At 45.1% G+C, this 45,820-nt stretch carries 51 protein-coding genes and 2 pseudogenes; 30 read left to right on the top strand and 23 right to left on the bottom strand.

The genetic code is table 11. The features are described 5' to 3' along the window. Positions 1–270: 270 nt before the first annotated feature. The 9 genes from JGK39_RS13150 to JGK39_RS13110 form a co-directional block, all read right to left on the bottom strand. Positions 271–645, bottom strand: a complete 375-nt coding sequence (locus JGK39_RS13150) for a LapA family protein (protein WP_293181822.1) — start codon at positions 643–645, stop codon at positions 271–273. A 200-nt stretch (positions 646–845) separates the two neighbouring features. Then, complete coding sequence (locus JGK39_RS13145; RefSeq protein WP_293253666.1) at positions 846–1,673, bottom strand: DUF3153 domain-containing protein; 828 nt, start codon at positions 1,671–1,673, stop codon at positions 846–848. 285 nt (positions 1,674–1,958) lie between these two features. Beyond that, a complete protein-coding gene (locus JGK39_RS13140; RefSeq protein WP_293253669.1) occupies positions 1,959–3,263 on the bottom strand; it encodes a TldD/PmbA family protein in 1,305 nt (434 codons plus the stop codon). 300 nt (positions 3,264–3,563) lie between these two features. After that, on the bottom strand, positions 3,564–3,722 hold the full coding sequence (locus JGK39_RS13135) for a hypothetical protein (protein WP_293322215.1): 159 nt from the start codon (positions 3,720–3,722) through the stop codon (positions 3,564–3,566). Further along, entirely contained in the window at positions 3,704–5,107 is a 1,404-nt protein-coding gene (locus JGK39_RS13130) for a tetratricopeptide repeat protein (RefSeq protein WP_293322212.1), read from the bottom strand. Before JGK39_RS13130 ends, JGK39_RS13135 begins: the two co-directional genes overlap by 19 nt. Next, the gene (locus tag JGK39_RS13125; protein ID WP_293296607.1) at positions 5,064–6,488 is read right to left on the bottom strand and encodes a P-loop NTPase fold protein; all 1,425 of its coding nucleotides are present in this window, start codon (positions 6,486–6,488) and stop codon (positions 5,064–5,066) included. The genes JGK39_RS13130 and JGK39_RS13125 overlap by 44 nt, the downstream gene beginning before the upstream one ends. Positions 6,489–6,532: 44 nt before the next feature. Then, positions 6,533–7,138, bottom strand: a complete 606-nt coding sequence (locus tag JGK39_RS13120; RefSeq protein ID WP_293296605.1) for a hypothetical protein — start codon at positions 7,136–7,138, stop codon at positions 6,533–6,535. Positions 7,139–7,275: 137 nt separating this feature from the next. Continuing rightward, positions 7,276–7,797 (bottom strand): tetratricopeptide repeat protein, encoded by a 522-nt coding sequence (locus tag JGK39_RS13115; RefSeq protein ID WP_293253931.1) that lies wholly within the window; start codon positions 7,795–7,797, stop codon positions 7,276–7,278. A gap of 48 nt (positions 7,798–7,845) precedes the next feature. Continuing rightward, positions 7,846–8,205 (bottom strand): single-stranded DNA-binding protein, encoded by a 360-nt coding sequence (locus tag JGK39_RS13110; RefSeq protein WP_293296603.1) that lies wholly within the window; start codon positions 8,203–8,205, stop codon positions 7,846–7,848. 330 nt (positions 8,206–8,535) lie between these two features. Between JGK39_RS13110 and JGK39_RS13105 the strand changes: the two genes are divergently transcribed. The 3 genes from JGK39_RS13105 to mreD all read left to right on the top strand — a co-directional run bounded on the left by JGK39_RS13105 (position 8,536) and on the right by mreD (position 11,000). Next, entirely contained in the window at positions 8,536–9,543 is a 1,008-nt protein-coding gene (locus tag JGK39_RS13105) for a rod shape-determining protein (protein WP_293153998.1), read from the top strand. Positions 9,544–9,630: 87 nt separating this feature from the next. Beyond that, positions 9,631–10,437 carry a rod shape-determining protein MreC gene (gene mreC / locus JGK39_RS13100; protein WP_293253684.1) on the top strand — a complete coding sequence of 269 codons (807 nt, stop codon included), beginning with the start codon at positions 9,631–9,633 and terminating at the stop codon, positions 10,435–10,437. Continuing rightward, positions 10,434–11,000, top strand: a complete 567-nt coding sequence (mreD, locus tag JGK39_RS13095; RefSeq protein ID WP_293296601.1) for a rod shape-determining protein MreD — start codon at positions 10,434–10,436, stop codon at positions 10,998–11,000. The genes mreC and mreD overlap by 4 nt, the downstream gene beginning before the upstream one ends. Before the next feature lie 171 nt (positions 11,001–11,171). Here the strand turns inward: mreD and JGK39_RS13090 are convergent, their stop codons facing one another. After that, positions 11,172–11,963, bottom strand: a complete 792-nt coding sequence (locus JGK39_RS13090; RefSeq protein WP_293253690.1) for an HAD family hydrolase — start codon at positions 11,961–11,963, stop codon at positions 11,172–11,174. Between the two features lie 251 nt (positions 11,964–12,214). Here JGK39_RS13090 and argB point away from each other — a divergent pair, with 251 nt between their 5' ends. The 5 genes from argB (at position 12,215) to JGK39_RS13065 (ending at position 14,871) form a co-directional block, all read left to right on the top strand. Then, positions 12,215–13,126, top strand: a complete 912-nt coding sequence (argB, locus tag JGK39_RS13085) for an acetylglutamate kinase (protein WP_293253693.1) — start codon at positions 12,215–12,217, stop codon at positions 13,124–13,126. Between the two features lie 439 nt (positions 13,127–13,565). After that, entirely contained in the window at positions 13,566–13,823 is a 258-nt protein-coding gene (locus JGK39_RS13080) for a hypothetical protein (RefSeq protein ID WP_293253696.1), read from the top strand. Positions 13,824–13,868: 45 nt separating this feature from the next. Further along, a complete protein-coding gene (locus JGK39_RS13075) occupies positions 13,869–14,042 on the top strand; it encodes a hypothetical protein (protein WP_293253699.1) in 174 nt (57 codons plus the stop codon). 237 nt (positions 14,043–14,279) lie between these two features. After that, entirely contained in the window at positions 14,280–14,624 is a 345-nt protein-coding gene (locus JGK39_RS13070) for a DUF6883 domain-containing protein (RefSeq protein WP_293296600.1), read from the top strand. Further along, positions 14,608–14,871, top strand: coding sequence for a DUF4926 domain-containing protein (locus JGK39_RS13065; protein WP_106146425.1), 264 nt, complete (start codon positions 14,608–14,610; stop codon positions 14,869–14,871). The genes JGK39_RS13070 and JGK39_RS13065 overlap by 17 nt, the downstream gene beginning before the upstream one ends. A 163-nt stretch (positions 14,872–15,034) precedes the next feature. Here JGK39_RS13065 and JGK39_RS13060 read toward each other — a convergent pair whose 3' ends face one another. Continuing rightward, positions 15,035–15,421 (bottom strand): hypothetical protein, encoded by a 387-nt coding sequence (locus JGK39_RS13060; protein WP_293296595.1) that lies wholly within the window; start codon positions 15,419–15,421, stop codon positions 15,035–15,037. Positions 15,422–15,578: 157 nt separating this feature from the next. On the opposite strand from JGK39_RS13060, the pseudogene JGK39_RS13055 reads away from it, so the two are divergent. The 7 genes and pseudogenes from JGK39_RS13055 to JGK39_RS13025 all read left to right on the top strand — a co-directional run bounded on the left by JGK39_RS13055 (position 15,579) and on the right by JGK39_RS13025 (position 18,630). Then, positions 15,579–15,871, top strand: a pseudogene (locus JGK39_RS13055) (DUF433 domain-containing protein). Positions 15,872–15,922: 51 nt separating this feature from the next. After that, positions 15,923–16,411 (top strand): hypothetical protein, encoded by a 489-nt coding sequence (locus JGK39_RS13050; protein ID WP_293296593.1) that lies wholly within the window; start codon positions 15,923–15,925, stop codon positions 16,409–16,411. Further along, on the top strand, positions 16,404–16,844 hold the full coding sequence (locus JGK39_RS13045; RefSeq protein ID WP_293296591.1) for a hypothetical protein: 441 nt from the start codon (positions 16,404–16,406) through the stop codon (positions 16,842–16,844). The genes JGK39_RS13050 and JGK39_RS13045 overlap by 8 nt, the downstream gene beginning before the upstream one ends. A 183-nt stretch (positions 16,845–17,027) precedes the next feature. Next, positions 17,028–17,447: pseudogene (locus tag JGK39_RS13040) on the top strand (element excision factor XisH family protein). Next, a complete protein-coding gene (locus tag JGK39_RS13035) occupies positions 17,435–17,806 on the top strand; it encodes a XisI protein (RefSeq protein WP_293296589.1) in 372 nt (123 codons plus the stop codon). Before JGK39_RS13040 ends, JGK39_RS13035 begins: the two are co-directional and overlap by 13 nt. A 228-nt stretch (positions 17,807–18,034) precedes the next feature. Continuing rightward, the gene (locus tag JGK39_RS13030; RefSeq protein ID WP_293253702.1) at positions 18,035–18,235 is read left to right on the top strand and encodes a type II toxin-antitoxin system VapB family antitoxin; all 201 of its coding nucleotides are present in this window, start codon (positions 18,035–18,037) and stop codon (positions 18,233–18,235) included. Next, a complete protein-coding gene (locus tag JGK39_RS13025; protein ID WP_293296587.1) occupies positions 18,232–18,630 on the top strand; it encodes a PIN domain-containing protein in 399 nt (132 codons plus the stop codon). The genes JGK39_RS13030 and JGK39_RS13025 overlap by 4 nt, the downstream gene beginning before the upstream one ends. Before the next feature lie 15 nt (positions 18,631–18,645). Here the strand turns inward: JGK39_RS13025 and JGK39_RS13020 are convergent, their stop codons facing one another. The 3 genes from JGK39_RS13020 to JGK39_RS13010 all read right to left on the bottom strand — a co-directional run bounded on the left by JGK39_RS13020 (position 18,646) and on the right by JGK39_RS13010 (position 22,760). Continuing rightward, positions 18,646–18,861 carry a hypothetical protein gene (locus JGK39_RS13020; protein WP_293322209.1) on the bottom strand — a complete coding sequence of 72 codons (216 nt, stop codon included), beginning with the start codon at positions 18,859–18,861 and terminating at the stop codon, positions 18,646–18,648. Positions 18,862–18,864: 3 nt separating this feature from the next. Beyond that, positions 18,865–20,358, bottom strand: coding sequence for a CAP domain-containing protein (locus JGK39_RS13015; protein WP_293296583.1), 1,494 nt, complete (start codon positions 20,356–20,358; stop codon positions 18,865–18,867). 242 nt (positions 20,359–20,600) lie between these two features. Continuing rightward, positions 20,601–22,760, bottom strand: coding sequence for a S8 family serine peptidase (locus JGK39_RS13010; RefSeq protein WP_293296581.1), 2,160 nt, complete (start codon positions 22,758–22,760; stop codon positions 20,601–20,603). Between the two features lie 280 nt (positions 22,761–23,040). Here JGK39_RS13010 and JGK39_RS13005 point away from each other — a divergent pair, with 280 nt between their 5' ends. Beyond that, positions 23,041–23,649 (top strand): DNA-binding response regulator, encoded by a 609-nt coding sequence (locus tag JGK39_RS13005; RefSeq protein WP_293296579.1) that lies wholly within the window; start codon positions 23,041–23,043, stop codon positions 23,647–23,649. Positions 23,650–23,786: 137 nt separating this feature from the next. Here JGK39_RS13005 and JGK39_RS13000 read toward each other — a convergent pair whose 3' ends face one another. The 6 genes from JGK39_RS13000 to JGK39_RS12975 all read right to left on the bottom strand — a co-directional run bounded on the left by JGK39_RS13000 (position 23,787) and on the right by JGK39_RS12975 (position 29,803). After that, the gene (locus tag JGK39_RS13000) at positions 23,787–24,365 is read right to left on the bottom strand and encodes a DUF948 domain-containing protein (RefSeq protein WP_293253720.1); all 579 of its coding nucleotides are present in this window, start codon (positions 24,363–24,365) and stop codon (positions 23,787–23,789) included. Between the two features lie 33 nt (positions 24,366–24,398). Next, positions 24,399–24,740, bottom strand: coding sequence for a YtxH domain-containing protein (locus JGK39_RS12995; protein ID WP_293296577.1), 342 nt, complete (start codon positions 24,738–24,740; stop codon positions 24,399–24,401). Positions 24,741–24,775: 35 nt separating this feature from the next. Next, a complete protein-coding gene (locus tag JGK39_RS12990; RefSeq protein ID WP_293253726.1) occupies positions 24,776–25,105 on the bottom strand; it encodes a hypothetical protein in 330 nt (109 codons plus the stop codon). A gap of 311 nt (positions 25,106–25,416) precedes the next feature. Then, the gene (gene msrA / locus JGK39_RS12985) at positions 25,417–26,070 is read right to left on the bottom strand and encodes a peptide-methionine (S)-S-oxide reductase MsrA (RefSeq protein WP_293253729.1); all 654 of its coding nucleotides are present in this window, start codon (positions 26,068–26,070) and stop codon (positions 25,417–25,419) included. Between the two features lie 944 nt (positions 26,071–27,014). After that, positions 27,015–27,935, bottom strand: a complete 921-nt coding sequence (locus JGK39_RS12980) for a hypothetical protein (RefSeq protein ID WP_293253732.1) — start codon at positions 27,933–27,935, stop codon at positions 27,015–27,017. Then, entirely contained in the window at positions 27,935–29,803 is a 1,869-nt protein-coding gene (locus JGK39_RS12975) for a 3-oxoacyl-[acyl-carrier-protein] synthase III C-terminal domain-containing protein (RefSeq protein ID WP_293296575.1), read from the bottom strand. Before JGK39_RS12975 ends, JGK39_RS12980 begins: the two co-directional genes overlap by 1 nt. A gap of 353 nt (positions 29,804–30,156) precedes the next feature. Here JGK39_RS12975 and JGK39_RS12970 point away from each other — a divergent pair, with 353 nt between their 5' ends. Next, positions 30,157–31,176, top strand: coding sequence for a hypothetical protein (locus tag JGK39_RS12970; protein ID WP_293253738.1), 1,020 nt, complete (start codon positions 30,157–30,159; stop codon positions 31,174–31,176). Between the two features lie 152 nt (positions 31,177–31,328). On the opposite strand, the gene serS is transcribed toward JGK39_RS12970, so the two are convergent. Continuing rightward, the gene (gene serS / locus JGK39_RS12965; RefSeq protein WP_293296573.1) at positions 31,329–32,609 is read right to left on the bottom strand and encodes a serine--tRNA ligase; all 1,281 of its coding nucleotides are present in this window, start codon (positions 32,607–32,609) and stop codon (positions 31,329–31,331) included. Between the two features lie 688 nt (positions 32,610–33,297). Between serS and JGK39_RS12960 the strand changes: the two genes are divergently transcribed. Both JGK39_RS12960 and JGK39_RS12955 read left to right on the top strand, forming a co-directional pair. Continuing rightward, positions 33,298–34,437: a glycosyltransferase family 4 protein gene (locus JGK39_RS12960; RefSeq protein ID WP_293253744.1), complete on the top strand. Its 1,140-nt coding sequence runs from the start codon at positions 33,298–33,300 to the stop codon at positions 34,435–34,437. A gap of 118 nt (positions 34,438–34,555) precedes the next feature. After that, positions 34,556–34,936: a hypothetical protein gene (locus tag JGK39_RS12955; RefSeq protein WP_293212062.1), complete on the top strand. Its 381-nt coding sequence runs from the start codon at positions 34,556–34,558 to the stop codon at positions 34,934–34,936. A 225-nt stretch (positions 34,937–35,161) separates the two neighbouring features. On the opposite strand, the gene JGK39_RS12950 is transcribed toward JGK39_RS12955, so the two are convergent. Next, complete coding sequence (locus tag JGK39_RS12950; protein ID WP_293253747.1) at positions 35,162–35,410, bottom strand: chlororespiratory reduction protein 7; 249 nt, start codon at positions 35,408–35,410, stop codon at positions 35,162–35,164. Positions 35,411–35,697: 287 nt separating this feature from the next. Here JGK39_RS12950 and sir point away from each other — a divergent pair, with 287 nt between their 5' ends. The 9 genes from sir (at position 35,698) to JGK39_RS12905 (ending at position 43,589) form a co-directional block, all read left to right on the top strand. Beyond that, positions 35,698–37,686, top strand: coding sequence for a sulfite reductase, ferredoxin dependent (gene sir / locus JGK39_RS12945; protein WP_293253750.1), 1,989 nt, complete (start codon positions 35,698–35,700; stop codon positions 37,684–37,686). Between the two features lie 381 nt (positions 37,687–38,067). Beyond that, positions 38,068–39,012, top strand: a complete 945-nt coding sequence (locus JGK39_RS12940; protein ID WP_293253753.1) for an RsmE family RNA methyltransferase — start codon at positions 38,068–38,070, stop codon at positions 39,010–39,012. Positions 39,013–39,071: 59 nt separating this feature from the next. Continuing rightward, positions 39,072–39,302, top strand: coding sequence for a hypothetical protein (locus JGK39_RS12935; protein ID WP_293253756.1), 231 nt, complete (start codon positions 39,072–39,074; stop codon positions 39,300–39,302). Continuing rightward, entirely contained in the window at positions 39,292–39,639 is a 348-nt protein-coding gene (locus JGK39_RS12930; RefSeq protein WP_293253759.1) for a type II toxin-antitoxin system PemK/MazF family toxin, read from the top strand. Before JGK39_RS12935 ends, JGK39_RS12930 begins: the two co-directional genes overlap by 11 nt. A 101-nt stretch (positions 39,640–39,740) precedes the next feature. Next, positions 39,741–40,145, top strand: coding sequence for a lysozyme inhibitor LprI family protein (locus JGK39_RS12925; RefSeq protein ID WP_293253762.1), 405 nt, complete (start codon positions 39,741–39,743; stop codon positions 40,143–40,145). A 242-nt stretch (positions 40,146–40,387) separates the two neighbouring features. Continuing rightward, positions 40,388–40,816 carry a lysozyme inhibitor LprI family protein gene (locus JGK39_RS12920; RefSeq protein WP_293253765.1) on the top strand — a complete coding sequence of 143 codons (429 nt, stop codon included), beginning with the start codon at positions 40,388–40,390 and terminating at the stop codon, positions 40,814–40,816. A gap of 226 nt (positions 40,817–41,042) precedes the next feature. Further along, positions 41,043–41,489: a hypothetical protein gene (locus JGK39_RS12915; protein WP_293253768.1), complete on the top strand. Its 447-nt coding sequence runs from the start codon at positions 41,043–41,045 to the stop codon at positions 41,487–41,489. Between the two features lie 11 nt (positions 41,490–41,500). Next, positions 41,501–42,265, top strand: coding sequence for a PPC domain-containing protein (locus JGK39_RS12910; protein WP_293253771.1), 765 nt, complete (start codon positions 41,501–41,503; stop codon positions 42,263–42,265). Positions 42,266–42,434: 169 nt separating this feature from the next. Next, on the top strand, positions 42,435–43,589 hold the full coding sequence (locus JGK39_RS12905) for a tetratricopeptide repeat protein (RefSeq protein WP_293253774.1): 1,155 nt from the start codon (positions 42,435–42,437) through the stop codon (positions 43,587–43,589). 107 nt (positions 43,590–43,696) lie between these two features. Here JGK39_RS12905 and JGK39_RS12900 read toward each other — a convergent pair whose 3' ends face one another. Beyond that, complete coding sequence (locus JGK39_RS12900; protein ID WP_293253777.1) at positions 43,697–44,161, bottom strand: hypothetical protein; 465 nt, start codon at positions 44,159–44,161, stop codon at positions 43,697–43,699. A 316-nt stretch (positions 44,162–44,477) separates the two neighbouring features. On the opposite strand from JGK39_RS12900, the gene JGK39_RS12895 reads away from it, so the two are divergent. Together JGK39_RS12895 and JGK39_RS12890 are read left to right on the top strand one after the other, a co-directional pair. Continuing rightward, a complete protein-coding gene (locus JGK39_RS12895; RefSeq protein ID WP_293296571.1) occupies positions 44,478–45,095 on the top strand; it encodes an alpha/beta fold hydrolase in 618 nt (205 codons plus the stop codon). A gap of 2 nt (positions 45,096–45,097) precedes the next feature. Then, a complete protein-coding gene (locus JGK39_RS12890; protein WP_293253783.1) occupies positions 45,098–45,706 on the top strand; it encodes an alpha/beta fold hydrolase in 609 nt (202 codons plus the stop codon). The last annotated feature ends 114 nt before the right edge of the window (positions 45,707–45,820 follow it).

The raw sequence follows: 45,820 nt of genomic DNA, 5'->3' as shown, positions 1-45,820 counted from the left end.
GTTTTTGTGATTGACCGCCATAAGTAAGGTTTGTAGTGCGGACTTCAGTCCGCTCTCAAGTGGCGGACTCAAGTCCGGACTACGAACCGTTTTTGTGATAGTAATTTACCGGACATGATACGATACACTCGCCTACAAATAAATAAGCTGGCGTTAAGTGTTGTCTAAAAAACTGTATTAGTTTCTAGCCACCTGTGGGTACACAATTGAGATTTGAGATTTTCCCTCGCCACAAACCAGAGAGGAAATCAATTTAATTGCCAGATACATTTAACCAGCTTTCACCTCGGCTGCTGCTGTTTCTAAACTTGTCAGTTCGGCACTTTCTAACAAAGGTTGTTTAGCTTCTACCTCTGCTTTATAGCGTTCGATATCTTGTTGTAATTCCTGAATTTGCTGCTCTTTTTCGCGAACTTGGCGGATTTCTTGGCGAGAGGCGAGGGTTCGCTGCATTCTCGACCACAAACTGAACAGCCACGCTAAAACAGCTCCCAATCCGGTTGCTACAATGAGTTCTACGCACAGCGGAGCTTTAACTTGGACGCCTTTAATAATTTGAACGGTGGTCGGCTCTGTATTTTCGATGCTGAACAATACTAGAGCCAAGCAAATCAGAAAGATGAAGAAGAAATTTAGCGATCGCATTTTCTCTGTTCCTAATTCTCAATTCTGGTAAAGCAAATTGTTTGCTATTTGTCAACTATTTTTTGGCAGATGCTGCCTGTTGGTTTGATAATATCAAATCTGGTCAATTAATCATAATATCCGGGGAGGGGCGGGTTTGTGGGAACTCTGAGAGTTTATTGAACATATTAGTCAACCCGCCCTTACAGGACATCTCCTTTTTAGGTTGGGCTGATGTTTTGCTGTTTTTTACCGATTCCCAAAGCTGGCAATATTTGATATTTCACAGCAGTGCCCGCCGCCACAAATAAGGCAATAATCAGTGCTCCTATTCCTACGGGGCTCGGAATCCAGAATGTCGCCTCCAAATAGTTGACTTCTCCGGGTTTCAGCTTCCACACTAACTGCTTTCCCTGCTGATAGCTTTGGGGAACCAGCGCACCGGCGACAGTAGTTGAAATATTTTCGGCGCCCCAAGGCGTGTTCAAGCTAAAGTCTAGCTCCAAAAGTCCCCCCGGATTCAGCAGAGGACTGCCGTTGGAGGAAACCAGAGCCAGAGAGCGCAAATCCAATTCCAAACTTAACCGATTTCGCAGCGCCAATAACAAATTATTTTGCTTGACGCTCAGGTGAGATTCAAACTTGGGCAAATCGGTTTCTAGGGGACTTGCGGCGCGAGATTTGGCGGTTTGTGCGATCGGATTGTAGAATTTGTTGAACTTGTCTTCTAACTCGGCGCCATTATTGAAAGGAATCGTCACTAGAACTTCTCTCTCGGAAAGCCGTTTAGTTTTTCCGTCGAGCAATCTCGCCCGCTTTTCTACGCTTTTCAACCAATCTGCAACAGTTTCGCTGCTGAAGCTGGTCAACCTTTCCCCCAGTTTAATGTGCTGCACGATTGCGCCGCGAGTTTGACTGTCAAAGTTGACTCCGACATCGTACTGAACGCATCCAGTCACTAGAGTTAAAAGGCAAAAAACCAAAGGCAAAAGAAAGAAAAAATGCTTTTTCTTCTTCCCAGTTCCATCCTTGAAATTTTGCTCTTTCATCTTTATTCCCCTGTTTTTTCCTATTTGCATGAATTAGCAAAGCCACGTTTGTAGTGAGGACTTTAGTCCTCTGATTTTGCAGAGGACTAAAGTCCTCACTACAAACCTATTTTATAGCGCTCGATTCGTGACAGAAACAGTTTTTTTTTGCAAACCCAGGTTTGTAGTGAGGACTTTAGTCCTATCTAAATCAGAGGACTAAAGTCCTCACTACAAACCAAGAGGTGAGTATTAACATTTTGCTAGCAGCAGTGTCAGCCTCATCTAGCATTAACCGCACTGAACTTATTGCCTGGAAGCTACACCCAACTGTTGAAACAGCATACTCGGCAAATATGCGCCACCGCCTACCCATTCGGCTTCGGTACTTAAATCTGCCAAATTTTTAAAGGCTTCAAAAATGCTGCCTGCCACCATTGTATTCTTGACGCGACCGACAATTTTGCCTTTTTCTACTTTATAGCCTAAGTCCAAGTTGACCGAAAATTCGCCAGCTAACTGATTGGATTGACCGGCACCTAAAACTTGTTCTACTATGAGACCTTCGTCCATGCTAGCAATCAAGTCTTGGGTGCTGGTATTTCCTGGGGAAATGCAAAAGTTGGTCAAATCTGGGCCCGGGCGAGACAATCCGCCGCGAAAACCGTTACCGGTCGATCGTACACCGGCGCGGGCGGCCCACCTGCGATCCCAATAAAATCCGGTGACAGTTCCTTTGTCAATCAAGGTTTTGCGGGTGGTGGGCGTACCTTCGTCGTCGAAGGGACAAGCGGAAGGGCCCAAAGTTGGGTCTTCAAAAAAGGTGAAGCGTTCGTCAAATAAGGTTTCGCCGATTTTGTCGGCTAGGGGAGAGGCTTTTTGAACTACTGTTTGACCTGAAAGGATTGTATCAAAGAGGCTCCCTAGGGTGCTGGCGGCGGCTCTGGGGGTAAATAATACTGGGTAGGAACCGCTGGTGATGGTGGCTGGATGTTCGGCGAGGCGGTATTTTTCGAGGAGGGATTTCAGGATGCTGTTGGTGTCCAGGGGTCGATCGCGCGCAACATCGTAACTGTATGCTTGCATAAAGTCTTCTCCTTTTACCAAGTTGCCCGCGATCGTCCCGCTGACGATTTGGCTGCACCTTTCGGCGTACACATCTCGCGTCGTGGCAATTTTCACGCGGCCGTGGCGGACGTGAAAGCCCACATCTACCATAATATCGGGATTGTAGGCGTGGACTTGCTCGATGAGGTTTTTGCCGTTTTCGACTAATTCTTGGGTTGTGGGCGGAGTGTAGGTGGTTTCCGGGCCTTTTAGATGGAAGTCGGAGGCGAGTTCAAATTCTGCGGGGTCGCCGATTTCGGCTGTTTGAATCGCTGCATCTACTAAGTCGTCTAGCCGCGTTAAGTCTGTGGAACTAGCAAAGCCGATTTTGCCTTTGTAAATCAGCCGGAGTGCTACGCCTTGCAGTGCTTTGGTTTGCAGGGATTTGAGGCGATTGTTTTCAAATTCGATCGGCGTGTCTTGACTGGATAGATAATATACTTCAGCAGCATCCGCGCGCCCAGATGCCAATTTCAAAATCTGTTCTATAGTGGAATCGCTCACAATAATCGCCTTTGAGGTTGGTCTTTGTTCTATTTTAGCGATTTTGGGTGTGGCCAGAAACCGGGTTTTTTCCCAGAATATCGATACACCACCAAAAAGCTGCGAAAAACCCGGTTTCCTTAGTTATATGCGTGGCCAGAAACCGGGTTTTTTCCGAGAATATCGATCCACCACCGAAAAACTGCGAAAAACCCGGTTTCTTTGATTTTGGGTGTGGCCAGAAACCGGGTTTCTACGAGATTTTACGCATCCTCACGAGATATTCGTGAGAAACCCGGTTTCTCAATCCCGCGCGCAAACTTACGATCGATCTCCAGCCATCTGCTGAACTATAGCAATAATTTCTCTCACTGTCTCCGCGTCGGGCGATCGCAAATGCTGTAAAATCTCCAAAGATTGCTGTAAATAATTGAAAGCTTGGTCAAAATATCCCTGGGCTGCTAACAACTGTCCAAGCATTGCGAAAGTAGCAGCTTTCCCTTGAAGATTGCCAATTTTTTCCTCAAGTTCGAGTGATTCAGTTGGTGCAAAGTAGCAGCTTTCCCTTGAACATCGCCAATTTTTTCCTTAAGTTCGAGTGATTCTTGATAAAATGCGATCGCCTGTTCTACTTCCCCTTGATTCGCATAGATTCCTGCTAGTTGGTGCAAAGTAGCAGCTTTCCCTTGAAGATTGCCAATTTTTTCCTCAAGTTCGAGAGATTGTTGATAAAATGCGATCGCCTGTTCTACTTCCCCTCGATCGGCATAGATTATTGCTAGTTGGTGCAAAGTAGCAGCTTTCATCTTAATATCGCCAATTTTTTCGTGAAGTTCGAGAGATTGTTGATAAAATGCGATCGCCTGTTCTACTTCCCCTCGATCGGCATAGATTCCTGCTAGTTGGTGCAAAGTAGCAGCTTTCATCTTAATATCGCCGATGCGTTCAAAGATTTCCATAGCTTGCTGTTCTAAAGTAATTGCCTTTTCAATTTCGCCTAGATTGCGCTCAACAATTGCTAATTCATGTAAAATATTTGCCTTTACATCGCCTAAATTTTCATCATCCTTCGCCAAATTTAACGCTTGTTCTAGATAATATTTTGCTGTTTTATATTCACTCCGACTGCGATAAGCAATCGCCAAATCATTCAAAACTCTGATGCGAGTTTTCAAATCCTCTTGAGTTTGCTCGCGCCCATTCGAGGGAGTATATTCAATCAATAACCGTTTTAATAAATCGATCCGTTCCTGCTTTTCCGGTAACTCACAATTTGTAATTCCTTTACTAGCATCCAGAGTTTGAGAAATCGCATCATCTCTAGTATTTACAGGAGTTTTAAACACAAAAGTTCCCGAATTCCAGGCCCAGAAATCCGGCGCATAATTAGCAACTCGCGTAATCGCATAATCCGGCAAACAAAACAGCATGAGATGCCGCACCATAACCGGATAAGCATCTCGCACCCAATTAAAATCTACCAGCATCGGCGGATATTCTCCCGTCATCCCGATCGCATTTTCCACTCCCCGCACCATGAAAACCAACTTTTTGTCTGGTTGAACCTTAACTGTTGGCAAAACCTTCAGAATTTCGTCCAGCAAAAACCGCATATCAGGATCGGGAAAATCCCAAATCTCAAACTGCATCTCTTGACAATCGGGATGGTTAATCAATGCCTGAATAATCGCATCTCTATCCTTGGCAAAATTACTTTGGATAAATCCCAAATCAAAGGCATCGTCGGGAACAATATCGACAAATGTCAGCAATTCGTCAAAAGATTGTTGATTGAGTTCAACAATCCTTTGTCGGTATGTTTCAGGGATTTCCTTGAATTGATCTAAGGGCTTGTTGGAAAGCATAGCTTTGTTTTACGAGTGGGTTGACATAATTCCACCGACTACTTCCGTTGTACTCCAAAACGGAAAGATTGAATAATAACCTTTGTCCCATTGCATCTTTAGCAATATCTTTTTCGAGGCAAACCCGCGCTAAAGTTGTATAATATTCTGGTGTAGGAGTAGACCTTTCAAAGTCAAATTGCTGTTGATTTAAAGCGTAAGTGACATCTTCAGCCAAGATTTTAGCGTGTTTGCGAGTTGTAGCTGTCAGACAAGCCGATCGAGTTATTTGCATCAATTGTCGCACATGGCCACCACTGGCTTTTACCAAATCTAGCAACTGTTGTCGATCGGCAAATACCGCACTAACATCAACTCGTTGCTCGATCAAACTGGCAACTCCATCTAATTTTTGTTGATTATGACCTAGATCGCACTGACTGCGGTTAAATTCATAAATATTCACCATTGGCACGATGTTGAGATTGCTGTCAAACAAGTTGCTAACATTTTTGTCTGAATAAATCACCGAAATAGGCACTGTATAAATAATTGTAGAGTCTAGCCCTTGAATCTGACTGTTGTAATCAAAAAACAAATGGTTCCCAACTTCTGGACTAACCCGGTCTAAGTTATCAACAATTACCAAAAATCCCTTCTCATAGCGGTCTGGATATTTGCGTCTGAGCTTATCAAAAGCGTCTTTAAACAACAGATTTATATCTGTCAGCAAGCGAGATGTATTGCGTTTAAGAGTTTCACGAATCACCTGTTTTTGTTGACTAGAACCTCGAATTTGACCGATCAATTTTGCGGTCAACTTAGAAATAAACGGAATTTCTGCACCTCCACTTGCTTCGGTTTCGATACTGACGGAAGATTGAACAGTTTCTTCTGTTTCTTTAGTGACTTCTTTAAACCACGATTCAAAACTTTTTAAGATTTCTGGGTCAAACTTCAACCGTAGTTTAGTTAAATCATCGGTTAATTGTTTGATTAAAAGTAAATATAGATCGGTATATTCGGTATCATTAACATCTAGTTCCAGATCGAACTCTATATAAATCACCCGATATTCATTTTCCCACCGCGACTGAATCCGTTTTAATTCTGTACTTTTGCCACATCCCCGATGTCCGGTAAACAAAATCGTGTTAAATTCCCCTGGATTTTGAAACTCCAGTTTAGTGCTGACAAGTTCTATAGCTTCTGTGTTGCGTACTGCGGACAAATCCACATAATATCGCGCGATATCATCACCCATGAGAGGCTTGACATCGCAAGCGCGGTAAGCTTCTTTGAGTGTTTTGGCGCGGTTAGCTGGGAGTGAAGTCATCGGATTGTAGATTGTAGATTGTAGATGGAACTCACAGTCGGTTGCGATCGCGTGCGATCGAGACATGGAGCTTTTTAATTCCTATTGTAACTCATATCTCACACTATGCTCTATAATTGTAATTCGCACTGTTTAAAAACATAGTTAACGGCCGCAAACAGTCGCTCTAAATCCTGAATTGTGTAGAAAATTTTATTTTGAGTAAACATTTCTAATTTGAGCTTGCCAAACTGCCACATTGCTCCATTAGAAACAATCCCAAAGATGGTTTGTTCTGATTCATTGTTCAGTCGCTGTACGGCGATCATTTCTGCTAAACACTGTCCCCATCCTTCATCAAAGGCGCTCTCTTTCTTGGCTTCAACTAAGATGAAATAGGGCTTATCAAAAACTACAGTACCAAGGGTGGAACGCTTTGCCAATATATAATCTGGAATTCCTGACAGATTCTCGTTATAGACTAAGGTTTGGTGACTCCAGATGAGAAAATTACTGCGATAATTTTTCCAAACTTCTTTCAAAACTGGATAGATGATATTTTCACAAATGGCGATTTCTGAGTTGTCAAATACTCCTTCATTGAAAATCAATTCTAACTCATTCCGAAAAATATCGCTGACTGCAAGTTCTGTTTCGACAATGAAGTTATCCCGCAGGTAATTAATCTGGAATTCCTTGGCGACAGCGCTGATACTTTTATGATCGATAAAAGCCATTGCTTAACTTCTCTCATTCCTGGACGCAAAAAATGGTTTTATCCGCTATTGGTAAGGTGCGTATTGCGCACCCTACAGATAGAGTTTGTGCGCAATGCGCACCCTACAGATAGAGTTTGTACGAATGAAAAAAATGATTAATAACTAATAAACAAGCCGCCTAAAATCAAAACTATTGCAATTAACGCCACCCAAATAAACCGATTATCCTTCGTATTAACCTGACTCAAGTCCACAGGTTCGGCTACAACTGGCTTGGGTTTTGCGTACTTGATATCGGCGTTGGGATTGGCTTGAAAATTGATTGATTTATTGTCATCCAAAGCTGCTAAATCGGGGATTTTTACTGTCCATTCGTCAGGAATACTGAGTTTGGGGGCTTCGAGAATGAACAGCAGGCGCTTTGCTTGCTGGCGCGTTTCTTGGCGGGGATGGCGGGTGAGTTTGCGGCAAAGCTCGATCGCCCTTGCTGTATCGCCAGAGGCTTCGTAGGCTGTCACCAGCCACATCTGCACCTCGCCGCCCAGCCGGGAAGTGCGATCGACCAAACCTGTCGCCGTTTCTAAACTTTGGATAGCTTGACCGTAGCGGCCGCTCTCAAAAGCTACTCGACCAGCTTGGTACTCAGTTTCAACTATTTCTAACTTTTCTGAAGTCACCAGCGCCCACCCAATTGACAAATATTATTTTCCCAAATTCCCCAAACCCTAGAATTCGCTGTTGTTTGACGACCTATTCGATTCTGCATCCCGTTTAGAATCCAATAGTTCAAATCGGTCTACTTTAATGATAGGGTTCGATCTGTTGGCTCCAGTGTTGCGATCTTGCCAGCGCTCGAACTTCAACGAACCCTTGACAGCAATCAACCTACCCTTGCGAATATAGTCAGCAGCTACTTGGGCATCCTTGCCCCACAGTTCCAAATTGAACCAGTCTGGCTGATCGCCGTTCTTGGATGTGCGGTTGACTGCTAGCGTCAACTTGCACTTAACTGTACCAGACTGAAAATACTTCACGTCCGGGTCGCCGCCGACGCGGCCGACTAAAGTCACAACATTAAGACTCATAAATTTTTTCGGGAATGTGCTCGATTGGTGATGTAGTTAAAATCTCCCTGAACGGCGAGATCCTCCAAAATTAACTTGGAACAGCGCGAATCAGGGCTTCATCCTGATTTTACACCCACTTACCAGAACATATTTATTGTGGATGATTGGCGAGCCTGAATTCAACATATGCTCGACAATGTACATTTCTGACTAGACTCAGGATGAAAAACGTAATAGAATCCACCTCGGTTACACTTTTGTAACAACATTATTGCACACATTAGTATTTTAGTTTTGGGGGGGTACAAATCAGTGGGTCTTCTCAATCGATTTTCCTTATCTAGAGATATGGGTATCGACCTCGGTACTGCTAACACGCTTGTTTATGTATCCGGCAAAGGTATTGTTCTGCAAGAACCGTCCGTAGTGGCGATCGACCAAGACTTGAAAATACCGCTGGCTGTCGGAGAAGATGCTAAAAAAATGCTCGGGCGCACGCCCGGGAACGTCATAGCACTGCGCCCGCTGCGCGACGGGGTAATCGCCGACTTCGATACTGCCGAACTCATGCTCAAGACTTTTATCCGCAGGGTTCACGAAGGCAAAAGTTTGGTTTCGCCCAGGATCATTATTGGCATCCCCAGCGGTGTCACCGGAGTCGAGAGGCGGGCTGTCATTGAGGCGGCTACTCAAGCCGGTGCTAGAGAAGTACGGTTAATTGATGAACCTATCGCGGCGGCGATCGGGGCTGGACTGCCTGTGGCTGAGGCGACGGGCAATATGATTATAGATATCGGTGGGGGTACGACGGAAGTTGCGGTTTTGAGTTTGCAAGGTACGGTGATCAGCGAGTCAGTCCGGGTAGCGGGCGACGAACTCAATGAGGCGATCGTCCAATACATGAAAAAAGTTCACAATTTGGTCATCGGCGAACGCACTGCTGAAGAAATTAAGATTCAGGTGGGTTCTGCATATCCAACTACCGAAGATGACGACGCGATCATGGAAGTGCGGGGCTTGCACTTGCTCTCCGGTCTGCCGCGAACTGTTACGATCAAAGGCCCTGAAATTCGCGAAAGTATGTCGGAACCGCTTTCAGTAATCGTGGAAGCCGTCAAGCGTACTTTGGAACGCACTCCCCCGGAATTAGCAGCAGATATTATTGACAGAGGAATTATGCTGGCCGGCGGCGGGGCGCTGATGAAAGGTTTAGATACTCTGATCAGTCACGAAACAGGAATTGTCACTCACGTGGCCGCAGATCCTCTGTGCTGCGTGGTTTTGGGAACCGGTAGGGTCTTGGAAAACAAACAGTTGGAACGGGTTTTCAGCGGGCAGTCGTCGCGCAATATGTAGTTAACAAATTTGGGATTTTGGATTTAGAACTAGGGCTGCCATCTAAAATCTAAAATCCTGACATAACAATTTTACATTACTGAGATTATGCTAAAAAACACACTCCGCAGGTGGTGGGATCTGCGTCTACAAATTGCTCTTTTAGGTTTAGCTGTAACAGCCGCTTGGGGAGTTCGACAAACACAAGGTGCTGCACTATTTGAAGCTTACAATTGGGTGTCTCGTCCGTTTCACGCCAACGGCTCAGGGCAAGAGCAGCTCATCTCGGCGCGCACTCGAGAATTGCAAGCGCAGCTATTAGAATTAGAAACTCAAAATCAGAAGCTAAAAGAGCTTTTAGGTTACGTTTCTGCGAAGAAACCTAAAGGGATTGTCGCTCCTATTGTCGGCCGCAGTGCTGACCACTGGTGGCAGCAAGTAACTTTGGGGCGTGGCAGTAATGATGGCATCAAACCAGATTTTACTGTCATGGGCCCCGGCGGTTTGGTAGGTCGGGTTGTCAGCGTTACTCCTAATACTAGCTTGGTGCTGTTAGCTAGCGACCCTACGAGTAAATTGGGTGTGGGAATTACCCGCAGTCGCAACATGGGTTTTATGCACGGGAAAGGCGGAAATCAGGCTGTGATGGAGTTTTTTGATAATGTTCCCAATGTCAAGCCTGGAGATCTGGTTTCAACTTCTTCTTTCAGTCAGTTATTTCCTGCTGGTTTGCCGGTGGGAAAAGTGGTTTCGGTGGATCTGAATAAAACTCCGGCTCCGGAAGCTATTGTTGAGTTTTCTGCACCGATGAATTCTCTGGAATGGGGGGTGGTTTACCCCCACGATAAGCAAGCCGAACTCAAGGCTTCGCAGGGTGAATCTTCTGCACCGTCAGGGGGAGCAAAGCAGCAATGAAGCGTTTACCTCGGATGTCTTCGCGATCGCGCCAATTTCTCAACTTCGGCGTTACATTTGTTTCTGTGATGCTCTGCATACTGATATTGCCCACCCGGATGCCGGGAATGGAATTGTTGGGAATTAGCCCGAATTGGCTGTTAATTTGGTTGGTAGCTTGGAGTATTAAGCGGAAGCGTACTGTTTGGGGAGCTGCTAGCATGGGTATGGCTTTGGGGTTTCTTCAAGATGCGATGACTGCTCCTCATCCCACCCACGCTGTCAGTCTAGTTGTTGTCGGTGTTTTAACTGTGGTTTTGCAGAAAAGCTGGTCGATTCCGGCTGATATTGTTGAGAGAGATCCGATTCCGATCGCCTTAATTGTGTTTGGGATGGCGGTGGTGGCGGAAACGGTGATGGGGCTGCAATTTTTCGCTGTGGGCGATCGGGCTTTACTGGAAATTTGGAGCTATCACCAGCGAGTGGCTTTGTGTTCTGCTATTCTCAGCAGTCTTTGGGCTCCAGTGATTTATTTTCCCCTGAATCGCTTGTGGGAAATGACCAGGAAATTAGAAAAATCTTAGTCAGTAGTCATCAGTTATTAGTTAGCTAATTGGGACTTACATACGGGTGGAACGGTTTGTAGTGAGGACTTCAGTCCTCGGATTTTTATGAGGACTGAAGTCCTCACTACAAACCTTTTGAATGGTGGTCGTTCTAGCTGAAATGATATATTAGTTAACTCTGAATTGTAGTCAGTCAACTATCACTTGTTGCCCCGAACCTAATAAGTGATGAACGGCAATAATCAAGTCACTAAGAATGAAATTCGGCTGGTGCTTTTGCAGTTGATAGCGGCTGCGAATGCCGCAGGTAACGGCAATTGTAGGTATTCCCAATGCTTGTCCGGCGAGGATATCTGCTTCGGTATCTCCTATCATCCAAGCCGAGTTTAGGGATGACTCAAATTCTTCTGCAACTTCCGCCAACAATTCGGTTTTTAAGGCTGTATAGTTGTGATAGGCGGCATCTGTCATCTGAGTGCCGCGAATGCTGGTAAACAGTCTGGCTAAACCGTAATTTTGCAATAGTTGAACGGCTTGATTTCTCGGCCGCAAGGTGACTAAAATCAGCCGCACGCCGCGAGAATGCAAAAGTGCGATCGCCCACTGCACTCCCGGCTGGATGCGATCTAAGTGCAACAAGTCTGGCTGATTGACAATCCGACTCACGCATCCGAGAAAAATGTGAATTTCTTCTCCCGACAAGCCGGAACTTTTCGCTATTTCAGTATCGGGCACTCGGTTTTGTTTCATTTGCCAAAACTGCTGTTTGCTGAGTATGTGGAGTTTGAGGTTGATTCCTCGCGCGTCGCAGGCTGCTTGGGTGTCGGCTAATCCCTGTTGGTAGGTTGTGTAGTAGCGATCGGACACATCGACGATCGGCCCGTCTAAATCGCAAAATACCGTCATCCGGGGGGACGAGTCAGCCTCTGATGGTAGCTTGTACTGAAGGTTTTCGGAGTCTGGGGCAACGGCAGTTAACATATAAGGTTAAGTAAATCAAGGATAACGATACATTTCTTGACTTTACCAAGAATTCTATAAGTTATAATACAGAATTTCAAGCTAGATTATTAAAAAAACCTATTAAGATTTTGATGAGAGATGTCGAAAAGGGCGATCGATCCGGCTGGCGCCTCCATAAAATCAACGCAAAAAGTGATTTTTGCCGCTGTTGATATGTGCTTTAGCCATTAAAGTTTAGAATTAAGTTTTTAGTCTTGTGTAATTTACCCATGCTCAAACAAAGCGATTTTGTTAGGAATTCGGACACTAATCGAGTAGAAGTGCTTTCCGAAGCACTACCTTACATCCAACACTTTGCGGGCCGCACGATTGTGGTCAAATATGGCGGTGCGGCGATGAAAGATAGCAATCTCAAAGACAAAGTTGTTCGGGATATTGTGCTGCTAGCTTGCGTGGGGATGCGTCCGGTTGTGGTTCACGGCGGCGGCCCGGAAATTAATATTTGGTTGGAAAAACTGGGAATAGAGCCGCAATTTAAGGATGGCTTGAGAGTGACTGATGCCGCGACGATGGAAGTCGTAGAAATGGTTTTGGTGGGAAAAGTAAATAAGGAAATTGTTTCGTTAATCAACCAAGCTGGTGGCAAAGCAGTGGGATTGTGCGGCAAGGATGCGAATCTAATTCAAGCTCGTCCTGATGGCCGGGAAGGAATTGGGTTTGTGGGTGAAGTTAGCGGCGTGAAAATCCAGATTTTGGAGTCTTTGGTGAACAGCGGTTATATTCCCGTCGTGTCGAGCGTGGCGGCGGATGAACACGGTCAATCTTACAACATTAATGCTGACACAGTGGCGGGGGAAATTGCGGCTGGTTTGGGAGCAGAAAAGTTGATTTTGATGACTGATACTGCGGGAATTTTGGAGGATTATCACAAGCCGGAAAGTCTGATTGCTAAGTTGGATATTCAGGAAGCGAGAGAGTTGGTTGAGTCGGGAATTGTGTCTGGGGGCATGATTCCAAAGGTTAATTGTTGCGTGCGGAGTTTGGCTCAGGGCGTGAAGGGCGCTCACATTATTGACGGGCGAATTCCTCATGCTTTGCTGCAAGAAATCTTCACGGATGCGGGGATTGGCTCGATGATTGTTGCTTCTGAGTTTAGCGGGGCCAAGTTAAGGCATAAGTAAAGCGTAAATTTTATTTTGGGGCGGGTAAGTGAAGTCGTAAACCCTTGCTTTACCCGTCCTAATAATCGCTTTTAAGTTTCCCAGTAGGACTTGTGGGCAATATTGTTGAAGTGTATGATACGGGAAAGGAATGTCAGTATTTAGTCGAGTTTGCTGATAGTCAAGATATTAAATATGGCTATTTTAAAAGCCGATGAAAGTTTTGTTCTGCAATATGAACTTGCAGTTGCTTAGGAATGTGAGGGGAATAGAAGTTCGATAAAGGCGATCGCACTTTCGGACAATAAGGGCGATCGCTCGTGTGAGATTTAGGATGGGATAGGGGCGATCGCGACCAAATAGTAAAATAAGCTTAACAATTGAAAAATGAAACTATAGGTTATGTTAAAATGTACTCAACAAGATCGCTTTTGCACCATACCGCACGGAACTCAGTGCCATGTCTATTTCCAAACCTAAAAAGCAACAGTCTTTAAAACCGATTAATTCTGCCGATATTCAAATGCGGGCGATCGCCTACAGTTTAGATGCTTTAATTCCAGGGCTCTACATTTGGCTGGGTGCGCTCAAAATTCGGATTGGGGGTAGTTTGGCAGAAGAAAGTTATCCGGGGACAATTCACAGTCCAATTGGCATTGCTTTAGTATTTCCAGGCTACCGCATCTACAGCACTTACCAAGGTAGCTATGACCCTTGATAAGCATTGGATCTTGACGGCATCGCTCAAATTACTGCAAAAACTTTGCCTTCTACAGAATTTGAGTTACTTCTATTGACAGCAGGCTACGGTAAAATTGGTACGGCTCCGGCTCAAGGAAATCGACTAAAAGTGTGGTGGACTCATTCTACTTTTAGACGCATTGAAGCTATTTATAGTGCTGATGGAACTGTTGCTATTACTGCTTATCACGTTTAGACTTGTAGCTAAACAAGGCTAGAAGTTTTTATTGACTCTTTTGATAAGAGAGCGATCGCACTTTCGGACAAAAAGGGCGATCGTCCTTTGGGATTTGGGATGGGATAGGGGCGATCGCACTTTCGGACAGTAAGGGCGATCGCTCGTGTGAGATTTAGGATGGGATAGGGGCGATCGCGACCAAATAGTAAAATAAGCTTAACAATTGAGACTAATTAGAGGTGAGCAAGAGTTATAATGAAACTACCCAATGGCGATCGGGCCGAAGTTTCTCTGCAAAAGCTGGTCGGCTACTGCTTAAATCCAGAGCATTCTCATGGAAAACACAAAGCTAGAGTCTTTGCATCGGTTTTGGGAATTACGGCTAATAATGCAGAAGTTTTGCGAGAGCTTATTCAAAAAGCAGCCATTGAAGGTGAAGTTGTCCAAGAAAATACTACTGATTTTGGGCAACAGTTTAAAGTTGATTGGACTGTACCCGATACAGCGGGGATTGAGCTTCGGACAATCTGGGAAATTACTTCGACTAATTCTAACCCTCGTTTGATTTCAGATTTCTTAAACCATGATAAAAAACTTTAGACTTTTGGATTCTGTTGCGATTCTACAGCCTGTTTCAAATACGCGATTAACGCTAGTGGAACCGGAATATGAATCTGTTTCTAGTTTGCCAGTAGGACTTGTGGGAACTATTGTTGAAGTGTATGATACGGGAAAGGAATGTCAGTATTTAGTGGAGTTTGCTGATAGTCAAGGGATTGAATATGCTATGGCTATTTTGAAAGCAGATGAGATTTTAGTTCTGCAATATGAACTTGCAGTTGCTTAGTAATGTGAGCGGAATACAAGTTCGATAAGGGCGATCGCACTTTCGGACAATAAGGGCTCTCGCCCGCGTGAGATTTAGGATGAGATAGGGGCGCGATCGCACTTTCGGACAAAAAGGGCGATCGCTCTTTAATAAAAGCAACAATTGCGCTACACCCAAAGCATTATGAGACTGCTTTGAGATATTGCGTTACAGGCTTCAAATCGATGTCATCATTGGAAGTCAGTATTTTAAATAGATGGCGTCCGATGCCGGCTGCAATCAAAGCTTCTAGATCGCGATCGAGCTTTAACCAGTCCCCATAAATACCGACAAACTGAGTTACACAAGCTAAAGATTCATCTTTCGGGTCATTGACTCCCGTGTATTTGTACTGAATATCAAAACCTGCTTTTTCACCAATTTCTTCGATATCCCAGTCTACAAGATTAAGATCGATCGCTTCAACGGCCAGGGCAATATGACCGGGCGGTATGGGGTGAAGAGGTTCGCAGCACCAGCCCTCAGAATGATTCCAGACACTCTTACCAACTGATTCTCGAATTTTCATGTATTTTCCCTCACTGAAAGTGGTAGCGAAACCAGGCTTTATAGTTAAATAAGCTTAACATTTGAAAGGTGAAAATTAGGTTATGTTAAACTACAACTAGCCAGATGGCGTTTTAGTGTAAGTTATACTCAAGATTAATGTGTCCGGTTAATTTCCCATGACTACACAATCTGCTTCGCGTTATGTCGCACGTCACCCTGGAATCTTACAAGGGAACCAATTATCGCAGGAACGAGAACTTCTGTTCGTGCGATCGTGGAATTGTGGCGTTTAGGTATTACTCCTGAAGAAATCCCGATGCACTTACCTCATCTGAAATTAGCTCAAATTTTTGATGCACTGAGTTTTTATTTGGATAACCAGGAAGAAATAAATACTTATATTGAGCGCAATCGAATTCCCGAAGAATTGATTCATCCTGCTGTGAAAGCTGCCATGAAAAAACTGTGAAACTATAATTTATTTGTTATACTTTAGGCATAATGCTAGTTTGTAAGTCAGATGAACACGATCGCGATCGCCCTTTCAGATGAACGCCTAATAAAATTACAACAAGTCGCGAACAACTTAAATGTCTCGATAGAAGAGTTAGTTTTAATAGGCATAGAAAACTTACTCGCACAGTCAGAAGTTTCTTCACAAAATACCGCTCTAAATATTCTCAACAAAAATGCTGAAATCTCCCCTGAGATAGTTGACAAATTTTATGCACTAGCCTCGGATTGGGAGGAAGATGTTGCTGGACTGTCTTCAACTGCCCAAATGTCTCAGCATCCTGCCTATCAGGAAATTATTAGTATGGGAACTCAAATCCTACCGCTGTTGCTATCAGAATTGAAAAAAAATCCTGTTTACTGGTTGTCGGCTTTGGGTGCAATTACGGGTGAAAATCCGATTAAACCAGAACAAAGGGGAAGGATAAAACAGATGGCTTCAGCTTGGATTGAGTGGGGTAGAAATCAAGGCTACGCGATTGAAGAGAATGTATAGAAGACCAGAATTTGAATTTAAGTGGCCGAATTTGTCTCGCACAGATTATCAAGTTACTAGCCCCAAATCTCAAGAATATAACTGCTTTGCATGGGCTGCTGGGGAAGACGATCGTTGGTGGCAACCTATACCAGGAGAGCAATTTTATTGGCCTGAAGGCGTGCCGCAAGAGGAGACTCTAGAAGCGTATATTCAGTCTTATCAAACCCTCAGATATGAAATTTGTATTGGCGATCGATTAGAAGTTGGATATCAGAAAATAGCAATATATGTTGATTCCAACGGTATTCCAACTCATGCAGCCAGACAATTAGCTAATGGTAAGTGGACAAGTAAACTTGGCTGGTTGGAAGATATCGAACACGAACTTGATGGATTGACAGGCGACAGGTATGGAGTTGTCGGTCAAATTCTCAAACGTGCGGTAAATTAGGAAAGCCCGATCGCACTTTCGGACAATAAGGGCGATCGCACTTTCGGAAAAAAAAGGCGATTCCTAGGGGATAGCTACCCTTCGGGAACGCTTCGCGAACTCACGCGCTTACTTTGGTAGTAATGTCGGTAATTTCTTTGCTATACTTAAAGCATCGTCCTAGAGCGTTTAAAAGGAGCAACAGTGTCAGCAAAAGATTACTATCATCCAGTTGTGAAACAGGCACTTGTTAAAGCTGGCTGGCAAGTTACTCACGATCCATTATTAGTGAAATGGGCCAAGCGAAAACTCTTTGTCGATCTCGGAGCCTAAAAACTGATTGCTGCTGAAAATAATCAGTCTAAGATAGCTGTTGAAGTTAAAAGTTTTATCAGTGATTCTAAAATTTTAGATTTAGAGAAGGCTTTGGGACAATACATTCTTTATCAGAAAATTTTAGAACAAACGGAACCGGAAAGAACGCTCTATCTTGCCATACCTGTGATGTCTTTTGAAGAGCTTTTTATTGAAGATAAATTTGCCGATATTTTATTGGTCGATAATAATTTGAAGTTGATTGTTTTTAATCCACAAACGGAGGAGATTGTGAAATGGATACAATAGCAGATTGCCGCCAGATTGTCAAAGGAATTATTAATGAATACTCAGGTTTTTTTGATTCTGAAAGTGAGGTACAAAGTCAAGTAATTTTCGATTTAGAAAACGATTGCTATATGTTACTATCGATCGGATGGTTTCAGGGGAGAAGAATTCACGATTGCGTCATACACATGGATATTATCGACGGTCAAGTTTGGATTCAAGCGAATAATACCGATCGCTCGATCGCTGAAGAATTAGTAGCGGCGGGCATTCCTCCTCAATTAATTGTTTTGGGACTTCAACCGCCAGAAGTAAGAGCTTATACAGCTTATGGTGTAGCAAATTCAATACACTCTCAAGAATTATTGCAAGTGAGTTAAATTTGGACGAAAAGAGCGATCGCACTTTTGGTTATTTGGGGAAAAGGGCGATCGCACTTTGGGAAGAAAGAGATATCGCCCGCGTGAGATTTGGGATGAGATAGGGGCGCGAGATCACTTTCGGACAAAAAGGGCGATCGTACTATTGATGGAGTTTCAGTGCTACACTAAAATTACAGCATTGTTCGGTGGCAATTGCGTCATACCCTACTTGCACGAGGAAAATACATGGTAACTACGCTCGAAATTGACAAAACTCTTCTTCAAGAAGCCCTTGATTTGAGTAACCATCCAACACCTACTACATTAATCGAAGCGGCTTTACGCGAGTACATCCAACGTCGCAAACAATTAAAAATATTGGAATTGTTTGGTACTATTGAATACGATGAAGATTATAACTACAAGCAACAGCGACAAACAACATGAATGTTCTTGTTGATAGTTCCGTTTGGTCGCTGGCCTTACGGCGCAACACGACAAATGATGCGATCGCGATCGTTAATGTGCTGCGCGATTTGATTGCAGACGGACGAGTTGTTTTACTGGGGGCGATTCGTCAGGAGGTGCTTTCTGGGGTGCGTTACAAGGAACAGTTTGCTCGATTGCAAGAGTATCTTCGTGCTTTTCCTGATTTAGAGCTAACAACTGAAGATTATGAGTTAGCCGCAGAGTTTTTCAATACCTGTCGCAGTAATGGTGTTCAGGGTTCAAATACTGATTTTCTGCTATGTGCTGTTGCTCATCGTCGCGGCTACAGCATTTTGACTACTGATAAAGATTTTGAGAATTTCCGATCGCACATTCCTGTCGTATTGCTATGAGGGTGATTTCTCAGTTTATATCTTAACTTGGGGAATGCCGATCGCACTTTCGGACAGTAAGGGTGAGATCCCTTTGGGATTCGGGATGGGAAAGGCGATCGCACTTTTGGACAAAAAGGGCGATCGGACTTTTGGAATGAAAGGGATCTCGCCCGCGTGAGATTTGGGATGGGATAGGGGCGATCGCTTTTGGAATGTAAGGGCAGGCAAGATGCCAGCCCCACAACTCATATTTTATCCAAAACGCAGGGATGAATCTGTAAGGGGAACGATGAATGTAGCGCTCTGAACAGTCGCTGGTGTCACATTGAGAACATTGCCTAAAATGTCGCCGTTTGCTAGTTGGATAACAGTGTTGACACCAACAGCATTAAAACGGAGTTCGCTTGAGGAAATGTTGCCTGCGATCGCAATTCTATCGCCTTGACTAAAATCAGTAATTCGATCGGCTAAATTAAAATCACGTTTTCCCGCTTCAGAATTAGCGATCAGAATAAACGTATCCGATCCGCTACCGCCTGTGAGAGTATCTGAACCAATATCGCCTACCAGAATATCGTTCCCATCACCTCCAATTAAAATGTCATTGTCTCGGCCACCTCGCACAAAATCATTACCTGATCCACCTTCAAGGGTATCGCTGTCTCTACCACCGCTGAGGATGTCATTCCCATCCTCTCCAAAAATCCGATCTTCATCTTTGCCACCACGCAGCAAGTCATTGCCAGCAGCACCTCTCAAACTATCTGCACCGGTGTTTCCGTTGACTACATCATTAGCAGATGAGCCGAGAATAGTATCATTTCCGTCCAAGGCAAGTACACCGCCGCTTGGACTTGTGGTCAAACTCGAAAGCGATAAATTTAGAAAATCATTGCCTGCGGTTAATCTCACTAGGTTTCCATTAGCTGCGCCTGCTGCTGCTGAGTTAGATAGGCTATCAAAAGCGTTCAGCAAGCTAGACTCATTGATAATGAAACCAGTAGGAATAGATGTATCTCCTGGCACTGAATCTGGTGGTTCTGGCGCTACTGGATCTGGGGGTTTTGGGGGTACTGGGGGTTTTGGGGGTACTGGGGGTTTTGGATCTGGCGGTGTAGGATCTTGAGGCGAGGGAACCCCTGGTGGCTGCGGTGCAGGTGTTCCCGGCGCTGGTGCTGGAGGTATCAGTTCAGGTATTGGTTGAGGTGTTGGTGTCGGTGTTGGTGTTGGTATAGAAGCACTGCTGATTGAGGGTTCGCCTGTAGGGTCGCTTTCCTCACCAACCCACATCACCGCGTATCCTTTATAGATGCCGACTCCTAAAGCCTTCCACTGCTTGTTTTGCCAAATGTTTTGATTGAGGATAACGGCATTGTGTAAAGGACTATTTTTCCAAGCGTTTAAGGTATTTTCTGCTGTGGCGACAAACCCCCCAGAGCCTCCGAAAGCGTTTTCATAACCATTTCCCGGATAGCCAGTATTAAGCCGCTGGGGAGCTTTCCACATATTAGACCAAGTTTTGGAATCGTTGCCATCATAGGGAGCGTCACTCCAGGAATGAGTGAGACTACCAATGTTTTCTGTTATGTCTTGGACGTGGCGATTAGCAACGGTAGTCAGTGCCTTGGATTTTGGTATGGGTGGCAGCCCATTTTGAGCGCGGTATTGATTGATTAAGTTGATTAACTTAACTTCTTCTGACTCTAAACCGTCCTGCGGTGAAGAGGCGTAGATATTTACTGTCATATTGAACAAACCTACTTCTGTGTAATTTTTTTTGATAGTTCCTCTATTTAGGTGTCTTTAGCTCTGAGCCAAGATGTCTAAACTTCCAAACTGTCTATAGTTTTATCGGTTCGATCCTGCGATTTTTATGCAAAATATCATTTGTTGTTACACAACTTTACTTTTCGGGTCTTGGGAGATGTCAATCTTGGGGATAATGAAGGTCGATCGCCCTTTATGTTGAGCGGGGCGATCGCTATTAATTAAGGAAGGCTTCTGAAGAAAACATTTTCAGTTAGAACACTTTGAGCTACTCCAGAGACAACTGCCAAATAGTTGTTACCCTGTTTAATAGCCGTAGAAGTGACAGGAGTATCCCCGTCAAGCCGTAAACTAACAGATTCAAACGTAAGAGTAGAAAATGTGATTCCTTCGGTCAAACCAAAGCTATCTCCAGAGCGGAAATCTGTAATGACATCGGCTTTATCGATCGAGGTAGCAGTCGAATCTAGTATTAAGAGAAAGGCATCATTGCCGTCGCCGCCTGTGAGAATGTCTTGACCGCGATCGCCATTGAGTACGTCGCTGCCAGCCCCGCCGATGAGGATATCATTTCCTTGACCGCCCAACATAACATCGTTACCATCTCCTCCAGTCAGAGTGTCGTTGTCATTGTTTCCTCTGAGGAAGTCGTTGCCAGCACCGCCATCAATGAAGTCTGAACCTTTGCCGCCCAAAAGGATATCGTTGCCGCCGAGTCCGATTAGTCGGTCTGCACCTTGATTGCCGTTAATGGTGTCAGCATCGTCTGTACCTGTGAGAGAGTCACTGCCAGAAAGACCTGAAATTCCTAAACCGATCGCAGCTCTTGGGATTGCCGTGTCAGAATTATCTGTTAACAAGTAAAATCCAGACCCGCTAAGATTTTGGGGTAGCCCTGTCGGATTGCCATCGCCTGTAGCATTTGGTTTGGGTGTTGCGATCGATACTGGTGCCGGAGTTGGTGTCGGAGTCGGTACAGGCGCAGGTATTGGAGTTGGTGTCGGTGCTGGTGCTGGAGTTGGTGTCGGAGTCGGGACAGGGGCAGGTATTGGAGTTGGTGTCGGTGCTGGTGTCGGTACTGGTACTGGAGTTGGTGTCGGAGTCGGGACAGGTGCAGGTATTGGAGTTGGTGTCGGTGCTGGTGTCGGCGCGGGTGCCGGACTAGGTGTAGGTATTGGTGCCGGAGTAGGTGTCGGTGTCGGATCTTGCGGTGTTGGCACGACCGGGGGTGGTGCTCCAGGGCCTGGTGATTTTATGGGTGGTGGTTCTGGTGGCAGTGAAAGAGATATTTCTGGAAGGGGTGCGACCACTGGAACGTTGTTGCTGAGACCCGTAGCAGAATCAGTTAATATCTGACGTACTTGCTGTGGAGTCAGGCTAGGATTTGCACTCAGCATTAAGGCTGCAACACCTGCAACATGAGGTGCAGCCATTGATGTACCATTTTTTAAACCGTATTTTTCAGTAGGTTTAGTAGGTAAAGTTGAATAAACTTGTACTCCGGGCGCAACTACATACGCCATCTTGTTATCTGAGCCGGCCAGATTGGAAAAATTAGCAATCTCTTTGTTTATATTTACAGCACCTACAGCGATGCCATATTGAGTGGCATAGCCCGCAGGAAACCCAGGCGAAGGTAGACCATTACCCTTCTCATCTCCATTTCCAGCACTACTGACAACAACAACATTTTTACTAGCTGCATAGGCTATGGCTTCTTGCAATGCAGAATATCCTTCCCGACCCACACCCAGGCTCATATTGATGACATTGGCACCCATATCAGCCGCGTAGCGGATTGCATCGGTTAAAGATCCAGCAGTTTCTGGCACAAACTTTGTTACAGGTTTTGTTCCTCCGTTAGGTTGTGGTTCGTCCGTGGTTATCGTGTCTGCCAACCTAATCGGCATGATTTTGGCATTATAGGCGACACCGCTGATACCTAAATTGTTATTTGCAGCGGCGATCGTACCAGCAACATGAGTGCCGTGAACTTGCCCACGATCATTAGTACCTGGTCTAACATCATTGTCACCTTTTGGGTTAAGGCGCTTACCAAAATTCCAACCGTTAATATCATCAATTTTGTCATTACGATCATCATCAATGCCATTACCTGGAATTTCCTTGGTATTAATCCAAATATTATCTTTAAGGTCTTCGTGTTCGATGTCCACACCACTGTCAATGACAGCAACAACAATTCCCTTACCTGTAAATTCCCTTGCCCAAGCTTCGGGAGCCTTCACTAGATCGTTGCCCCAACTATTGCCGCCCAAGTCTGGGACATCTGGAAAGGTGGGTTGTCCAGTTGCACTGGCAACTGCTGTTGCTGCATTCACCAAGCCATAGCCAGAGGTCGTGTTAAACTGTGATGTCATTTTGTATCCTTAATTTTCTGCAAATAGTGGTTGGATGGCTTGATATGCCAGTTTTGTTCTATAACTGTTAGTAGAGCAAGGGTGCGATCGCACTTTCGTTATTGAATTCCGGCGTGAAAAAATTAGACACGTTATTTCCTCGTGTTGAATCGGGACAAGTACAGAGACTTACCGCGTGTTTGCTGGTATTAAATAAATGATTTCTTGTCAAAAACGATCGCGCCCATTACTGACTCTGAGTATTCCTACTCGGCGTCTCACCGCTTCAACAAACTCAACTATGCCTGATGTATGTAACAATACAGTAAGTACAGCTAGCACACAACTAACAAACGCTAGCAATTTCGGTTATGCTAACGTTAGCCACATCTCACCGCACCCGAAAATGGCCTCAAAAGAAGACTTATTTGCCGAAGCCGCGAAACACTGGGACTTAGAAAGGCTGTACCAAGCTTTTGCAGAAGCTAAACGGCAAATCTCTCCCCGATCGCGCAGAGGACTCACAGACACTGAAAAGCTTTATCTCCGAGGACTGCTTTCCGGTTGCAGTCCCGCCGAAATAGCTAAAAAAATGTTTCAGACTCCGAAAAGTGCAGAGGTTTATCTGTGTAAAACTTTATACCAATATGTTAAAAAACTCGCAGATTTACCCAACGAACCTGTGGGAAATTGGAGAAATGTTTGCGATCGGCTACAGGAAGCAGGATTTAAAACTTTGTCTTCTTCTGAATTTAAACTAAATAATTCTATACCTACAGAAGCATTAGTAAAAATAGTTGGTATAGGTGTGATTGAGAAAAATACAATATCAATTGATATTAATATTCGACTAGAATTCCCCTCAACTTCAGAAACTCCGAAAACCGAAGACTTGGATCAAAAAGACTAGATGCCCGATCGCCCAACCCAAACAAATCCCACAAACAAATCAACCCTCTCTTCTCTTCGTCCGCGCACCATCCGGACATCGTTTGTATCGCCGCGGTTTCAACCGCCGAGGCTTCCTCGATCTACTATCAAAAAACATCAAGAATCGCCCGATCGCACTTCCTCAAAATCTCCCGCATCCGCCGGCAAACCAGAACCCTCGCCATTCCTCAACCTGGGCGATTCCCCATTACCCGCACTCGCAGCGTAACCCCCAGAATACCTGTCATCCAAACCCGAATCCCTCAGCGAAATCGCACCTCTTTGACTCGCCGACAATCGATCGGATCGGCGATTTGTCCCAGAAATCGGCGGCTTCCGAGTTAAAGTTTTCCAAGCAGCCTTAATCCCCGTCACCACGCTGCGAGTTGTCACCTGCACATTTTGCGCCTGCTTCTTCGCGCTACCAATACTGCGATCGACTTGCTTGACAACCTCCCCCGCACTTTGCACTCCATCGCTGACATCATCCGTCAACTCGCTAATTTCCAGCCCCGTCAACCGAATCGCCTCCAAAGTCGGCGGAAACTCGCGCGAAAGCGTGTCAGCGAGCTTTTCCACGCTGCGGGCTGCCCTTGCTAGCGCTTGCACCGCAGGTATTAAAGTCACTAAAACAGCAGTTAGGCTAACCGCCACTAGCAAAATCGAAAGTCCTAGCCAGAATATAGGATCGCTCACTTGAATCTCGGATTTAGGGTTGGGGATTTCACGTCATTTAGCGGATGGGCGCAGCGGCGGACTCACTTCGGCTTCAGTTTCCGACAGTGTTTGACGTTCGCGCTGAGTCGCTTCTAAGCCCGCTGCGATCGCCTCCTTCAATCTAACCAAAGTTTCGTCCCAATTTCGCAGTGCAGTCTCCGAAAGTCGATCGGCTTGCAATTGGACGCTAGTCGATAAATCCTCCGCCAACTCCGGCAAAGCATCGGCAGATTTTTTCAATATCTGCCGCGTCTCCTTGCCCGTTCGCGGTGCCATCAGCAACCCAGTCACGGCCCCGATCGCAGAACCCACCAACAGACCGCCAATAAATAATCCCGAACGTTTAGTTGACATTTTTATAACTTCTCTCCATACAATTTTAGGATAGCTTACCTCAAAGGTCGTGAAGCGAAGCTATCCCGTAGGGAATCGCGCCTGCGCCAAAGCATCCGCCCCAAACCCAGCAATCCCAAAAGTTGCTGAACCTGTTGCAGTTGCAATTCCAGTTGTTGGTAATCCCGCCGTAATTGGTGAGCACCTTGCTGCCTTTTCGCAAAGAAATTCGGCGATTTTGCGAGGACATTGCTGCTACAGCGATCGATTGCTGCGATCCGAACTTCAAAACGCGCGATCGTCCGTCTGATTTTCCACACTCTCGCAGCTATATAAAAACCGATCACAGATATCATTAAATTGATAATTACAACAGCCGTCAGCATTTCTTACCTATTTTCAATTATTAACATATTCCGCTGTTTGTGGCGAAATTATAGCCCTATGTTGTAGCGACACAGCAGTGTTCATTAGTGTCAAATCAAGTCTGAAGCCTGAGAAATCTCGCTTTTATCTGAGGCAAGATCCCCCTAAATCCCCCTTAATAAGGGGGACTTTGATAACTTCCTGTCCCCCCCTTCTTAAGGGGGGCTAGGGGGGATCAGGCCTTAATCGTCAGACAGCAAATCTGCACTACGTCTTATCTTAAATTGACACCAACGAACATGATTGTGTCCCCATCAATCGGGATAAAACCTCAAGCCTGAGACATCGCCGGCAAACAAACCTTAGTACCGCCCAAACCGCAATAACCGTTCGGGTTTTTAGCAAGATACTGCTGGTGATAGCTTTCCGCGTAATAAAACTCAGGAGCATCAATAATTTCAGTCGTAATCTTACCGTAACCAGCAGGCGTCAAAGCTGTCTGGTAAGCATCCCGCGAAGCCTCAGCTAGCTGCTTTTGGCTGGCTGAATACGTGTAAATGCCCGATCGATATTGAGTACCCGAATCATTACCCTGCCGCATTCCCTGAGTCGGATTGTGGCTTTCCCAAAAAACCTTTAGCAGCGTTTCGTAACTAATTACTTTCGGATCGAACACAACCAAAACAACTTCATTGTGTCCCGTCATCCCGCTGCAAACTTCATTGTAAGTAGGATTCGGAGTAATCCCCGCCGCGTAGCCAACCGCAGTCGAAAAAACACCATTTTGCTGCCAAAATTTGCGTTCCGCGCCCCAAAAACAGCCCAGGCCAAACATCGCAGTCTCCATGCCGTTTGGAAACGGAGGCTTGAGGGGATTGCCGTTAACAAAGTGAGTTGCCGGTACCGGCATCAACTCTGCCCGTCCCGGCAATGCGTCTTGGGGAGAGGGCAGGCTCGACTTTTTGCCAAATCCAAATAGCACCATAAATTTGTGAGGATATCTCTGATAAACGTCTTTACCTTACTTAATAATATCAGATTTTTGCGGAAAATACTTACCCTCTTGAAGGTAAAAGGTAAAGGGGACAAGGCAGAATTGTTTTTCGGAAGGCTTTTGGTGATACTGCTCACTGCACGGGCAGTTTTCAATCACATTAAGCCACTGCTCCCTGTCACCCAAGAATGCCTGAAAAATCACCTCTTGTTGAGGTAGAAATCACGCGGATTTTAGGCAAAACAGCCGATTATTAAAGGTATGGTGTTGTAGATTTATTTAATAAAATTTATAGGGAGTGTGTAGAAATGGCAGTCAAACCTTGCAGTAAGCCTTTAAAATCTAATCCGTTTATTACTTACCGCGACCCGATTACAGGCCAGTGGATTGTGGTGTATCAGGATTTGTTGAAAGTAGTTGAATTTGTAGGGCATGCACTGCGCACCGGTTGAATTTGTATGGTGTGCACTGCGCACCGATTATTTTACCACTTGACGCGCTACTTATATTCGGAAGGTGCGCATTGCGCACCCTACATACTTTGCACCAGACTTTTAAGCATTGCTCAGACCCGATTATAGGCAAGTGGATTGTGGTGTATTAGGATTTGTCGAAAGTAGTTGAATTTGTAGGGTGTGCACTGCGCACCGGTTGAATTTGTAGGGTGTACACTACATACTTTGCACCAGACTTTTAAGCATTGCTCAGACCCGATTATAGGCAAGTGGATTGTGGTGTATCAGGATTTGTCGAAAGTAGTTGAATTTGTAGGGTGTGCACTGCGCACCGGTTGAATTTGTAGGGTGTACACTGCGCACCGATTATTTTACCACTTTACGCGCTACTTATATTCGTAAAATGCGGATTGCGCACCCGACATAATTACATATTCGGAAGGTGCGCATTGCGCACCCTACATACTTTGCACCTGACTTTTAAACATTGCTCATCTCTTTTCGCATTTCCAAGTACCGATAGAGATATTCCGAAATTATGCCGTGCAAAAACAAGTCGCGCGCTGCATTAAACGGACTGTTTGGTGCTAGCGGGTGGCGGTTGACAATTACATGATTCCAGTCATGATTTCCGATAATTTCACTGACGTACACTCCGAAGTTTTCGTCTAACTGAAGCGACAGCACGGCGCGCGCAAATTCATCGCTAGTTAAGCACAGAGAATAAAATACTTTAAAAAGCTCGATCGCCGATTCTAAATCCAAAATCCTCAGCCACCTGCTTCTTTCAAAATCTATTGCAACTTCCACAGGTTGAATGCTATCATAATTAATCCCCCGTTTTTTGACAAGCTGCAACCAGTTGGGATTTGTCAGTATGGCCTGGTTGTAGTCCCAGACAAAGTTATACAAAATTAAGTCGTGTTCGAGAAACGCATTGTCAGCTAAATCGCTAACAGTGCGCGGATAAAGTTTTGACTTTTCAATCTGGGTGTCCGGGCCGTTATCAATTAAGAAGTTGATAATGTTCGAGCCGATGCAGATGTGCCGCACAATTAAATAACAAGCTTCGGGCGAGACAAAGTTATTTAGGAAAAATGCAGCGGATTTGTGCATTAACGTGTAAGCGCGAAATTGAAACGGCAACAAACGCTTTGCTGTCATAATTACCGCCAGCAACAAGTTCGCAATTATTTTGATCGGGATGAGCAAATAACTGCGAGTCCAGTTTTGCAAATCCTTCATCATGTATGCTTTTGCTACTAAATCTACGGGAATCGAGCGATCGCAAAACAGGACATCCCAAACATTCGGATCTCGGCGGTTGTACGGTTTGGTAGCGTAAGGGACTTTCTGCTCGTCGGGAAGAGTTTTGATATCTTGTTTTTGCAGCTTTTGCATTAGCGGATTTCCTCCAATTGCAATAGATATAAACGAGCAGTGACGCGGGCGGTTTTGACAATACGACGGGCGATGTCCTCTGTCATCCATTCTGCATTAATCAAATTTTCTAATTTGGCTAAATGCGACTCGTCATTAGCTCCGTGATAAGCTAAAAATGATACTTGTTCGTCTTGCAAACCGAGAGTTTCTTTGATTTCTTTTGCCCACTTTCCCGCCAACCGATTTCCCAATCCTTCGATGATAAACATACTGCCAATTAAATCGACTGGATTTTCCCGCGATGCTTGGTGGAAGATAAAAGCTGACAGTGCTTCGCTGCCAATATTCTTATCATATTCGACAATTTTTGACAACTCGCCTCCGACAGAAACATAATTTCGTTCTAACATTTGATAGTCGCGGTGTTCGTCTTGGGCGTGACCGATAAAAGTCGATCGCAAACGGAAGTCAGTCATGTTAGATGCAGCCCGAGCAATCCAGCGCGCTCCCTCGACAACTTGCGGGCGGAGATTGCACAGCAAAGCTTGATAGTCTTCTATTGTAAACTCTCCCCGGTACAATTTGCGGACAATGGGTACGGAACGAATTTCGCGATCGAATCTCAGCCAAATCCAGGCTAACTCCCGCAACAAATAAGCTTGCGGAGAGTAAAACATTTCCGGTTTAACACTTTCTAGAGGCGAAGCTTCGGGAACATCAAGGGATTGAAAACTTTGAGAAGTCATAGATTTATTAGTGTTTTCCACAACAGTTAACATCATGTATGCCGTTGTAAAGCGACCACTTTCCGGAACAAAACAAAATATTTTTTGTCCCGGCTGCAATTTGCCAGAGTTGAACAATTCCTCTAACATTAAATAAATCGAGGCGCAGCCTGTATTTCCCCGACTGTACAAGTTAGTAAACCATTTTTCTTCGGGAATCATGCAGCCTGCTTGTTCCAGAAGTTCGACAATTTGTCCCCGGAAAAAGTGAGAGGAATAGTGGCACAGCAGCCAGTCAATTTCCTGCGGACAAACTCTCCCATTTTTAATCAGGCTCAGCCAACCTTCAACGCCTAATTTCATTACATTGTCTAGCAAGCGAATATTTTGCCGCAAGTCAAAGGCTCCGGCTGTGGCTGCATCGAGGTAGGATGAATAATCTAACCAGCTTTTTGTTGATGTTTCGCTGGCCAATCCTGAATACATACAAACTGGATAGGCGTTGGCGTGAGAAATTAGCTCAATCCATTCTATTTTTAAGCTAATTCCTGTTGCGTTGGGATGGTTTTGTAGCAAAAATGCTCCGGCGCCGTCGGATAGCATCCACCGCAGAAATTCTGTATCGAAAGGTAGGGGTTTTCCGGCTTGGACTGATGTTTCTGCTTCAAATTTACTATTTTTGAACAGGCGCGAGGGAAATTCGGAGGCGACGGCGATTGCTGTTTGTTTTTTGCCGAGTTCGAGTTGAGATGCGGCGTAATTTAAGGCGGTAACTCCTGCACAGCAAACTCCTTGAGTTGAAACTATTTCTAGGGGAGATAATTCGGAAAGTTCCCCATGTACTGTGCTGGCAAATCCCGGTACTAATAAGTCTGGTAAAGTGGTGGCGCAGGCTAGTAAGTCGATCGCCCTTGGTTCCAAATTTGCAGAGGCGATCGCGTCCCGGACGGCAAAGGCTGCCATTTGGCTGTTAGAATACAGTGTTTGCTGCTGTTTGTCGATCGCGTAATAGCGCTGTTTAATCCCGTTGCTGTTGAGAATGCGCTGTCTGACTCTCGAAGGGCGATCGGCAATTTTGCCTAAATATTCCTCCATCTCATCATTATTAATCGCTTCCCCCGGCAAAAATTTTCCAATCCGATTGATATAAGCGCTGTGCATACCGTCAACCTCTCAAAATGCTAATTTAGTATGGCTGAAAATTAGTGCTTCGATCCCCTCTAGGGCGTGTTGTAAAACCCGAAGATCCCCCCTAGCCCCCCTTAATAAGGGGGGGACAAGAACACTCTTTCGTCCGCCTTTTTAAGGGGGATTTAGGGGGATCGGAAATGGTATAAAATTGATTGTGCTTTGCGGGGCAGCGAACTTGCAAGGAGCAACCAGTTGTATTGTAGAGTCAGGGGAAATCAGACAAGTTCAGCAACAGCGGCAACAAGTAACCTGAAGCAGGGTGAAGTTTTTGGGAAAATTAAGCCAATATATAACTAGAGTTCCTTCGCTGCTTCCCGACTGAAATGGATATTGCTTCACTAGATGCTTGGTATTCTCAATCTCAGCGCCGCGCCGCTGTTTCGCTATTGATGAAACGAGTAGGCGTCACTCGCACTAGGGCTGAATGCTTTGTCAGGCTTTGGATTTACTTATCAGTGAAACAGCTTCAGGAAAGCCAGCCCCGCCTCAAACCACCGCTGGCTAAACTGGAATTGCTAGCAACAGAAGTGCAGTGCACTCACCGGGAAGCAGCAGAACTATTTTACTCGGATTCCGATCGCGGGAGCGATCGCGCCGCCGGAATGATGTTAGATAAACTAGAAGCACTCGGATTGATCGAAAAACACTTTGACGGAAACGCTACAGCAATTCAAATTCAACCCATCCCAGAAATTTTAGATCCCCGCAAGCCCGAAAATTCAGTCAAACTCAAATTAGATGATTTTAACCCTCGGTGCGATGCAATTCCGGTAGCAAATTTACTAGCAACCAATTATAACTGGATGAACCGCAGCACTAACGCAGTTCCCTACCAAATTGCTAAAATTCTGCGGGTTTTGGCTGGCAAATATTCAAAAGGAATGGGAGTTTTGCGCCGCTGCGACAACCTAAATCCTGTCGGCTTTTTCTTACTGTATCCCACCGCAGCCGAATCAGAAGTTAATTTTTTTAACGCACCGAGTAAAAGCCTGCACTTAAGTTCTGTTTCTGCTGAGATCGATCCTTTTACAATGGCACTTCCGGGAGATGAAAATTGCCAGTCAGTATTTGTCCGCAGTTGGATGATTGACCGGCAATATTTAGAAGAATACCGCATTGTTTTTCTCGAACACATACAGCAAGTTTTAGTTGAAATGAAAAAAGATTTTCCGAATCTTTGCGATTTGTACACGCTAATGATTCACCCGATGTACGAAAAAATGAGCTTAGCTTTGGGGTTTCAAAAGACTAATAGTGACGCTCAGCTATCTCTTTATTGGATGTATTTAGCGTTGGATAGATTTTTGGCGCTGGATATCAAGGAAGCGCTAAAAAATTTGTGAGTAATATTAAATCTTTGTTTGTAATAAGGACTTTAGTCCTAATTCTTTCTAATAGGAGGACTAAAGTCCTTACTACGAACTACGTTTGTAATAAGGACTTTAGTCCTAATTCTTTCTAATAGGAGGACTAAAGTCCTCACTACGAACTACGTTTACAAAACCTCGCGACCGAGATAAGATTGCAGCACTTCCGGCACTTTTACCGTCCCATCCGGCTGCTGGTAATTCTCCAAAATAGCCGCCATTGTCCGCCCCACAGCCAAACCAGAACCGTTGAGGGCGTGCACGAATTGAGTGCCTTTTTTCCCCGCTTCTTTAAAACGAATATTCGCCCGCCGCGCCTGAAAATCTGCCACGTTGGAACAGCTCGAAATCTCCCGGTATTTGCCCGCAGAAGGCAGCCAGACCTCTAAATCGTAGGTTTTTGCCGCCGCGAAACCTAAGTCACCGGTACAAAGCTCGATCGCCCGATAAGGCAATTTCAGGGCCTGCAAAACTCCCTCGGCATCCTGCACTAACTTTTCGTGTTCTGCCTCGGAGGTGCTCGGATGCACCAGTTTTACCAATTCGACCTTATTAAATTGGTGCAACCGAATCAATCCCCGCGTATCCTTGCCGTAACTGCCAGCTTCCCGGCGAAAACAAGGAGTAAAAGAACAGTGATAAATTGGCAACTGTTCCGCTGTCAATATTTCACCTCGGTACAAATTGACCACCGGAACTTCGGAAGTAGGAATTAACCACAAATCATCTTCATCGCACTTAAAACTTTCTTCAGCAAATTTCGGCAATTGACCTGTAGCAGTGAGGGATTCGGTGTTAACTAAAAGTGGGGGAATTACTTCTACATAACCTGCTTTTGTATGGCGGTCGAGCATAAATTGAATAATCGCTCTTTCCAGGGCTGCACCAGCGCCAACTAAGGCAACAAATCGGGGGGAGGCGATTTTTACTGCCCGTTCAAAGTTGAGAATTCCTAATTTTTCGCCGATTTCCCAGTGCGGCAAAATATCGGGATTTTGGGGAATGTATTCGTCTCCCCAGCGCCGGATTTCGATGTTTTCATCTTCATTTTTGCCCAGCGGAGTTGATTTACCGGGCAAGTTCGGCAAGGGTAACAATAAGGCTTCTATTTGAGCTTTTAAGTCTTTTTCCTGTGCCTGCAATTCGTTTGACTGAGTGCCGACTTCGTTGCCTTCTGCTTGCAAAGTTTGAATTTCGGGAGATTCGAGGGGTAAACCCGATTTTCTTTTTTGCCCGATGAGTTTGGCTATTTCGTTGCTGCGGGCTTGCAGTTGCGATCGCTTGCCTTCCAACTCCCGCTGCTGTTTGTCTAATTGCAAAATCGGCTCGATTTCGTGATGGCCTCCGCGAGTGTTGAGGCTTTCTTGTACGGCTTGCGGGTTTTCTCGGATTAATTTGAGGTCTAGCACGGATTTATTCTAAATAATATAGGACTTGCCGATCGCCAACCCGATTTCTGGAAAAATATCGGCTTTCGCGAGCATAAATCTACCAATCTACAGGCTTTCTGAGGATTTTTGCGTCTGTCCTATCTTAGGTTAACAGCGACAATGCGATCGGACTGACAAGCTTTGGCAATCATTAAGGGCTTCAATCATAACTTATTCTCATAAAAAATTCGCGTTGGTGTCACCCATGATGGGTGACACCCCACAAAAGGATGCTATACTAAGCACATTAGTAGATGCACCCTGATAATTTTCTCCCCTAACCAGCGATGTTTAGGGGCTTTTTGTTTTTTGGGCGACATGAAAGTTAGGGCCCAGATGAAAGTTAAGATAAGACGGCGGTTGAAACCGCGCCTAGACAAACGATGTCAGCCGGACGCCGAGTAAAGAGAATAACGTAATTTCAATCGCCGTGTCTTTTATCTTCAACCGCCGTCCGTGTACGCTGAGCGAAGTCGAAGTGCGGGTTTCGCTTGTATGGACGCGGTTTCAACCGCCGTGTCTTCTTAGGATCGCTCCTGTCAATAACTTACAATTTTAATTATTGTGGGATGGGCGTCCCGCCCGTCCAGAAAGGGCGGGCGGGACGCCCACCCCACAAGCTTGTGTACATTATTTAATTTCCATTACTTATCAAATCTAAATAAAAATGCGATCGACAAATCACCTATTCTGTTTCCTAGAAATATTTTCCAGCGAAGGTGGCATTCAATCCTACATTCAAGATATCCTGAAAGCTTACCTGTCACTAAGCGCAGCCAAAAACTTTCCGCCACAAGCAGAAGTTTTGCTGTTGCGAGATGCGCCAGATTGTCACAATCCCTTCGAGTCCAAAAATCTCAAATTCTCTTACCTAAAAACTGATCCCGCTTGGCTTGGCCGTTTTAAGTTTGCCGCCAAATTGCTAACTTGCTTGGTGCAAAAACGACCTCAACGGGTTTTCTGCGGTCACATCAAACTTGCACCGCTCATTAAAACTTTATGCCAGCCGCTGGGAATTCCCTACACGATTTTAACTTACGGCAAGGAAGTTTGGGAAACACTTGGGCTAAAATATCAAATAGCAATGAGACAGGCTGACAGCCTTTGGACGATTAGCAGGTACACGCGCGATCGCACTTGCTGTAATAATCAATTAAATCCTGCAAAATTCCAGATAGCGCCTTGTGTCGTAAATAGTGATATATTTGCGATCGGCCCCAAACCGCTGCATTTATTAGAAAAGTACGATCTGACTGGTGCTAAAATAGTGATGACTGTAGCCAGATTGCGATCGCACGATAGTTACAAAGGCGTCGATGTCACAATTCAAGCTTTGCCGGAAATTGCCAAAAGTTTTCCCAATGTGAAATACTTGGTTATTGGACGCGGGGACGATCGCCCTAGATTAGCAAAACTCGCCACCGATTTGGGAGTTGCCGAAAGAGTTATATTTGCGGGTTTTGTACCCACAGCAGATTTAGCAGCACATTATCAGTTAGCCGATGCTTATGTAATGCCCTCCCAGGAAGGCTTCGGTATAGTGTATTTGGAAGCTCTAGCTTGCGGAATACCAGTGCTCGCCGGGGACGCGGACGGATCTGCCGATCCGCTGCAAGATGGTAAACTGGGATGGCGAGTTCCTCACCGAGATCCGGCAGCAGTAGCGGTTGCTTGTGTGGAAATGCTTCAAGGAAAAGATAAAAAGTGCGATCGGCCTTGGTTGAGGGAACAAACCCTAGCAAGATTTAGTTTTGAATCGCTGTGTCAATCCTTAGAAGGGATTTTTCAACCTTCTGAGTCCGATTAACTTGTAACGTAGAGAGCGGTTTCTGCCTGTACAATAGAAAGATTAACTCGATCGACCGCCTGAATTTCTGAGTAGGATAGAGTTATGCCTACCTGCAAAGACACCAAAGGAGACCACCGTGAACCAAGGCACCCCCAAAATCTCTTTAAACCTACCCCGTATTAGCAATTGGCTGATATTGCTGGGCATCGCCTGCGTGTTGGTGTCAATTGGTTTGGGTTGGGTAGTTAAATCATTGTTAATTGTAGTAGGTTTGTTGCTGCTGACACCTGTGGTAGGATTTTTCGCGCTTCAGTGGTGGTTGAAACGCAATTTAATTGAGGACAAGTGTCCTGTTTGTCAGTACGAATTCACAGCTTTAAATCAAACTCAGTTTCAGTGTGCCAACTGCGGCGAACCTCTGAAAATAGAGGAAGGCCATTTTAGCCGTTTGACGCCGCCCGGTACGATCGATGTTACCGCCGTTGAAGTATCCTCCGTTCAACAGTTAGAAGATTAGTTATTAATCATCAGTTATAGGTTCGTAGTCAGGACTTCAGTCCTTCTTTCTTGCGGACTAAAGTCCTCATTACAAACCTGGTTCGTTCAGAACTTCAGTCCTTCTTTCTTGCGGACTAAAGTCCTCACTACAAACCTGGTTCGATCGTTCGGACTTCAGTCCTTATTTCTTGCGGACTAAAGTCCTCACTACAAACGAATTTAATTGAGGTGATTTAAGATAAGATTATTTTTCTAGACGCACTGCGTACCACTGCAAAAACTGTCCAGGGCCGACATCTAATTCACAATAAGTATCAATTAAATACTTAGCTTGTTCTTCCACAGAAGGAAATTTTAGCACGTCAGCCGGCAAATCTTCGTGTTCCCGGGCTAAAACCGCTTTCAGCTTTTCTAATAGTTCCGCCGCATTCAAAAACTGATCCGGCTGGTTTGTTTCTAACACCACAAAGGTGTCTTCGTCATACAGTGACATAGTTTTAAAGGTTGAGGTTAATTATTTCTAAAGTTTTGTTCGCTTAAGCGATCGAAAGTATAAACTCTAAATTACAATTTTCGGGCCCGGGCTCGATCGTGTTAAAATAGAACAACATCAGAATTCCTACCGGATTACCGTTATTAACTTAGTTATGAACCGAGTTGTCAACAAATCCGACACAGCATTTCTGAGGAGATTTGTCAAGTGCAAATTTGTCAAGTGTCAAATTGTCAACAAATATTCGATCGACCTGTATCTAATTATAACTGGCACTACACATTCCCATGATCACATCTTCAATTTCAACCCCTGCGACGCGCAAGCCCTCTAAATCAGAAGGTCTCAAAGAACGCAGCAACTACTTGCGAGAACCCGTTGCGACTGAACTGTTACAAGACACAACCCACTTCACCGAAGAGGGGATTCAGATTCTCAAATTTCACGGCTCGTACCAGCAAGACAACCGGGACAATCGAGTCAAAGGACAAGAAAAAGACTATCAGTTCATGCTCCGCACCCGCAACCCAGGGGGATTTGTTCCGCCCGAGCTATTCTTAGCGTTAGACAAGCTATCAGAAGAATACGGCAACCACACGCTGCGCGTCACAACCCGGCAAGGTTTCCAAATTCACGGCGTGCTGAAAAAAAATCTTAAAGCAGTGTTTTCCTCAATTATTAAAAATATGGGGTCAACCTTGGGAGCTTGCGGCGACTTGAACCGCAACGTCATGGCACCGCCAGCACCTTACAAAAATCGCCCCGAATACCAGTATGCCCTGGAATATGCCAACAATGTAGCCGATTTGCTGACGCCGCAAACCGGCGCTTATTACGAAATTTGGTTGGATGGGGAAAAGGCCATTAGTGCTGAAGAAGATCCCGCAGTCAAGGCTGCCAGACAATCAAACGGGAATGGTACAACATTTCACGACAAAGAAGAGCCGATTTACGGGCAGCACTATATGCCGCGTAAGTTCAAGTGTTCCGTGACAGTCCCTGGAGACAACTCAATTGACTTGTACTCTCAGGATTTGAGCTTGGTGGTAATTACCAATGCTTCTGGCGAGTTGCAAGGTTTTGACGTGTTTGCCGGCGGCGGTTTGGGCCGCACTCACAATAAAGAAGAGACTTTTGCTCGCGTTGCGGACGAGATTTGCTATGTTGCCAAGGATGATGTTTACGATTTGGTCAAGGCAATTGTAGCAACCCAAAGAGATTGTGGCGATCGCACAGACAGACGGCACGCCCGACTCAAGTACCTGATTAACGACAAAGGCGTCAAGTGGTTCAGCGAAAAAGTAGCCGAATATTTTGGCAAACCGCTAGAAGCCTTTAAACCGCTACCTGAGTGGAAGTATTTTGATTTCTTGGGCTGGCACGAACAAGGCGACGGCAAGCTGTTTGTCGGCATTTCCGTAGAAAACGGCCGGATTAAGGATGAAGGCTCGTTTCAGCTAAAAACGGCTTTGCGGGAAATCGTGCAGAAGTACAACTTGCCGCTGCTGGTGACACCGCACCAAAACGTGACGATTTACGATATTTCGCCGGATATCAAATCAGAAATTCAGGGAATACTCGATCGCAGCGGCATTCAAGCGGAAACTGCGATCGACCCCTTAGTACGCTATTCTATGGCTTGTCCGGCCATGCCGACCTGCGGGCTGGCGATTACCGAATCCGAGCGCGTGATTCCCAGCATTTTAGAGCGGATTCGGGCGAGTTTGACCAAAGTTGGCTTAGAAGACGAGCATTTTGTAGTGCGGATGACTGGTTGCCCCAATGGATGCGCCCGCCCTTATATGGCAGAATTGGGTTTTGTCGGGAGTTCCCCCGAATCCTACCAGATTTGGCTGGGCGGTTCTCCCTCGCAAACGCGGCTGGCAAAACCAATTGAGGAAAAGCTGCACGTCAATGATTTTGAAGCTTTTCTGGAGCCAATTTTTGTTTATTTCAAGCAAAAACGGCAACAAAGCGAGAGTTTTGGCGATTTTTGCGATCGCGTTGGGTTAGAATCTATCCGTCAATTTGTAACCAATCACCAATCTGCTGACTCGATGACAACTGAGATTAATGAATTAGATGTTACGTCTAGTAACGGCGAAGAAAACGAGACAGCCACTGCTGGCGGTGGCAAAGTCCGCCGTCGCATCAGCGTCCGCGATGAAATCTACAACGAGCTCAAGGAAGAAGCAGCCCGTCAGGGCAAGCCTATCACGCAGCTAGCTACAGAGGCAATTTCCACTTATTTGAAGAAGATTAAGGAGGAAGGATAAGCCGATTTTCGATTGTCAATTTTCGATCGCATCAGATAAAGTTCAGACCAAAGTAACCTAAGGGCAAAGCATTTGCAGAAAAAACCTTGAATTTGTCAAATAATTCCGGTTGTAAATGCTTTGCCTTTATTGTTTCTAAAATGCTTTCTTGGTTCGTAGTAAGGACTTTAGTCCTAATTGACTAAAAGTCACACCCAGGATTGAAGTTCTCACTACAAACGGAAGAGAAAAAACTGAAATCCTCATTACAAACGGAGGAGAAAGGACTAAAGTCCTCACTACAAACCAGAAAAATCTTCTTTTTCTCTTCCTCTGCGCCCTCTGCGCCCTCTGCGGTTAAATAAAAAAAAATCTCATAGAAAACGAGCAATCCAAAACCCAATGGCTCAACTACAAAGATTAGCAGTTACCGCAGCCCAAATTTGTGCCAACAAAATCGACTTAACGAAAGAACAGCAGCATTATTTAAATCGAGTGTTGCGGTTGCAAGCGGGCGATCGATTTATTGCCATGGACGGCTGCGGACATTGGTGGTCAGCAATTCTAGAAGTGCAGGAAACCGGGTTATTTGCCTCAATAACAGAGGAGATTGCCGTTAACAGGGAGCTTCCCGTCGCAGTAACTTTGATGGCTGCTTTGCCTAAGGGAAATGCCTTTGACGAGGTTGTTCGGCAGGCGACGGAGTTGGGCGTAGCTAATATTGTACCCGTTACGAGCGATCGCACTTTGCTCAAACCAAGTCCTCAAAAAGTCGATCGCTGGAGAAGAATTGCTGCGGAGGCGGCGGAACAGTCAGAACGTCAAATTGTGCCGGCGGTTTGTGAGCCTGTTTCCTTTGATTTGGCTGTCAAAGATTGCCGTCAAAAACATCGATTTATTTGTGTTGCTCGCGGAGACAATCGCTATTTGTGGGATTGTTTGAGCGGTTTAGAACCCCCCCAGCCTCCCTTGCTAAGGGGGGGGCAAGAACCGGAGGAATCGCATGGTTTGGCTGGTTTAGAACCCCCCTTTGTAGGGGCGGGCACGGGGGCACCGCCCCTACAAAGGGGGGAGCAAGAACCGGAGGAATTATCGACTGTAATAAGCCGTTTCGATCCCCCCCAGCCTCCCTTAAGAAGGGGGGAGGAAGAGTTGGAATCGATCGCGATTGCGGTTGGCCCGGAGGGCGGCTGGACTGATGGAGAAGTGGAAAGGGCGATCGAGTTTGGTTTTGAACCTGTTTCTTTGGGTAGGAGAATCTTGAGGGCGGTAACAGCACCGATGGTGGCTTTATCTTTGGTGGGAGCCGCTTTTGAAAAGTGCCCGTCCCAAAAAATATCTCCCTGAGGTGCTAGATATTGTAAAGGAAGCTAAAATGTCAATGAGTCATTAGGCATAAAACTAAAATGTTAAAATCAGTAAAGGGTATATATCGAGACGGCAAAGTTGTGTTATTGGAAACTCCGGGCGACTTAACGGAAGGGAAAGTTATCGTTACTTTTCTGGCAGAATCAGGATTAGTAGAGCTGCAATCTCGCGGTATCGATCGACAACAAGCAGGAGATTTACGGGTAAGGTTGAGCAGGTTTACAGAGGATTGGGAACAACCGGAAATGGATGCTTACGATGATTTATAGGCGCGGTGATGTAGTGCTAGTTCTGTTTCCCAATGCAGATTTGCGTACAGCCAAGCGCCGCCCCGTTTTGATAGTTCAAGCAGATCATTTAGGGACTAATTTAGGGCAAAATATTACAGCAATGATTACTAGCAATTTAGCCCGCGCCAAACACCCAAGCCGGGTTTTAGTTTCCCTATCGACGCCGGAAGGACAGCAAACACGACTGTTAGCTGATTCGGTAATCATGACAGACAATCTTGTAACACTTTTAGAAGTTGAAATCGATCGCAAAATTGGTATTTGGTCAAATATGGCGGCAGTAGATGCAGCGCTAAAGCATACTTTAGGAATCTGAAAAACAAGGCCGATCTCGCCAAATATAAAAATAATCTTGAAATTACAGAAATCAAATCAGTCTTGTGTTATTTACATCCTCAAATAGATGGTTTAGGGACAATGAAAATAAGTTTAAGGAAAAGCCGATCGCACTTTTGGTCAATCGCACTTTTGACAGTGTTAGCTACAACATCAGTTTTCGCACAATCTGAGCATTCTGCGATCGCTCAACAGATTAATTGCGATCGCCCGCAAGGAGATGCACAAGTCAGAAGTTGTATTAGATTGAGATATGAAGCCTCGGACAAACGGCTGAACGAGGTTTACAAGCAACTGGCTGCTAAATTGAGCGGCGAAGAGCGATCGCTCCTTGTGGAAGCCCAATTAGGATGGATTAAGTTGCGCGACAATAACTGCGAATTTGAAACCTATAAAAGTCGTGGCGGTACTGGCCATTCCGGTTTCCTCAATGAATGCTTGGATCGCATGACAAAAGCCCGCACTGCGGAGTTGGAAAAGTATTGAAATCGGTTTGATTTACTTTAAGCGCGATCGATCTCAACCCGCCCGGATATTCGTATCCAGCCAGATTTGGCAAAGTCATGTAAAGTTTTGTAATAAAACTCGATTTTTCGCATAAATATAGCGGAATCAGCCTGAAAGAAAGAGAACTATACATATATACAGGCTTTTGAGTATTGTTGTTGCGATTTACCAAGGCTGAGAATTTGCAACAACAAGAAAACTTATAACACAGAGGAAAACTTATGAAAGGGATCTCGATTTTTAATGCAGTCGCAGGCTTAGTTATTGTTGGATTTACGTCTTCGCCAGTGTTTGCAGAGTACAAAGGGGCGATCGAAGTGGCACCAAATCTGATAGCTCAACAACAGTCTACTTGCGAAAACGCCACAACCACCATAGAGATTAACAGGTGTCTGCGCTTAAATTACGAGGCTTCAGATAAACGACTGAACAAGGTTTACAAACAACTGATGTCTAAATTGAGTCCCCAAGAGCGATCGACACTTATAATAATACAGCGACAATGGATTAAGTCACGGGATCGAGACTGCAATCTGGAAGTTTCAATCAATCGAGGCGGTACTGGTTATAGCGGTTTTCTCAATCAATGTTTAGAAAGAAAGACCACACAACGTACCGCTGAATTACAAAATCTTTTAGAAAAGAGATAAAACAGGAAGTACACAGTCACAAAAATTGGTGTTTGTGGTGATGTTTGACGAATACCAAACTTAGCCCTAACCTGATGCAGGGTGCGCCGCAGCGCACCTTCCCCCTTCAATTAGCCCATCAAACCAATTTTTACCTTAGTCCTGCGATCCTGTGAATGCTGACGAATTAGCCTGAATTTGTGTTATAAAAGAACGATCGCACAAAACAACTAAAAAAATCCTAAAAATGCGATCGCAAATCCTACTCACTACCAGCCTGGCAATTCTCACTATTTGCCCCTTACCCATTGTAGCCCAACCCTCGCCGACACTGCAAAACCTACCAGACGGCAAATATTTTTATGGAGAAGTACCATTCGCCAACCGCATCGCCACTCAATACATGATTTTCCAGAAAACAGGAGAAAGCTTCACAGCCTTTGAATACCGCAGCAATACCAGCGACAATAGCTGTTTGAAAGGTACAATTAGTCAGAACACCTTTAATATTCAAACAATAGCATCTCCTCCCGATCGAGGTTACGATCGCCCTAAATGGGAATACTCCTCCGGGAAACCCTTCGATTTCAGTAAATGGCACCAACTCAACATCAGCCAAATACCTGATTTTGGCGAAAAAAAACTCGCAGAATGTATCCGCGCATTCACCACAAAGCCTGACAACAATCCCTAGAAACTCGTTTTATGAAAACCCTCTCCTTTAGCATTATCCTCATCTCAGCAGTTATAGCCACCATCACACCAGCGGTTTTCGCCCAAACACAGCCAGCCACCGAAATCTATATCGATAAAAATTGTCGCCCCAACCAAAAACTAACCCAACTGGAAAGATACACTATCTTCTTCAGAAACGAATTTACAACAAACGGTCAAAAATATTTATTTTACAGCGCCCGCTATCAAGATGGAGGCGTGGTTCTATGTATATCAAAACCAAATTTTAACCAACCAAAACCTTTAAATCAACCCAAAATACAAGCCAACTTTATTGACAAAATAGTTCCAGATACCCAAAACAAAACTGCCTTTATCATCACAGTCAGAGAAGGCAATGGTCTTGATACACCCATGACAAATTATGGCCTAGATTTCAAAAATGTCGATCGACCAAAACTCACATCCCTGTCCCTCCTACAGCAGCGCGGAACCCTCAAAGAAGGCGACCCCAGCCTTCCCAACGGCAGCTTCTACCGCGAACACAGCTTCCAAGGACGTGCAAATCAATCCCTCACCATCGACCTCAAAAGCAGATCCTTCGAGCACTTCATCACACTCATCGCACCCAGCGGCAATAAAATTGTAGATATCAAAGCCGTTCGCGTCAACAACAGAGAATCCCAAATCACCGTAAAATTGCCCAGCAACGGCACTTACAAAATAATTGTTCAAGGACTCGATCGCACCAGCAAAGGTTCCTACACCCTCAGCATTAATTCCAATCAACTTTAACTAGATTTCAACCACATTCATCCGCGTTCATCTGCGGTTACAAAATCTAAATTTTATCCTTGCAAACAGCCAAAAATCACACACAAACATCAAAGCAAAACTTATCAATCACTAGCAGAACCAACCAAACATCAGCCAAGATAGAAACCAACCCATTCCCCCAACCGCCATGACAGACATCAACCAAATAGCCGCCGCCCTAGAAAGCCAAGACTACAAAGGCGCCGCCCAACTCATCAAACAACTGCAAAAAGAATCCCCCGAAAACCCCTGGGTGCAATACTACATCGGCCGCTACTACGAACTCACCAACAACCCCGAAAAAGCCCAAACAAGCTACAAACAAATACTCCGCGACATCACCAACCCAAAAATCGTCTCCCAAGCCCGCCAAGGCATTCAACGCATTGAAACCGCACAACAAAACCTGCGCCAACAAGCGATCGCAACCGCCAAAAACGACCCCAGCAGCCTCGAACCCGGACTCCTCATCCTCGAACCCGTGAGTCCCGAAGACAAACCCGCAGCCGTACAAAATATCAGCAGAATCTTCAAAATCGACGCCTACACAACCCGAATGCAAATCCAAAGCCGCGGCTGGAGACTCTACAAAACCGGCCCCATCGCCGAACTCCGAATTTACGGCCAAGAACTTCTCAACGCCGGAATTCCCGTATTTTGGGCAACCCTAGCCGACATTAAAAAAATCCAAATTTTCCGAGTGCAACACTTCCAATCTCTCTCTTCTCCAGCAGTTGTTTGTAAAGATAACCTAGATCGACTCGGTTCCATAGAATTTAACTGGTCAGAAATCAGCCAAAGAGTAGAAGGCTTATTGCCAATGTTCATGGAAATCATGGACTACTCCCCCAACCGCAGAACCGAGCAATTTCGCCACAAAGAAATCACCCAAGATTACGCTCAAATCTGCGACTTGCACCTTCCCAGCAGAAACTGTATTCTGCGAATTTGCGACCAAAGTTACGAATTTAAAACAGGAGTGGACTTCACTCAAAGTTCAGCAGCTAGCGTAGTTTCACCGCCGTCAAAAAACAGAATATCGAGAGTCAAAAAATCCCCACAACTACCTCAAAGTACCACCAGAATCAACTGGAATCACTTGCTGGAAATATTTGACCAACAGTTAGACGTTACAGTGTGGTCGGAATTTACTCCCTTTGCGGAGACAGTCCTCGATTACACGCATATGTTAAGCAAGATTGACTCTCATGTAGAGGTAGAGCGCAAATCCGAAACTCCTTGGGATCCGGCGTTCCAGCTATACAGCGGATTAGCCTTTCTCAGAAACCAAGGAAATAAATAACAAAAAAAGAGTTAAAAATTCAAAATGAGTAATCCCATTTTTAAATTTTTAACCTCAGCATTTGGAATTATCCAATCCCCTATTCACTATTGCGAATTCCCAATTTCCTACTTGGTTTTCACCTGACGCGCCATTTCCCGGAAATTGTTCATGCTTGGCCCTGGGCCCCGACGAGTTGCAGTTGGTGTCGGCATTAAATTATTAGGAGCAAAAGTCAGAACAGGTTGAGCTTGACTCGACACTTTGCCGTTAGTTGCACCAGCAGCAGGTACCTTAGCGGGTTCCGCAGTCTTAGCAGCAGCGCTAGCGACTGGTTCTTTTTCTTTCTTGGACTTTTTCTCTACCTTAGCTTTCTTTGCCGGTTCAGACTTCTCAGACTTAACAGGCTCAAAGGAAGCCGGTGCGGCCGCAACAGGCTCAGCCTTCTTGGCAGCCGCAGGCTCAGCCTTGGTAGGCTCAACTTTTGCCGGAGATTCGCCCAAATCTAGGAAATATTCAGACTTGTTCAAGCCCAACAGTCCGGCGAAAAAGCCGAAAATACCGCCGAAGAAATTTTTGATAAAACCAAACATTAGACTTACTCCTTTTGTTCTTTTAGAGAAATATGTACCAGTTTGTCAACAAAGTTAGATTACGAGCTAAGGCAACTTTTGTCTATATTTCTTAATCAAAATTTACATTTCTTGATAAAAAATTCAGAGCTTCTAGTAATTTTTACTCAGTAATGCCAGTTTTAACTTTGCACTTATTTACGATTATCTCAGAATTTATGACTGATTTGTTATTGGCCCGCGATACCTAGATCCGATTCGCTAGCTGTCCTAGTAGGGGTCAAACTCACGCCAGGGAGTGATTTATGCTGTAATCACTAAGCAATTTTCCAGTAAAATGAACAGTTCGCTCGATCGCAATCCCGTCATCCTCATCCACGGCATCTGGGACACCAAAACCATATTCAGTCAAATGTCCGCCCGCCTCACCGAACTCGGATGGGCAGTTCACAGCCTCAACCTCACCCCCAACGACGGCAGCCTCGGCCTCGACTCCCTAGCCAAGCAACTCGCAGACTACATCTCTGAGACGTTCGATCCAGAACAGACTTTAGACATAGTAGGCTACAGCATGGGAGGCATCGTCAGCCGCTACTACGTCCAGCGACTCGGAGGCATTAACCGAGTCCAGCGTTTCATCACCATATCTTCCCCCCACAAAGGAACCCTCACCGCCTATTCCCTGCCCCTACCAGGATACCTGGATATGCGGCCGGATAGCGGCTTACTGCGCGATTTAAATCAAGATGTAACCGTGCTCAAACGCATAAACTTTACATCAATGTGGACGCCCTTTGACATCATGATTTTACCGTCGAACAGCTCCCAAATGCCAGTAGGCAAAGAAGTCAAACTCAACGTAATGTTGCACCGCCAAATGGTAACAGAAACCCAAAGCATTAACGCATTAATAGAAGAACTAAAAGCACCTATTAAAAATAAAGTTCCCACTTAAAAATGAATAGCAAATTCAGCCGCAACCCAGTCTTGCTAATTCACGGAATCTTCAGAAAATCGGGGATTTTCCACAAAATGTCTGCCTACCTCAGAGATTTAGGTTTGTCAGTCTACACCCTAGATCTCTCACCCCACTGGGGCAACGCCAGCATAAACGAATTAGCCCAACAAATGGCAGATTATATAGACAAAAATTTCGAGCCACAACAGCCTTTAGATATCGTAGGATTGAGCATGGGCGGTTTAGTAAGTCGCTATTACCTGCAAAGGTTAGGCGGAATTAACCGAGTGCAGCGCTTTATTGCCATATCTTCGCCTCACAGCGGTACTTGGACGGCCTACACTCTCTGGGGTCAAGGCTGCGTTCAAATGCGTCCTGGCAGTGCTTTTCTGGAAGATTTAAATCGAGATGCTGCGTTGTTGGAAAAGCTGAATTTTACTTCGATTTGGACAGATTGGGATTTCATCATTGTCCCTGCTTCTAGTTCGCAAATATCGGTGGCAAAAGAAGTAAAATTGTCCGTGTTCGCCCATGGGATGATGGCGAGGCATTCCCGCAGTTTAAAAGCGGTTGCGGAGGCACTTTCAGAACCATTGAAAAATTATTAGTATGATGTCTCTTAAGTTTGTAGTGAGGACTTTAGTCCTTTTCAATATCGGAGGACTTTAGTCCTCACTACGAACTATTTTGATTGCGGGTTTGTAGTGAGGACTTTAGTCCTT

The sequence above is a fragment of the Microcoleus sp. PH2017_12_PCY_D_A genome (assembly GCF_020738565.1).
In the GTDB taxonomy this organism is placed as follows: domain Bacteria; phylum Cyanobacteriota; class Cyanobacteriia; order Cyanobacteriales; family Microcoleaceae; genus Microcoleus.
The sequence above is the reverse complement of the archived record's forward strand: the minus strand, read 5'-3'. Positions and strand labels throughout refer to the sequence as shown.

Coding starts and splice junctions, on each gene's coding strand:
- JGK39_RS13065 (WP_106146425.1), top strand. CDS start 14,608: ATGATAAAAAACTTTAGACTTTTGGATTCTGTTGCGATTCTACAGCCT.
- JGK39_RS12960 (WP_293253744.1), top strand. CDS start 33,298: ATGCGATCGACAAATCACCTATTCTGTTTCCTAGAAATATTTTCCAGC.
- JGK39_RS13050 (WP_293296593.1), top strand. CDS start 15,923: ATGAACACGATCGCGATCGCCCTTTCAGATGAACGCCTAATAAAATTA.
- JGK39_RS13135 (WP_293322215.1), bottom strand. CDS start 3,722: ATGCTTGGACAGTTGTTAGCAGCCCAGGGATATTTTGACCAAGCTTTC.
- JGK39_RS12915 (WP_293253768.1), top strand. CDS start 41,043: ATGCGATCGCAAATCCTACTCACTACCAGCCTGGCAATTCTCACTATT.
- JGK39_RS12975 (WP_293296575.1), bottom strand. CDS start 29,803: ATGCACAGCGCTTATATCAATCGGATTGGAAAATTTTTGCCGGGGGAA.
- sir (WP_293253750.1), top strand. CDS start 35,698: ATGATCACATCTTCAATTTCAACCCCTGCGACGCGCAAGCCCTCTAAA.
- JGK39_RS12990 (WP_293253726.1), bottom strand. CDS start 25,105: ATGCTGACGGCTGTTGTAATTATCAATTTAATGATATCTGTGATCGGT.
- JGK39_RS13090 (WP_293253690.1), bottom strand. CDS start 11,963: ATGTTAACTGCCGTTGCCCCAGACTCCGAAAACCTTCAGTACAAGCTA.
- JGK39_RS12950 (WP_293253747.1), bottom strand. CDS start 35,410: ATGTCACTGTATGACGAAGACACCTTTGTGGTGTTAGAAACAAACCAG.
- argB (WP_293253693.1), top strand. CDS start 12,215: ATGCTCAAACAAAGCGATTTTGTTAGGAATTCGGACACTAATCGAGTA.
- JGK39_RS13045 (WP_293296591.1), top strand. CDS start 16,404: ATGTATAGAAGACCAGAATTTGAATTTAAGTGGCCGAATTTGTCTCGC.
- JGK39_RS13070 (WP_293296600.1), top strand. CDS start 14,280: ATGAAACTACCCAATGGCGATCGGGCCGAAGTTTCTCTGCAAAAGCTG.
- JGK39_RS12910 (WP_293253771.1), top strand. CDS start 41,501: ATGAAAACCCTCTCCTTTAGCATTATCCTCATCTCAGCAGTTATAGCC.
- JGK39_RS13060 (WP_293296595.1), bottom strand. CDS start 15,421: ATGAAAATTCGAGAATCAGTTGGTAAGAGTGTCTGGAATCATTCTGAG.
- JGK39_RS12930 (WP_293253759.1), top strand. CDS start 39,292: ATGATTTATAGGCGCGGTGATGTAGTGCTAGTTCTGTTTCCCAATGCA.
- msrA (WP_293253729.1), bottom strand. CDS start 26,070: ATGGTGCTATTTGGATTTGGCAAAAAGTCGAGCCTGCCCTCTCCCCAA.
- mreD (WP_293296601.1), top strand. CDS start 10,434: ATGAAGCGTTTACCTCGGATGTCTTCGCGATCGCGCCAATTTCTCAAC.
- JGK39_RS13110 (WP_293296603.1), bottom strand. CDS start 8,205: ATGAGTCTTAATGTTGTGACTTTAGTCGGCCGCGTCGGCGGCGACCCG.
- JGK39_RS13015 (WP_293296583.1), bottom strand. CDS start 20,358: ATGACAGTAAATATCTACGCCTCTTCACCGCAGGACGGTTTAGAGTCA.
- JGK39_RS13150 (WP_293181822.1), bottom strand. CDS start 645: ATGCGATCGCTAAATTTCTTCTTCATCTTTCTGATTTGCTTGGCTCTA.
- JGK39_RS12920 (WP_293253765.1), top strand. CDS start 40,388: ATGAAAGGGATCTCGATTTTTAATGCAGTCGCAGGCTTAGTTATTGTT.
- JGK39_RS13020 (WP_293322209.1), bottom strand. CDS start 18,861: ATGAGTTGTGGGGCTGGCATCTTGCCTGCCCTTACATTCCAAAAGCGA.
- JGK39_RS13030 (WP_293253702.1), top strand. CDS start 18,035: ATGGTAACTACGCTCGAAATTGACAAAACTCTTCTTCAAGAAGCCCTT.
- JGK39_RS13105 (WP_293153998.1), top strand. CDS start 8,536: ATGGGTATCGACCTCGGTACTGCTAACACGCTTGTTTATGTATCCGGC.
- JGK39_RS13145 (WP_293253666.1), bottom strand. CDS start 1,673: ATGAAAGAGCAAAATTTCAAGGATGGAACTGGGAAGAAGAAAAAGCAT.
- JGK39_RS12895 (WP_293296571.1), top strand. CDS start 44,478: ATGAACAGTTCGCTCGATCGCAATCCCGTCATCCTCATCCACGGCATC.
- JGK39_RS13130 (WP_293322212.1), bottom strand. CDS start 5,107: ATGCTTTCCAACAAGCCCTTAGATCAATTCAAGGAAATCCCTGAAACA.
- JGK39_RS12890 (WP_293253783.1), top strand. CDS start 45,098: ATGAATAGCAAATTCAGCCGCAACCCAGTCTTGCTAATTCACGGAATC.
- JGK39_RS12940 (WP_293253753.1), top strand. CDS start 38,068: ATGGCTCAACTACAAAGATTAGCAGTTACCGCAGCCCAAATTTGTGCC.
- JGK39_RS13080 (WP_293253696.1), top strand. CDS start 13,566: ATGTCTATTTCCAAACCTAAAAAGCAACAGTCTTTAAAACCGATTAAT.
- JGK39_RS12970 (WP_293253738.1), top strand. CDS start 30,157: ATGGATATTGCTTCACTAGATGCTTGGTATTCTCAATCTCAGCGCCGC.
- JGK39_RS12935 (WP_293253756.1), top strand. CDS start 39,072: ATGTTAAAATCAGTAAAGGGTATATATCGAGACGGCAAAGTTGTGTTA.
- mreC (WP_293253684.1), top strand. CDS start 9,631: ATGCTAAAAAACACACTCCGCAGGTGGTGGGATCTGCGTCTACAAATT.
- JGK39_RS13025 (WP_293296587.1), top strand. CDS start 18,232: ATGAATGTTCTTGTTGATAGTTCCGTTTGGTCGCTGGCCTTACGGCGC.
- JGK39_RS12995 (WP_293296577.1), bottom strand. CDS start 24,740: ATGTCAACTAAACGTTCGGGATTATTTATTGGCGGTCTGTTGGTGGGT.
- JGK39_RS13005 (WP_293296579.1), top strand. CDS start 23,041: ATGCCTGATGTATGTAACAATACAGTAAGTACAGCTAGCACACAACTA.
- JGK39_RS13125 (WP_293296607.1), bottom strand. CDS start 6,488: ATGTCTCGATCGCACGCGATCGCAACCGACTGTGAGTTCCATCTACAA.
- JGK39_RS12980 (WP_293253732.1), bottom strand. CDS start 27,935: ATGCAAAAGCTGCAAAAACAAGATATCAAAACTCTTCCCGACGAGCAG.
- JGK39_RS12905 (WP_293253774.1), top strand. CDS start 42,435: ATGACAGACATCAACCAAATAGCCGCCGCCCTAGAAAGCCAAGACTAC.
- JGK39_RS12900 (WP_293253777.1), bottom strand. CDS start 44,161: ATGTTTGGTTTTATCAAAAATTTCTTCGGCGGTATTTTCGGCTTTTTC.
- JGK39_RS12925 (WP_293253762.1), top strand. CDS start 39,741: ATGAAAATAAGTTTAAGGAAAAGCCGATCGCACTTTTGGTCAATCGCA.
- JGK39_RS13035 (WP_293296589.1), top strand. CDS start 17,435: ATGGATACAATAGCAGATTGCCGCCAGATTGTCAAAGGAATTATTAAT.
- JGK39_RS13120 (WP_293296605.1), bottom strand. CDS start 7,138: ATGGCTTTTATCGATCATAAAAGTATCAGCGCTGTCGCCAAGGAATTC.
- JGK39_RS13010 (WP_293296581.1), bottom strand. CDS start 22,760: ATGACATCACAGTTTAACACGACCTCTGGCTATGGCTTGGTGAATGCA.